General features: G+C 47.4%; 59 protein-coding genes and 4 tRNA genes (2 of these 63 running past the window's edge). 27 read left to right on the forward strand and 36 right to left on the reverse strand.

Translation table 11 applies throughout. The features are described from left to right. Positions 1-755, reverse strand: the 5' portion of a protein-coding gene (locus tag F5971_RS14590; RefSeq protein ID WP_036508346.1) for a DMT family transporter. 160 nt of this gene lie to the left of the window's left edge; the window shows 755 of its 915 coding nt (coding positions 1-755); it begins with the start codon at positions 753-755; its stop codon lies off the left edge, out of view. 162 nt (positions 756-917) lie between these two features. On the opposite strand from F5971_RS14590, the gene F5971_RS14595 reads away from it, so the two are divergent. Continuing rightward, positions 918-1,658, forward strand: a complete 741-nt coding sequence (locus F5971_RS14595) for a sulfite exporter TauE/SafE family protein (RefSeq protein ID WP_193495661.1) — start codon at positions 918-920, stop codon at positions 1,656-1,658. A gap of 56 nt (positions 1,659-1,714) precedes the next feature. Here the strand turns inward: F5971_RS14595 and F5971_RS14600 are convergent, their stop codons facing one another. After that, complete coding sequence (locus tag F5971_RS14600) at positions 1,715-2,353, reverse strand: response regulator (protein ID WP_036508352.1); 639 nt, start codon at positions 2,351-2,353, stop codon at positions 1,715-1,717. 109 nt (positions 2,354-2,462) lie between these two features. Continuing rightward, entirely contained in the window at positions 2,463-3,812 is a 1,350-nt protein-coding gene (locus F5971_RS14605) for a cache domain-containing protein (RefSeq protein ID WP_193495663.1), read from the reverse strand. A gap of 169 nt (positions 3,813-3,981) precedes the next feature. Between F5971_RS14605 and F5971_RS14610 the strand changes: the two genes are divergently transcribed. Both F5971_RS14610 and F5971_RS14615 read left to right on the forward strand, forming a co-directional pair. Continuing rightward, a complete protein-coding gene (locus F5971_RS14610) occupies positions 3,982-4,530 on the forward strand; it encodes a TRAP transporter small permease subunit (RefSeq protein ID WP_036508359.1) in 549 nt (182 codons plus the stop codon). 2 nt (positions 4,531-4,532) lie between these two features. Next, on the forward strand, positions 4,533-5,927 hold the full coding sequence (locus tag F5971_RS14615) for a TRAP transporter large permease (protein ID WP_036508363.1): 1,395 nt from the start codon (positions 4,533-4,535) through the stop codon (positions 5,925-5,927). A 54-nt stretch (positions 5,928-5,981) separates the two neighbouring features. Here F5971_RS14615 and F5971_RS14620 read toward each other — a convergent pair whose 3' ends face one another. Next, on the reverse strand, positions 5,982-6,908 hold the full coding sequence (locus tag F5971_RS14620) for a histone deacetylase family protein (RefSeq protein ID WP_036508366.1): 927 nt from the start codon (positions 6,906-6,908) through the stop codon (positions 5,982-5,984). Between the two features lie 182 nt (positions 6,909-7,090). Continuing rightward, positions 7,091-8,446 (reverse strand): DEAD/DEAH box helicase, encoded by a 1,356-nt coding sequence (locus F5971_RS14625; RefSeq protein ID WP_193495666.1) that lies wholly within the window; start codon positions 8,444-8,446, stop codon positions 7,091-7,093. Positions 8,447-8,658: 212 nt separating this feature from the next. Here F5971_RS14625 and F5971_RS14630 point away from each other — a divergent pair, with 212 nt between their 5' ends. After that, positions 8,659-9,198, forward strand: coding sequence for an NlpC/P60 family protein (locus F5971_RS14630; RefSeq protein ID WP_081763725.1), 540 nt, complete (start codon positions 8,659-8,661; stop codon positions 9,196-9,198). A gap of 60 nt (positions 9,199-9,258) precedes the next feature. Here the strand turns inward: F5971_RS14630 and F5971_RS14635 are convergent, their stop codons facing one another. Together F5971_RS14635 and F5971_RS14640 are read right to left on the reverse strand one after the other, a co-directional pair. Continuing rightward, positions 9,259-10,596: a DUF1329 domain-containing protein gene (locus F5971_RS14635; RefSeq protein ID WP_081763726.1), complete on the reverse strand. Its 1,338-nt coding sequence runs from the start codon at positions 10,594-10,596 to the stop codon at positions 9,259-9,261. A 20-nt stretch (positions 10,597-10,616) separates the two neighbouring features. After that, positions 10,617-12,560, reverse strand: a complete 1,944-nt coding sequence (locus F5971_RS14640; RefSeq protein WP_193495668.1) for a DUF1302 domain-containing protein — start codon at positions 12,558-12,560, stop codon at positions 10,617-10,619. Between the two features lie 232 nt (positions 12,561-12,792). Between F5971_RS14640 and F5971_RS14645 the strand changes: the two genes are divergently transcribed. From F5971_RS14645 to F5971_RS14670, 6 genes are all read left to right on the forward strand, one after another. Continuing rightward, positions 12,793-13,848, forward strand: a complete 1,056-nt coding sequence (locus F5971_RS14645; protein ID WP_036508372.1) for an AraC family transcriptional regulator — start codon at positions 12,793-12,795, stop codon at positions 13,846-13,848. 48 nt (positions 13,849-13,896) lie between these two features. Further along, positions 13,897-14,832: a sensor domain-containing diguanylate cyclase gene (locus tag F5971_RS14650; RefSeq protein WP_051514186.1), complete on the forward strand. Its 936-nt coding sequence runs from the start codon at positions 13,897-13,899 to the stop codon at positions 14,830-14,832. A 108-nt stretch (positions 14,833-14,940) separates the two neighbouring features. Next, a tRNA-Ser gene (locus tag F5971_RS14655) sits at positions 14,941-15,028 on the forward strand. Positions 15,029-15,064: 36 nt separating this feature from the next. Further along, positions 15,065-15,140: transfer RNA gene (locus F5971_RS14660), tRNA-Asn, on the forward strand. A 26-nt stretch (positions 15,141-15,166) separates the two neighbouring features. Then, positions 15,167-15,242, forward strand: a tRNA-Lys gene (locus tag F5971_RS14665). A 22-nt stretch (positions 15,243-15,264) separates the two neighbouring features. After that, a tRNA-Lys gene (locus tag F5971_RS14670) sits at positions 15,265-15,340 on the forward strand. 130 nt (positions 15,341-15,470) lie between these two features. On the opposite strand, the gene greB is transcribed toward F5971_RS14670, so the two are convergent. Beyond that, a complete protein-coding gene (greB, locus tag F5971_RS14675; protein WP_343042649.1) occupies positions 15,471-15,959 on the reverse strand; it encodes a transcription elongation factor GreB in 489 nt (162 codons plus the stop codon). A gap of 179 nt (positions 15,960-16,138) precedes the next feature. Here greB and F5971_RS14680 point away from each other — a divergent pair, with 179 nt between their 5' ends. Then, on the forward strand, positions 16,139-16,582 hold the full coding sequence (locus F5971_RS14680; protein ID WP_193495670.1) for a hypothetical protein: 444 nt from the start codon (positions 16,139-16,141) through the stop codon (positions 16,580-16,582). 3 nt (positions 16,583-16,585) lie between these two features. Here the strand turns inward: F5971_RS14680 and F5971_RS14685 are convergent, their stop codons facing one another. The 7 genes from F5971_RS14685 to dapC form a co-directional block, all read right to left on the reverse strand. Continuing rightward, entirely contained in the window at positions 16,586-16,975 is a 390-nt protein-coding gene (locus tag F5971_RS14685; RefSeq protein WP_036508381.1) for a hypothetical protein, read from the reverse strand. Further along, the gene (locus tag F5971_RS14690; RefSeq protein WP_246187816.1) at positions 16,950-17,177 is read right to left on the reverse strand and encodes a hypothetical protein; all 228 of its coding nucleotides are present in this window, start codon (positions 17,175-17,177) and stop codon (positions 16,950-16,952) included. Before F5971_RS14690 ends, F5971_RS14685 begins: the two co-directional genes overlap by 26 nt. 74 nt (positions 17,178-17,251) lie before the next feature. Continuing rightward, the gene (locus F5971_RS14695; protein WP_193495675.1) at positions 17,252-18,109 is read right to left on the reverse strand and encodes a putative RNA methyltransferase; all 858 of its coding nucleotides are present in this window, start codon (positions 18,107-18,109) and stop codon (positions 17,252-17,254) included. Further along, complete coding sequence (gene dapE / locus F5971_RS14700; protein ID WP_223116335.1) at positions 18,110-19,246, reverse strand: succinyl-diaminopimelate desuccinylase; 1,137 nt, start codon at positions 19,244-19,246, stop codon at positions 18,110-18,112. A gap of 16 nt (positions 19,247-19,262) precedes the next feature. After that, a complete protein-coding gene (gene dapD / locus F5971_RS14705; protein WP_036508387.1) occupies positions 19,263-20,294 on the reverse strand; it encodes a 2,3,4,5-tetrahydropyridine-2,6-dicarboxylate N-succinyltransferase in 1,032 nt (343 codons plus the stop codon). Then, on the reverse strand, positions 20,287-20,646 hold the full coding sequence (locus F5971_RS14710; protein WP_036508389.1) for an ArsC family reductase: 360 nt from the start codon (positions 20,644-20,646) through the stop codon (positions 20,287-20,289). The genes dapD and F5971_RS14710 overlap by 8 nt, the downstream gene beginning before the upstream one ends. A 16-nt stretch (positions 20,647-20,662) precedes the next feature. Next, positions 20,663-21,859 carry a succinyldiaminopimelate transaminase gene (gene dapC, locus F5971_RS14715; protein ID WP_193495678.1) on the reverse strand — a complete coding sequence of 399 codons (1,197 nt, stop codon included), beginning with the start codon at positions 21,857-21,859 and terminating at the stop codon, positions 20,663-20,665. A gap of 244 nt (positions 21,860-22,103) precedes the next feature. Here dapC and F5971_RS14720 point away from each other — a divergent pair, with 244 nt between their 5' ends. Beyond that, a complete protein-coding gene (locus F5971_RS14720) occupies positions 22,104-23,102 on the forward strand; it encodes a hypothetical protein (protein WP_036508391.1) in 999 nt (332 codons plus the stop codon). 36 nt (positions 23,103-23,138) lie between these two features. On the opposite strand, the gene F5971_RS14725 is transcribed toward F5971_RS14720, so the two are convergent. The 5 genes from F5971_RS14725 to F5971_RS14745 form a co-directional block, all read right to left on the reverse strand. After that, on the reverse strand, positions 23,139-23,846 hold the full coding sequence (locus F5971_RS14725) for a hypothetical protein (protein ID WP_246187817.1): 708 nt from the start codon (positions 23,844-23,846) through the stop codon (positions 23,139-23,141). Continuing rightward, a complete protein-coding gene (locus F5971_RS14730) occupies positions 23,843-25,777 on the reverse strand; it encodes a PqiB family protein (RefSeq protein WP_193495680.1) in 1,935 nt (644 codons plus the stop codon). Before F5971_RS14730 ends, F5971_RS14725 begins: the two co-directional genes overlap by 4 nt. Beyond that, complete coding sequence (locus F5971_RS14735; protein WP_036508397.1) at positions 25,774-26,403, reverse strand: paraquat-inducible protein A; 630 nt, start codon at positions 26,401-26,403, stop codon at positions 25,774-25,776. Before F5971_RS14735 ends, F5971_RS14730 begins: the two co-directional genes overlap by 4 nt. Further along, positions 26,396-27,022 (reverse strand): paraquat-inducible protein A, encoded by a 627-nt coding sequence (locus tag F5971_RS14740; protein ID WP_193495683.1) that lies wholly within the window; start codon positions 27,020-27,022, stop codon positions 26,396-26,398. Before F5971_RS14740 ends, F5971_RS14735 begins: the two co-directional genes overlap by 8 nt. Positions 27,023-27,107: 85 nt before the next feature. Beyond that, a complete protein-coding gene (locus F5971_RS14745) occupies positions 27,108-27,368 on the reverse strand; it encodes a hypothetical protein (RefSeq protein WP_036508402.1) in 261 nt (86 codons plus the stop codon). 332 nt (positions 27,369-27,700) lie between these two features. Between F5971_RS14745 and F5971_RS14750 the strand changes: the two genes are divergently transcribed. Next, on the forward strand, positions 27,701-28,819 hold the full coding sequence (locus F5971_RS14750; protein ID WP_193495685.1) for a DUF3541 domain-containing protein: 1,119 nt from the start codon (positions 27,701-27,703) through the stop codon (positions 28,817-28,819). 28 nt (positions 28,820-28,847) lie between these two features. Here F5971_RS14750 and F5971_RS14755 read toward each other — a convergent pair whose 3' ends face one another. Continuing rightward, positions 28,848-29,042, reverse strand: a complete 195-nt coding sequence (locus F5971_RS14755) for a hypothetical protein (RefSeq protein WP_036508405.1) — start codon at positions 29,040-29,042, stop codon at positions 28,848-28,850. Between the two features lie 185 nt (positions 29,043-29,227). On the opposite strand from F5971_RS14755, the gene F5971_RS18700 reads away from it, so the two are divergent. Continuing rightward, positions 29,228-29,359 (forward strand): hypothetical protein, encoded by a 132-nt coding sequence (locus tag F5971_RS18700; RefSeq protein WP_272944811.1) that lies wholly within the window; start codon positions 29,228-29,230, stop codon positions 29,357-29,359. Between the two features lie 214 nt (positions 29,360-29,573). Here the strand turns inward: F5971_RS18700 and F5971_RS14760 are convergent, their stop codons facing one another. Both F5971_RS14760 and F5971_RS14765 read right to left on the reverse strand, forming a co-directional pair. Continuing rightward, positions 29,574-32,411 (reverse strand): valine--tRNA ligase, encoded by a 2,838-nt coding sequence (locus tag F5971_RS14760; protein ID WP_193495694.1) that lies wholly within the window; start codon positions 32,409-32,411, stop codon positions 29,574-29,576. 112 nt (positions 32,412-32,523) lie between these two features. Further along, complete coding sequence (locus tag F5971_RS14765) at positions 32,524-32,892, reverse strand: hypothetical protein (RefSeq protein WP_036508407.1); 369 nt, start codon at positions 32,890-32,892, stop codon at positions 32,524-32,526. 96 nt (positions 32,893-32,988) lie between these two features. On the opposite strand from F5971_RS14765, the gene F5971_RS14770 reads away from it, so the two are divergent. After that, complete coding sequence (locus F5971_RS14770) at positions 32,989-33,450, forward strand: YccF domain-containing protein (RefSeq protein WP_036508409.1); 462 nt, start codon at positions 32,989-32,991, stop codon at positions 33,448-33,450. Positions 33,451-33,551: 101 nt separating this feature from the next. Here F5971_RS14770 and F5971_RS14775 read toward each other — a convergent pair whose 3' ends face one another. Beyond that, positions 33,552-33,986, reverse strand: coding sequence for a DNA polymerase III subunit chi (locus F5971_RS14775; RefSeq protein WP_193495696.1), 435 nt, complete (start codon positions 33,984-33,986; stop codon positions 33,552-33,554). Beyond that, the gene (locus F5971_RS14780; RefSeq protein ID WP_193495698.1) at positions 33,986-35,503 is read right to left on the reverse strand and encodes a leucyl aminopeptidase; all 1,518 of its coding nucleotides are present in this window, start codon (positions 35,501-35,503) and stop codon (positions 33,986-33,988) included. The genes F5971_RS14775 and F5971_RS14780 overlap by 1 nt, the downstream gene beginning before the upstream one ends. Before the next feature lie 97 nt (positions 35,504-35,600). On the opposite strand from F5971_RS14780, the gene lptF reads away from it, so the two are divergent. Together lptF and lptG are read left to right on the forward strand one after the other, a co-directional pair. Beyond that, entirely contained in the window at positions 35,601-36,710 is a 1,110-nt protein-coding gene (gene lptF / locus F5971_RS14785) for an LPS export ABC transporter permease LptF (protein WP_036508414.1), read from the forward strand. Next, positions 36,707-37,771, forward strand: coding sequence for an LPS export ABC transporter permease LptG (lptG, locus tag F5971_RS14790; RefSeq protein WP_036508418.1), 1,065 nt, complete (start codon positions 36,707-36,709; stop codon positions 37,769-37,771). Before lptF ends, lptG begins: the two co-directional genes overlap by 4 nt. Before the next feature lie 38 nt (positions 37,772-37,809). On the opposite strand, the gene F5971_RS14795 is transcribed toward lptG, so the two are convergent. From F5971_RS14795 to gloA, 3 genes are all read right to left on the reverse strand, one after another. Further along, complete coding sequence (locus F5971_RS14795) at positions 37,810-38,262, reverse strand: RDD family protein (RefSeq protein ID WP_051514195.1); 453 nt, start codon at positions 38,260-38,262, stop codon at positions 37,810-37,812. A 67-nt stretch (positions 38,263-38,329) separates the two neighbouring features. After that, on the reverse strand, positions 38,330-39,127 hold the full coding sequence (locus tag F5971_RS14800) for a tetratricopeptide repeat protein (protein WP_036508420.1): 798 nt from the start codon (positions 39,125-39,127) through the stop codon (positions 38,330-38,332). A 193-nt stretch (positions 39,128-39,320) separates the two neighbouring features. After that, positions 39,321-39,713: a lactoylglutathione lyase gene (gene gloA, locus F5971_RS14805; RefSeq protein ID WP_036508422.1), complete on the reverse strand. Its 393-nt coding sequence runs from the start codon at positions 39,711-39,713 to the stop codon at positions 39,321-39,323. A 123-nt stretch (positions 39,714-39,836) separates the two neighbouring features. Here gloA and F5971_RS14810 point away from each other — a divergent pair, with 123 nt between their 5' ends. The 6 genes from F5971_RS14810 to ung all read left to right on the forward strand — a co-directional run bounded on the left by F5971_RS14810 (position 39,837) and on the right by ung (position 44,654). Then, positions 39,837-40,166, forward strand: a complete 330-nt coding sequence (locus F5971_RS14810; protein ID WP_036508425.1) for a phasin family protein — start codon at positions 39,837-39,839, stop codon at positions 40,164-40,166. 17 nt (positions 40,167-40,183) lie between these two features. Beyond that, the gene (locus F5971_RS14815; protein WP_036508686.1) at positions 40,184-40,696 is read left to right on the forward strand and encodes a flavodoxin; all 513 of its coding nucleotides are present in this window, start codon (positions 40,184-40,186) and stop codon (positions 40,694-40,696) included. A gap of 62 nt (positions 40,697-40,758) precedes the next feature. Beyond that, complete coding sequence (locus F5971_RS14820; protein WP_036508428.1) at positions 40,759-41,199, forward strand: c-type cytochrome; 441 nt, start codon at positions 40,759-40,761, stop codon at positions 41,197-41,199. A gap of 140 nt (positions 41,200-41,339) precedes the next feature. Continuing rightward, entirely contained in the window at positions 41,340-42,434 is a 1,095-nt protein-coding gene (gene prfB, locus F5971_RS14825) for a peptide chain release factor 2 (protein ID WP_089503603.1), read from the forward strand. 32 nt (positions 42,435-42,466) lie between these two features. Further along, the gene (gene lysS, locus F5971_RS14830; RefSeq protein WP_036508431.1) at positions 42,467-43,966 is read left to right on the forward strand and encodes a lysine--tRNA ligase; all 1,500 of its coding nucleotides are present in this window, start codon (positions 42,467-42,469) and stop codon (positions 43,964-43,966) included. A gap of 4 nt (positions 43,967-43,970) precedes the next feature. Then, a complete protein-coding gene (ung, locus tag F5971_RS14835) occupies positions 43,971-44,654 on the forward strand; it encodes a uracil-DNA glycosylase (RefSeq protein WP_193495700.1) in 684 nt (227 codons plus the stop codon). Here ung and F5971_RS14840 read toward each other — a convergent pair. From F5971_RS14840 to rsgA, 7 genes are all read right to left on the reverse strand, one after another. Then, the gene (locus F5971_RS14840; RefSeq protein ID WP_157682228.1) at positions 44,590-44,907 is read right to left on the reverse strand and encodes a hypothetical protein; all 318 of its coding nucleotides are present in this window, start codon (positions 44,905-44,907) and stop codon (positions 44,590-44,592) included. The genes ung and F5971_RS14840 overlap by 65 nt on opposite strands. A gap of 174 nt (positions 44,908-45,081) precedes the next feature. Further along, positions 45,082-45,639, reverse strand: a complete 558-nt coding sequence (locus tag F5971_RS14845; protein ID WP_193495703.1) for a FlgO family outer membrane protein — start codon at positions 45,637-45,639, stop codon at positions 45,082-45,084. A gap of 10 nt (positions 45,640-45,649) precedes the next feature. Then, positions 45,650-46,321: a hypothetical protein gene (locus F5971_RS14850; protein ID WP_036508436.1), complete on the reverse strand. Its 672-nt coding sequence runs from the start codon at positions 46,319-46,321 to the stop codon at positions 45,650-45,652. A 136-nt stretch (positions 46,322-46,457) separates the two neighbouring features. Beyond that, positions 46,458-47,495: a CAF17-like 4Fe-4S cluster assembly/insertion protein YgfZ gene (gene ygfZ, locus F5971_RS14855; protein WP_193495705.1), complete on the reverse strand. Its 1,038-nt coding sequence runs from the start codon at positions 47,493-47,495 to the stop codon at positions 46,458-46,460. Between the two features lie 91 nt (positions 47,496-47,586). After that, positions 47,587-48,453 carry an archaetidylserine decarboxylase gene (gene asd, locus F5971_RS14860; protein ID WP_193495707.1) on the reverse strand — a complete coding sequence of 289 codons (867 nt, stop codon included), beginning with the start codon at positions 48,451-48,453 and terminating at the stop codon, positions 47,587-47,589. Positions 48,454-48,455: 2 nt separating this feature from the next. Beyond that, positions 48,456-50,078 carry an HDOD domain-containing protein gene (locus F5971_RS14865; protein WP_193495709.1) on the reverse strand — a complete coding sequence of 541 codons (1,623 nt, stop codon included), beginning with the start codon at positions 50,076-50,078 and terminating at the stop codon, positions 48,456-48,458. Between the two features lie 36 nt (positions 50,079-50,114). Beyond that, positions 50,115-51,140, reverse strand: a complete 1,026-nt coding sequence (gene rsgA / locus F5971_RS14870) for a small ribosomal subunit biogenesis GTPase RsgA (RefSeq protein ID WP_193495711.1) — start codon at positions 51,138-51,140, stop codon at positions 50,115-50,117. Positions 51,141-51,236: 96 nt separating this feature from the next. Here rsgA and orn point away from each other — a divergent pair, with 96 nt between their 5' ends. Continuing rightward, positions 51,237-51,779 carry an oligoribonuclease gene (orn, locus tag F5971_RS14875; protein WP_193495714.1) on the forward strand — a complete coding sequence of 181 codons (543 nt, stop codon included), beginning with the start codon at positions 51,237-51,239 and terminating at the stop codon, positions 51,777-51,779. On the opposite strand, the gene queG is transcribed toward orn, so the two are convergent. After that, positions 51,769-52,878: a tRNA epoxyqueuosine(34) reductase QueG gene (queG, locus tag F5971_RS14880; protein WP_246187818.1), complete on the reverse strand. Its 1,110-nt coding sequence runs from the start codon at positions 52,876-52,878 to the stop codon at positions 51,769-51,771. The two genes, orn and queG, sit on opposite strands and share 11 nt — an antisense overlap. Positions 52,879-52,937: 59 nt before the next feature. Between queG and F5971_RS14885 the strand changes: the two genes are divergently transcribed. The 3 genes in view from F5971_RS14885 to F5971_RS14895 are tightly spaced (at most 9 nt apart) and all read left to right on the forward strand, a layout consistent with a single transcriptional unit that may run on beyond the window. Then, entirely contained in the window at positions 52,938-54,467 is a 1,530-nt protein-coding gene (locus F5971_RS14885; protein WP_246187819.1) for an NAD(P)H-hydrate dehydratase, read from the forward strand. After that, positions 54,460-54,933, forward strand: coding sequence for a tRNA (adenosine(37)-N6)-threonylcarbamoyltransferase complex ATPase subunit type 1 TsaE (gene tsaE, locus F5971_RS14890; protein WP_246187820.1), 474 nt, complete (start codon positions 54,460-54,462; stop codon positions 54,931-54,933). Before F5971_RS14885 ends, tsaE begins: the two co-directional genes overlap by 8 nt. 9 nt (positions 54,934-54,942) lie before the next feature. Then, positions 54,943-55,920 carry the 5' portion of an N-acetylmuramoyl-L-alanine amidase gene (locus tag F5971_RS14895; RefSeq protein ID WP_081763730.1) on the forward strand. It continues 387 nt past the right edge of the window, so the window shows 978 of its 1,365 coding nt (coding positions 1-978); the start codon lies at positions 54,943-54,945; its stop codon lies beyond the right edge, outside the window.

Genomic DNA, 55,920 nt, shown 5'->3' on the forward strand with positions numbered 1-55,920 from the left:
TGATTAGCTCCTAAGACCTGTACACCTTGATTCCAGAATAAAAAAGCCAAGACTGATGCAAAGACACTCACATAAATCAGTGTTGAAATGCTGGTGGTGTTGAAGGCTATATGGCGGTGTTGAATGAAATGCTCGTACAGATAGAAGGGGGTAATGAGTGCAAGTCCGAGAATTGCGGTAATAGAAAAGAACTCTAGCCCCGTCAAGTCGGCACTGCGTTTACGCAACAAAACAGAATACAGTGCCCAGCTGAATACGGCAGCTAAAATCCAGAATCGACCTTGGTTGCCTGACAGGAGTGCGCCAAAGTGACTGATAGAGCCTTCGGTGATAATAGTCATCACCCCAATGAGTGACAACGTAACCCCCGTGATTTGCAGATACGAGATGCGTACACCATAAATGAATCTAGACAAGAGTAAAATCATCACGGGACATGCAGATAGCAGCAATAAGGCATCTGTTGCAGGTGACGTTTGCAATCCTAGATAGACAAAACTATTAAAATTGCACACGCCCAGAAACGACACGAAGAGTAAATACAGCCAATCCCTGCGCAGAATGTGTCGCTTCTTCCAGAGTAAATGCAGACTGAATGGAAGAATGATGATCAGTGCAAACGCCCAGCGCCACCAAGACAAGGCTAAGGGTGGAATTTCCGCCGAGACCGCGCGCCCCACGACAAAATTGCCACCCCAGAAGAGCGTCGTTGCGATTAACAGTATGTAAGCGATTAAAATGCTGCGAGTTTTCATGGATGTATTGTTCTGATTGGTGTATTGGCTTTTTGCGCTATTTTGGCCTGTATGTCAACTTTGTTTGAGTTTTGGTTACACAAACGAACAATTGACCGAGGTGCTTTAGATGGGTATAACGCTTGCGAATACAATAATTAAAATCTGAGCTGGAACAAAGCGATGCTGGAATGGAGCGTTTTAATACTTGCGGGTTATTTGGCGGGAGTACTAAATTCAATAGCGGGAGGCGGAAGTTTCTTAACCTTTCCTGCGTTAGTCTGGGCTGGAGTACCTCCCATTGCAGCGAATGCCACCAGCGCGGTGGCTGTGTTGCCGGGTTACCTCGGAGGAGCGCTGGGGTTTCGTCAGGAGCTTCGTGACATTTCGTTAAGACGTCATCTGCTCTTATCCTTAATTGGTCTTGTAGGGGGGTTAGCAGGGGCGTTGCTCCTATTGATTACACCAGCTCATGTTTTTGGTTTTGTCATTCCAGTACTTTTATTGGTAGCCACGCTCATGTTTGCACTGGGCGCACGTTTACTTGCCTATGTTCGAACGAGCGGTTTGCCATTACCACTGTTACCGGGTTTGTTTTTGGTCGCTATTTACGGTGGCTATTTTAATGGTGGCTTGGGAATCATGTTGTTAGCTTTGTTTGCGGCCGCAGGCATGACGCAAATGAACTTAATGAATGGTTTGAAAAATCTACTTTCCTTTACATTATCCTTTGTCTCAGTCGCTGCGTTTGCATTAGCCGGAAAGATTCTCTGGTCTGAGGGGCTGGTGATGATGCTGGCTGCAACGATTGGGGGCTATCAAGGAGCCGCTCTTGCAAGGCGTTTGCCTGTTCATTGGGTTCGATACGTTGTGATTGGTGTCGGGTTAGTGATGACCGTAGTCTTTACCTATCGCTTATTCTAATTGGCTTGGAGGGCTGAGTTTGGAATCAGCGAGCGAATGGATAGGGCGATTGGTTATTAAATAAGTTGGTGCTCAAGCGCAAATTTAGTCAAGCCAGCGGTGCTTTGAATACCGAGTTTTGTTTTAAGTTTTTGACGATGCGTTTCAACGGTGCGAACACTGATGTGAAGTGTTTGCGCGATTTCTTTATTGGAGTGGCCTTCGGCCAAGAGCTTCAGCACCGTGATTTCACGTTGGCTAAGTTCTTCATTTAAAAAACTTTGTGTGGGTGTGGGATGGCTTCGGAATAATGCGTCCGAGGCACCAGAGCTGAAATAGGTATTGCCAGAATGGACTGTTTCTATCGCTTTGATGAGCTCATTAGATGAGACATCCTTCAAAACATAGCCTGATGCGCCTGACTGTATCAAGGATAAAATGTACTCACGATCATCATGCATGCTCAGCATCAGTATCCGGATGTTAGGTAATTCAATGCGAAAACGTTTTGTGGCATCAAGTCCATTTAACACGGGCATGGACACATCCATGATGACGACGTCGGGTTGTAAACGACGTGCAGCCTCTAATGCTTGCTCACCGTTATTTGCAGTGCCAACAATGTCGATATGCGTTTCGAGCCCTAATCGTGCTTTAAGACCGTCTAAAACCAGTAAGTGATCGTCAACTAAGAGTATGCGAATGGGAGCATGCATGGCCGTTTAGCGCCTTTTGTTATTATAAATGCAGTTGTTTAGCCGTGTAGGGTAATAGTATAACAGCCTTTTGGATAGGTTGATTACCGACCTTCGCCGTGCATGCTTGTCATTTGCAAGGTAAAGAAGCCAGAATATGAGCACCATTGTTCATTTCAGAATGTAACACAAACCGTCCGCCAATGACTTCAACGCGCTCCTTCATGTTGACTAGTCCTATGCCGTTACGTTGAGCTGTTTTAAGATTAAAGCCTTTTCCATTATCGGAGGCTTCAAAGTGTATTTCTTTATCGGCGGAATACAGTCGAAGTTTGACGTGGCTGGCATCTGCATGCTTTTCAATATTCGTTAAACACTCCTGTGCCAATCGATACAGTGTTGTGCCTACATCATCGGGTAAGTCAACTTTGCATAGTTCGTATTCCAATTTTACCTGAATGCTTGTGCGCTCGGAAAATTGATCTAATAGTCCTCTGAGTGCGGACTCAAGTCCTAGATCATCTAGTAATACCGGACGTAAGCTGTGTGAGATTTGCCGGACTTCTTGTATGGTTTGATTGAGTATTTGCTCTGTTTTTTGCAGATCCTCAATCGCGGGATGTTCTGGTGTTTGGTTTTCAAGCTTTTTACACGCGAGTTCAATTCTAAACTTCATAGACACCAGTTGTTGGTTGATCCCATCGTGCAGCTCTCTCGAAAAGCGTCTGCGTTCGTTGACTTGTAGTCGCATAAACTTCTTCACCAACTGTCGAAGACGGTCGTCGGCTAAACGATGTTCGTGGAGGTTAATAGCAAGGCCTAAAATAACAATCAGAATAACTGTGAAGAGCAGGACCAGCATAACCGTCAGAAAACTATTGCGTATATTGTCATCAATTGCTTGTTTGACTTGATGGATGTCGGCGTAGATGGCATCTAAATACAAGCCCGTGCCAAACATCCACTCCCAGTCTGGAATGAGCATGGCATAGCCTAATTTATCTTCTTGCTGCATAAGGGGAGGACGCTCCCAAATATAACGATGATAACCACCTCCACTGTTAGCAGCGTTCAGCAAATGCTGTATTAATAGGTTGCCACTGCGATCCTCAAACTCGAACAGATTTTGTCCAACAAACGCTGGAATTGTGGGGTGAACCAAGTTAATGCCTTGTTGGTCGTATGCAAAGAAGTAGCCATCCTCGCCAAAGGTCATCTGACTTAAGAGTGCAATGACCTCTGATTTTGCTTCCTCTTCACTCAGTGTTTCATTGCGTCGAATCTGTTCAATGGCCGAGAACGCTAGCTCCACTTGTTCTTTAAGCGCTTGTTTTTTCGATTCAATGAGGTTTTGCTCGTATACACCTAAAATTTGTGTCGCTAAACTATGGGCGTGTGTTAACCCTAAGTAAGATAAAATACCAGCGGCCGATAACAAGGGTAAAATGGCGAGTAACAGTATCTTGGCTTTTAGATTCATTGAAGCATCTCAGGGTTGATAATGTGCATCCGTAAAACTACTGAGTTCTTTACGTAGTTCTACGCATATTTTTCGGTATTCATACGAATAGAAAAATACGTCTCTAGAGTAGATGATGTAAACTGTAAAAACAGTCTTAGGGCGCATAAAAATAATGTTGAGGAATGCTATGTTAGTTGTCTCACTCTTAGTTCGACTGATTTGTCGGATTAACCTCATCTTGGGCAATATCTTTTCGTGGTTCTCATTAGGAATCGTATTGACGTGTTTCACCGTTGTAGTACTTCGCTACTTTTTCTCAACGGGGTATGTCTGGATGCAAGATCTATACGTCTGGCTAAATGGCATGATGTTTATGGGCATTGCAGGCTTTACCCTGATGCAGAATGGCCATGTAAGGGTTGATATTTTTTATCGACCTGCGAATGCAAGGCGAAAAGCCATTATTGATATGATTGGCTGTATTGTATTCGTTACTCCTTTTTTATACATCGTCACCACCTACGGTTTGCCATATGTGCAACGCTCTTGGCGCTTTATGGAGGGCTCTTCAAACTTTGGCGGAATGCCAGGGTTGTATGTTGTTAAATCCTTCATCTTAGTCTTTGTAGGTGTGGTTGCTTTGCAGGCCATCGCGATGGTGCTGCGCAGTGTGTTAATTCTATCAGGACGCGAAGACCTCGTGCCTGAGCATTATCGTTATAAAGAAGGGGGTTAAGCATGGATCCAGTGTTTTTAGGTGAGATGCTCTCCCTATTGATGTTCTTCACCATTATTGGTGTGTTGATGATGGGGTTTCCGGTTGCTTTTTCCTTAGCCGGTACGTCGGTCATCTTTGCCACCCTTGGGCATATGTTAGGTGTATTTGATCTATCTAACTTTTCGAGTTTAGCTCCACGTTATATAGGCGTCATGCTGAATGAGGTGTTGGTAGCCGTTCCCTTATTTATCTTTATGGGGATGATGCTTGAACGCTCCGGGATAGCCGAGCAACTGTTGATTACCATGGGGCGTTTGTTCGGTAAGCTGCGGGGGGGGCTGGGGTTGTCGGTCATCATCGTGGGCGCCTTATTAGCTGCTTCTACAGGTATTGTTGGTGCGACAGTTGTTACAATGGGTCTGTTATCGCTGCCAGCAATGATGCGTGCGGGCTATGACCCTAAGCTGGCAACGGGTGTGATCTGTGCATCCGGAACACTTGGACAAATCATACCGCCATCAACGGTGTTGATCTTTATGGGAGACATGTTGGCGGGTGTGAATCAGCAAGTGCAAATGTCGAAAGGAAACTTTGCACCGACACCCGTCTCAGTAGGTGATTTGTTTGCAGGTGCGTTTATTCCTGGACTCATGCTGGTAGCTATTTACATGGCATTTATGATTTATAAAGCTGTGCGCCACCCTGAAACCTGTCCAGCACTTGAGGTGACAGATGAAGAGCGTGCACGTCTGTTTAAAGACGTCATCTTTACCCTCTTGCCACCTTTGTTGCTAATTATTGCGGTATTGGGCTCTATCCTAGGTGGAATTGCGACTCCTACTGAGTCGGCTTCCGTTGGCGCGATAGGGGCGATGATACTCGCTGCAGTTAAACGTAAACTGACCTTTGCCAACTTGCGTCACGTGATGTTTGCAACAGCCAATACAACCGCAATGATCTTTATCATTCTGATTGGCGCCTCTGTCTTCTCGTTGGTATTTAGAATGATGGGCGGAGAAGAGCTGGTCAGTGATTTCCTCAACAGCTTACCGGGAGGCAAGGTGGGGGCGATCATTTTTGTGATGCTGTTGATGTTTATTCTAGGCTTTATTCTGGATACCTTTGAAATCATCTTCTTGGTAATTCCAATTACGGCGCCGATATTGCTGATGATGGACATCGATCCGATTTGGTTAGGGGTAATGGTTGCAGTGAATCTGCAAACCAGTTTCTTAACACCGCCTTTCGGTTTTGCGCTCTTCTATTTGCGAGGCGTGGCTCCGGATAGCATTACAACACGCCATATCTATCAAGGTGCTATGCCGTTTGTCTTCTTGCAAGTCATGGTTATTGGCTTGTTGATTCTGTTCCCAGGCTTAGTGACTTGGTTGCCGGATATGATTTACGGTCGTTAACACGATATAGACATTGCCCCTAGCGTCTCGTACAGTAGGCGCTAGGGGTCTTTTCTAAAAACCAGCTAAGACTTCCAAGTGTGCCTGAACACTAAACGCAAGTGATACAGGGTTGTATCCACCTTCAAGTACCGACACGATTCGCCCTTCAGAAAACTCATCCGCAATTTGCATAATTTTCTGAGTAACCCAGCGATAGTCCTCTTCATCTAAATTTAAATCAGCCATTGGGTCTTCTTTGTGTGCATCAAACCCTGCTGAAATAAAAATCATATCGGGCTTGTGTGTCCTGAGTGCGGGCAGCCATTGCTGTTCAATGGCATCACGGAACAGGGATGCATCAGAGTGTGCTGCGAGTGGACAATTGACAATGTTCGGGCGGTCAATTGAGCAATATCGCTCGGGATAATAAGGATGTTGGAAAGTGGAACAGACCAACACCTCTGGTCGATCTTTAAAAATATCCACGGTGCCATTGCAATGATGCACATCGAAATCCAAGATCGCCACGCGGGAGATGGATGGGTGGGTTAGGGCATGACAGGCACCGATAGCGACATTGTTATAAAAGCAAAAGCCCATGGCCATGTTGTACTCGGCATGATGCCCCGGTGGGCGTACCGCGCAGAACGCATTTTTCGCTTTTCCCGCTAAAACACGATTGGTTGCCAGTATCGCACTTCCTGCCGCTAAGCTGGCGGCATGCAATGAGTCGGGGCAGAGTGCTGTATCATCGTCTGTGTATACAACTCCCTCTCTTGGCAGCTTCATCGTTAATTTTTTATGGTGAAGATTTGCATGGGCGAGTTTGATTTGCTCTTCAGTTACATGCACCGAAGTAAGTTGATCTAAATGATCGAGTAGTCCAGTTCGACTGAGCACTTTGTGTATGGCTTGCAGTCGCGTTGGGCTTTCTGGATGGTCTGGCCCCATATTATGGAGCATGCAGTCTTCATGAGTGATGTACGCCGTTGCCGTCATTATTTTTCTCCTTCTACTTCCCTATTTTAGAGTATAAAGGAATAAATTAAGGTTAGGCGAAAGTTGTATTTTTAGAAAAAACTTCAAACTGTGCTAAAGCTTGATTCAGATCAAGCTTTAGCTTTGAGTCCCACTGTAGGATGTATCTACAGCATAGAACTGTACTTTTAGGCGTCGGTGTGTCACCCAGCATCCGGCGCTTTTCTTTTTTTCAGAGGCGCAAAACCTTGGTCAATAGGGGTTGCTGACTCTGCATTCGATGTCGGTGCACGACGTTTGCCGATGGCTTTCTTGTCGCGATGACGCTCTTTCACCTTAGGCTTAGTATCTAGTTTATCCTTAAGTTCTTTTTTCTTCTTACTGCCAGCTGCTTTACCTGAGCTTTTGACTTTTTCAGGGCCTTTGTAATGGCCTAGGAAACCTGCAATGGTGCGCTGAGTAAATGACAGTTTGAGATAACGCTCGACGCTTCTCATTAGATTCCACTCAGACGGCGCGATCAGTGTAATTGCAGTGCCTGATTTCCCTGCACGCCCAGTACGACCGATACGGTGAACGTATTCATCTCCAGAGCGTGGCATTTCAAAGTTAATGACGAGATCCACTCCGTCAATATCCAAGCCGCGTGCGGCAACGTCAGTGGCAACGAGAACCTGCACATGGCCATCTCTAAAAAAACGCATGGTTTTGCGGCGTTCAACTTGGTCCATCTCACCATGCAGAGATGCTGTTCTATGCTTGTGATACTTCAAGACATTGCCCAGATGCACTGAAGCGGCGCGAGTGTTGGTAAATACCACGGCTCTTTCTGGCTTTTCTTCGTCTAAAATGGCACTGATCAAACGCTCTTTGTGCTTGATATCATCCGCTAGAATAATTTGTTGGACAATCGTGGAGATCTGATCTTGTGCGGTGCTGAGAATTAATCGCTCAGGTGATTTGAGCACTTGCTCAATGAGGTCTTCGATATCACGCGTTTTCAAGGTTGCAGAAAACAGCATTGTCTGACGATCGGTGCCACAACTCGAGGTGATGGTTGTAACGTCTTCTCGAAAACCCATGTCGAGCATTCTATCGGCTTCATCAAGTATCAAAAACTCGATATCAGAGAGCACCAGGCTGTTTAATTCCAAATGCTCCTTAATTCGACCGGGTGTCCCTACAACAATTTCGGGATTTTTGCGCAGTTTTGCTGCTTGTTCTTTGAAACCACTACCACCGCAGATTGTCAGTGCTTTGATATGGGTGAAGGCGGCCAGTTTTATGCAAGACTGAGTGACTTGCTCCGCGAGTTCGCGTGTGGGAACTAAAATCAGTGCTCGTGTACCACGGTTAGGTGCAGGCTGCTCAAGGAAACGTTGTAACATAGGCAATAAAAATGCAAAGGTTTTACCGCTACCTGTTTCAGCACTGACTAAAAGATCTTTGCCCTGAATGGCGAGTGGAATGGCTTGTGCCTGGACTTGAGTGGCTTCTTTAATGCCTTGGGCATCCAGAGCTTTTTGTATACGTTCGTGCAAAATGATATCGGTGAACACTTGGGCGCTTCTCTGACTGATAATCTATGTTGAAATTGTACCAGAAAAAGAATGAACTGTCGGTTTGATTCGTTTGATCCTCGTTAGCAACCTTTAGGTATGGGCTTATTCCTTTTCCAACATGAAAAATGTGCAAGTGCAATAATTAGTACTTGTCAAATGGCGCAAAGTCGGTTTATATATCCTCTTTTCTCTTTAGTAATCTGAATCTTATGCGCTCTATTTTAATTATCACTCTCAGTATTGCGTTAACAGGTTGTTTTTCCAACAGTCGCAGTGTTAATCAATTGCAAATTGTCACGCCAAAGCATACACAAATTTTAGTCCCCAGCACGGCTCGTCCCTTAGTGCCTCAAGCGACTGAAATACGTTTGGCATTAGAGCAGCAGTACATGAGTTGGGCAGGTACTCCGTATCGTTTAGGTGGAGCGGATCGCAGTGGTATCGATTGCTCGGCGTTTGTGAGAGAGGTATTTGGAGATATTTATAATGTCCAGTTGCCTCGTTCCACGGATGAACAGGTGACGTTAGGGAAAGAAATTGCGCGCCAAGAACTTAAACCGTCTGATTTGATTTTCTTTAAGACGGGGCGTACCCAGCGTCACGTTGGGATCTATTTAGGTGAAGGTAAGTTTTTACATGCGTCTACCAGTCGTGGTGTAATTATTTCAAAGCTTGATAATCCTTATTGGAAGCGTAATTACTGGACAGCAAGACGCGCAGAAGAGGTTGTTCAATTAGCTAGTTTATAGCGAGCAATCAAACAAAAAACCCAGCTGATGCTGGGTTTTTTGTTTTAACGTCCTCTGCTTTTAGCGACCGGCTCTGCGGATGGCTTGCGGGGTGAAGTCGTTGTAATCGAAGCGTTGGCTGAAATCATATCCAGCACCCTCTTCATTCGTTAAAGCACCGACGAGATAGCGACCGGATTGTAAGTCGTAGAAAGCTTCTGCGGCTGTCCAAGGCACTTGCACATCTCGGTATGGGAAGTGATGTGCCTCTCCAACTCTCCACAGCTCACCACGTCCATCATAATGATCGACAGTGGCAACCTGCCAAGTGTCTTCATCGATGAAAAACACACGCTTGGCGTAAACATGGCGTTGACCGTCTTTAAGCGTTGCTTCCACTTTCCACACTCGGTGAAGTTCGTAACGTGTCACATCAGGGTTGATATGACCTGCTTGTAAAATATCGCTGTATTTTAGTGAGCGGTCGGCTAGCTTAAAGCTGTTATACGGAATATAAAGCTCTTGCTTACCCACAAGGTTCCATTCGTAGCGATCAGGAGCTCCATTGAACATATCCAGGTTGTCCGTGGTACGTTGTCCATCAGTCGCCGTACCCGGGGCATCGTAGGCGATGTTAGGGGCTAAGCGAACGCGCCGTTGACCTGAGTTGTAGGTCCAGGCTTGTCGAGGTTGGGTAATCTGGTTCATTGTTTCGTGAACCAGCAGAATATTACCGGTTAAGCGAGCAGGTGCTGTGACCTCTTGAACGAAGTAAAACAAAATGTTGTCGTAGCGAGCATCCTCGCTGCCTGATTTTAGATACGAAGGCCAAGAGAGCTTCTCGTTAATCTTTACAGGCGTGAAGCTTCCGTTTGCTTGCACGGGAATTTGTGCAAAGTTACGCTCAAGAGCGCCCCCACGGTAACGTGTCATGTGATTCCAGATCACTTCAAGTCCGTTTGTGGGAATCGGGAAGGCAAAGGCCTCATCAAAGTTTGCGATGCCATTACCACCATCCACTAACCGCGCATTTGCCGCGTTATTCTTAGCTTTAGCGTAGATTGAATCCGGATAGGAAGCGGTTCGATGTGTCGGGTAGACCGGCATTCTAAACGTGTCTGGATAGCGTTTGAACATGGCGATCTGACCATCGGATAAGCGGTCTCGATATTGATCAACATTTGCCGCAGTAATCACAAACAAGGGTTGCTCGTTTGCAAATGGATTCGTGTGGCGATCATTACTTTGAGCGAGACCGCCCGTCCATTCAGGGATAGTGCCCTCAGCATTGCCCGCGCGTTCGGCGCCGACAGGGGTTAGATCTTGTCCAAGGCGATTGGGATCTGCGGATACATGTGCCGAAAGCAATAAGGCTAGGGCAGTGCTCAATATGAGCTTGGGTGTTCTCAAGCTTGTCATTATTATTCTCCAGCTGAAAGTTAGAACGCAACCGATGCGCTAAGTGAAATAAAATCTCGATCCTTGTCTGCATTGAAGGATCCACCAAAGAACGTGGTATAGGAGGCTCCAAAGCGATATTTGTTCATATAGTCAGCGGTAAGGCCCAAGTTAATGGCTTTTTCATTTTCGCGGAATGCAGCACCCGGTTCAGGCCCGTTCCCTTTAACGCCATGTCTAAAGTTCAGTTCGGGCGTTAAAGTGACACCCGCAAAGGCATTTGGATACTCTAGAGCGCCTCTGAGTACATAGCCGTAGGAGTTTTTGGTCACAAAACCGGAGGTATCTCCAGCCGCATAGCCATAAATGCCAGAGCGTCCGTATTTGAGCGCGTTGGCACTCTCATCTAGACCATGGACATGCGTCCATCCGAGTTCTGCGATGGTACTAAGACGGCTCGCGCCCAATACGTTATCATGGAACTTAATGAAGGTTGTTTGTGCCTGGGTTACATCAAACAGTCCGTAACCACGAATCGTACCGCCTGCACCCGCATTGCGGACTAAGGCATCGGCTGATGAGTTGCCAATACCTCCGGGTGCAAATTGGCGAAGGATGGCGCCGACAAGAAGAGGTCCATTGACTTGAATGGGCATGTCTTGCTTGTGACTGATTTCACCTGACCAAGCAATATCTCCTAGGTTTGTACTGAAGCTCAAACCGACCAAGCGTATTTTCTCGGGGTAATCGATAAAATAAGTGCTCCCAAAGGGGGCCGCTTGTGCGGCGGATGCTTGAGGCGTCAGTCCCGGTGGGAACGGAGGGCTCGGCAGAGCAGCCGGTAAGCCAGCGATGTCCTGAGCGGATATAGGGGTGTTTACACCACTAATCATTGGTAGTCGGCTGTGGTATTGCGTGTAGTAGAGGCCAAACTCGGTGTTGTTGAGGTTTTCAGCAAAATAACGAAGATTTAAACCAAACTGATCTTCATTCTTCGCTTCTCGGCGTCCATTCGGTGCGCGATACACAACAGGCGTATAGCTACTGATTTCAGAGAAAATCGGATTGACTGCGGCTAAGCCTGCCAATGGGGCAAACGGATTCAAATTATTGTAATAGATTTGGTCATTGATTCCAGCAAAGCCTGTCCCGGCACCTACACGTATTCCATCACAGCCTTGCGGTGCAAAGTCATTACTTGAAAAATACGTTCCACACCCATCAATAACTGTAGGCTCCCATTTTAGCTGATAAAAGCCCTCTATACTCAGGTTGTCCGTTAAACCCAGTGAGGCAAAGGCGCTGGCAAAAGGAAGTAGTCCTTCTTTAATTTCAGCGCCAGGTCTTCTGAACGCAGCAACATCCACTGGGTTGAACGAGTTAATTCCCCCTTGTATAAACGTACTTTCCCCCCAGTTAATCGCTTGTCGACCCAAGCGGATATCAAGCGGCATGCTGCCTAGATTAAAACCACCGTAGACATAGGCATCCAGCAGCTCCGCTCCAGCTGATTTGGCAAAGTTATTAAAATCACTGTCATTGAGTCGAGCATTTGGCGTATAGCCATTGGGTGCATGTCCGTGCGCTCGGCTGCCTTTTTTCAGTTCATAATCGTACCAATATTTGCCGCGAGCAAAAAAACCTAGGTTGTTATAACGAAGATCTAAGTCATGTACCCCTTTCACAACGGTTGAGAAGGGTTTTCCTTTCTTGAAGTTTTGGGTGCCGTCATCGTAGCTGCCTGAGCCACGGCTTGTACCGCCATTGGGTGGCGAGATTAAGCTTTGATCTGCATCTTTTAAGCGCACGCTTGTGCCAATCGAGAGATTAGAGTCAAATCGCCCTTGAATCTCTCCCAGTTGAAAATCAAGGCCATGGCTCTGTGCGCTGATGGATGCAGCGACAATGCCAGCCAAGATTGAGGGAGCAAAAAAGGGAGATGATTTAGAGAGAGTGCGGGCTTTTCGCTGATAGATAGTTGCCATTTCGTTCATTCCGCCTTGTTATTATTGTGTAACGCATGCTCAGTTGTTTGAAAAAAACACTAGAATCGGTCTAATCTATGGGTTATGTAAGTAATAACCTATTCTGATCTAGTCTCAGTAAAATACTAGTATATGACAATGACAAATTGCATCATAGAAAGTAACAAATACGTGCGAACAGGTTTGTGATGATGAGAGTCATCCGTTTATCAATAGAATAAGAGAGGCCAGTGTGGAAAAAACGATCACCGTTCCTGCAGGGTATGCAAATCATTTATTAAGTATGGCTGCAACGCAAGGGTTTGATATTGATGAACTACTTCGCCATGTTCAAATCAGTCGAACCGAATTGGAAACGGGAGCGGAGCTGCCCGCCCTAAAGTTTGGGTTGCTCTACCAACACATAATGTGGATTGCTCAAGATGAGTCATTCGGGATGCTGAGTGGAGGGCGTGTACCCAATGGCACTTTCCGCATGATGTGCCATTGCATTATTCATTGTAAAACTTTAGAACGAGCATTATGGCGTTGCAGCGACTTTTATGAAATTTGCAGAGGATCGCTGATTAAACCTGTATTGGTAAGAAAAGGTCGTTACGCTAAGATTTCATTTGCACCCACGGAAAATGTAACTGAAGACGACTTCCGTAGATTAATGGAGGATGAGGCTCCATTGCGAATTCGAACATCTTTATCCATGTGGCATCATTTCATCAGTTGGTTAATTGGCCGACGTTTAGAGCTTAAAGCCGCTTACTTTGGATTCTCGGATCCTAAAGAACAAGAGCAGTACAAAAAGCTGTTTCAATCAGAGGTTCGTTTTAATCAACATGAAAATGCCATTGTCTTTCCGGCAAAGTTTTTAGATTTACCAGTGGCACAAAATGAAGAAACCTTGCGAAGCTTTTTGAAAACGGCCCCCTATCAGCTAATTGTGATGGTTGATGATGATAAAAGTTTAAAAGCTCAAGTTGTGTCTATACTAGGTAAAGACTTTAGTCGGGAGTTGCCCACGGCGGAGGAGGTGGCTCATGCCTTACACATGTCCGTATCAACCCTACGCCGACGTTTGCTTGAAGAGGGAACATCTTATCAAAAAATCAAAGATGATGAGCGTAAAGTGGCAGCGATTAACTATATGAACTCACCTCAGCTTTCCATAAATGATATCGCTGGGCTTATGGGGTTCGATGAGCCTTCAGCGTTCTTTAGATCCTTTAAAAAATGGACTGGGATGACGCCGGGAGAGTATCGCAGAAGCGAAAACTATACGCAGCTCTACCAGTAGGGTAAGCAGCTCTGCTGGTCAGCGATTTTAAGTGCAGGGAGGTTAAAAATGCTGGTTAACTTTTTCGATCGTATCGTAATACCTGCATTTTTCTTAGATGTTGATCATAAAGTGATTGGATGGAATCCGGCAATGGAAGCGCTTTCCGGATTGAGTCGTGAGCAAATGTTAGGGACAAAGACTCAGTGGAAGGCATTTTATTCTGAGGAACGTCCGGTTTTGGCTGACTTGGTGTTAGAGGTTGATCTGAACGAGCAGCTTGAGCTGTATTATTCTGGGCGTTATGAGCACTGTGACGTTGTCTCTGGTGCGATTAGTGCGACCGATTATTTCCCGAATATGCCTCAAGGGCCAAAATGGATGTCGTTTTCCGCGTCAGTGGTTTATGACCAGTATGGAAATCGGTGTGGAGCCGTTGAAACGGTTATCGATATCACGGAGCAAAAGCACTTTGCAGCCTTGTTAATTAAGCGTGAGCGGCATTTTCGTGAACTCAGTATTACCGATCAGTTAACAGGCGTGTATAACTCTAGATACCTCCATCGGCAACTCCAAGAAGAGTTGTCCCGCTCATCGCGCTCAGGTCAAGTGTTCAGTATCTGCATGTTGGATTTGGATAACTTTAAAAATGTGAATGACCAATACGGTCATTTAGCCGGTGATGATGTGCTGCAGTTTTTTGCCAACATCATTAAAGAAAATTTACGTAAGCAAGATCGTGCCTTTCGGTTTGGCGGTGAGGAGTTCTTGATTCTCTTGCCCGATACCACGACTCAGAGTGCGTTTGTGGTGGCTGAGCGTATCCGTGAATCACTTGTCTTGCGACAACATTTTCTTGATACAGGGGTGAAGCCTGTTACCGTGAGCATAGGCATCACAGAGTACAAAGAAGGCGATCAAGAGACGACATTAGTGGGTCGAGCCGATAACGCACTTTATTCTGCAAAAGCGGCAGGAAAAAACTGTACTATTATCAGTGCTTAAGATATTATACGCAGGTCTTGAGCGAAACCGCCCTCAACTGATTTTTAAAAAGTTTAAAAAACATGTTGACAAGTTCGTAAAAGACTGTAAAATCTGCGCCCATCCTTAGGAGGGATGGCTGAGTGGTCGAAAGCACCGGTCTTGAAAACCGACGAGTCGAGAGGCTCCCAGGGTTCGAATCCCTGTCCCTCCGCCAAAGGATGAAACGCAGAAAAGTTGTTGTAAGAGTTGTTCCCTGATAGCTCAGTCGGTAGAGCAGTAGACTGTTAATCTATTGGTCGCAGGTTCGAGTCCTGCTCGGGGAGCCAACAACACACCAGTTTGTACATGATATGGGTCGTTAGCTCAGTCGGTAGAGCAGTTGGCTTTTAACCAATTGGTCGCAGGTTCGAATCCTGCACGACCCACCATTCATCACAACTTTCCCGTAAGGGGTCGTTAGCTCAGTCGGTAGAGCAGTTGGCTTTTAACCAATTGGTCGCAGGTTCGAATCCTGCACGACCCACCATTACTATTTTCTAGATTCAATACCAGTATTAAAACATTAATATATTATATTAATGTTAAATTGTTTGTTTTATTGAAATCATTTCTATGATTCTTATTTTAAATGCCTGCTTTGAGTAGAGCCGATGTGTTTATATCGACTCGGATTTCTCATATTCGATTGAATTGATGTACCAGTATCCTTCACCTTTTGGTGTGACCACAATAGCTTCGTCCCCAATACCCTTTTTAAGGAGTGCTCGAGCCATAGGAGAGTCGATCGAGATATAGCGCGGATCCATAAAAATTTCATCATAGCCGACGATTCTAAAGCGTCGAACCTCTTCATCATCGTTTTCAACTTCGACCCAGGCACCAAAAAACACTTGGCCTTCTTGTTCCGGGCTGTAGTCTACGACTTTCAAATTCTCGATGCAGCGGGTTAGGTAACGAATGCGCCTATCGATTTCTCTCAAGCGTTTTTTATTGTATTGATAATCAGCGTTTTCACTTCTATCCCCTAAGCTGGCCGCCCAGGTGACCTTTCGAGTGACCTCAGGGCGCTCTTCATACCAGAGCTGGTTCAGTTCATCTTTTAGTTTTTGAAAGCCTGTGCGTGTAATTAAAGGGGTTTTCATCATGTGCATCGATTAAAGAGTGGTTGGGGCGATCTGATGAGACCGTAAGGCGACATTCTACTGGATTTTTGTTTGGGCGAATAATTTTTTATGGGGGATGGTATGGACGGAGAGGGTGATATTTTACTTAAGCTTTGACGTAATTGGCCGATACATTCTGTATGTCTTTGGAGATGCAATGAATGTCGATAGAAAAAATTCAGGCCAATATTGAAACCTATACGTCGATACTGCCGCAAGCGGTTAGAAGTCCGAATAGTGCATCGTTTGGTTTTCTGTTGAGTTTGATTGCGTCCAATCAAGAAAGAGTCTTCCAGCCTGTGCCAGCTGCTTCGCAAGGTGAGTTCGCGCTGGCATCTGAATCAAAAAAGTATCCCCACCCTGACACCCTGTTTACGCACGAAATTGTGGGACGACTCAATCATTCGATTAATCATCATGAACGAGGCGAGTATGCCTATTTGGTGAGTCATTTAGATGTGCGTTCGCGCATGCCTGAATCTGGCAGTGCTGTTAATAATGATCGTTTTGCACAGTTAGGATTGGCTTCGCTCGGTGGTCAGATGTTAGCGCAGATAGAATACAGCCGAAAAAGCGACTTTCCCTCATTCAGCGCGGTGGCGTAAGCGTTAGTCGGTTTTCCATTCTATTTTTTCTTCGGTTCCATTTTCCAGTTTCCACCACTCGTCTGGGTTGTCGCCTTCTTGCCAACCTGATGCTATGCAGCGGACCTGAAGGTTTAAAGTCTTGGCGGCTTCACGAGCGCAGTCTAAGTCAACGGGCCAAGGTGTTTTGTCGGATTGGAACCAAACGCTAGACCAAGACTTCCCCAATGCCCGTTCATGAATCGCGACCTTAAAGGTGTGACCTTGATAGCTGGCACGCCAGGTGTGTAAAACCCCTTTGTTGCCTAGGCTGGTGAAGGTGTCAAAGCGTTGGCTAAGCCATTTAACAATATCAGCATGCTCGGCATTTTTGATGTAAATTTCAATGTCAGGATGGTGTGTTTGTGTTGTCATCGTCAGAATCCAGAAAGCGCAAAATTCTCAGTACACTCAGGCTAATGTAACCTATAGCGGCCAGTATCATACCGCCAATGAGTAGTATTAAGCCAGCTAAGGCAACAAGTTCTGCGGCTAAGTCATGCCAGATAAAGTACTGCGCATAGCCTATGATTAAAAGCCCTAGCATGAAAACACCAAAGCCAATTAAAAGCAGCATGAAGTTTTCTTTAGGGTTATCCGCACGCCGTTTTAACAGGTTTTTTAACGTTTGCCACGTAGGCTTAAGGTGTTTCATCGTTTTTGATACAGGCTAATCCGAATATCCACCGTGACCTCGAGCGATGCAAGTTGCATGAGGGCATATCGTCGTTCTGCTGTAAGTCTTTGCCCATGTGGGGTCATCATCAGCAAGTTTTCTAGGTTTGCGCTGCCCTGAATGTTGATAGGATAGGTGAGATTGATCGTTTCGATAGGTGTGAAATGATCAACGAGTTGGGCATCTGGGTTCAAGTCTGAGTCACGAACGTCTTTATAGATTAAGGCGCGTAACTCCCTTAAGTGATCGATTCCTGCCCAAACAACCATGAACAAGGCGCCTGGTTTTAATACTCTGGCGGTTGGTTCTGGCAAAAGGCGCGCAAAGATAAGTGTTGCTACATCAACTGACTCGGGCAGTAGAGGAATATCAGCGCCTGTTGCGACAAGCCATTGAATCGACGCGCTTCGGCGACAAGCACTGCGAATCGCTTCTTTGGAAATGTCGAGTCCAATGACGTTGGTGGGCAGACAAGCTGCTTTCAATTTAGACTCAATTAATTGTGTGTAATAGCCTTCACCGCAGCCTAAATCGAGTAGATTGAAGTGCATTGTTGGGCTGCTGGCCAGTTTTTCGCTAATCGTATCTGCAATCTTGACGGCAAGGGGTTCATAGAACCCTTGATCCAAAAATGCGCGTCTGGCCAATACCATCTCGGCGTTGTCGCCCGGTGCTTTTGAGCGCTTTCGTTGTGGCAGGAGCAGGTTCCAATAGCCCTGTCGTGCTTGATCAAAACGATGACCCTTAGAACAGCCTAAACCGGCTGGACGCTCCTCAGAAAAGAGCGCTAAGGGTTCTTGGCAAACGGGGCAGCGAAAAGGGATAGATTCCATTTACTTCAACAGCTTATTCAAGATGCGCTCATAAATGGATGACAGCGTGTCTAAATCGTCCGCTTTGACGCGCTCATCAATTTTATGAATGGTTGCGTTGACGGGGCCGAGTTCAACCACCTGTGCACCGGTTGGCGCGATAAAGCGCCCATCCGAAGTTCCACCTGCCGTTGAAAGTTCTGTGGCAAGTCCTGTTTCTTCTTGAATGGCGGCGTAAGCCGCATCGACTAAATCACCTGCGGCTGTCAAAAATGGGTGTCCAGATAGGCTCCAATCAATATGCCAATCGAGTTCGTGCCGCGTTAAAATTTCACTGACTCGGTCTTGTAGCGATTGTGCGGTGGACTCCGTCGAAAATCGAAAATTAAAGGCCACCGTTAGTGTGCCGGGTACAACGTTTGTGGCACCGGTACCTGCATGGATATTTGAAATCTGAAAACTGGTGGGTGGGAAAAAATCATTCCCTTCATCCCAAAGCGTTTGCGATAACTCAGCCAAGGCAGGCGCAGCGAGGTGTATGGGGTTTTTGACTAAGTGAGGGTAAGCCACGTGTCCTTGGATACCTTTGATGGTTAAGTCGCCACTGATCGATCCGCGTCGACCGTTCTTAATAACATCACCAACGTGGTTACTGCTAGAGGGCTCACCCACTATGCACCAAGTGATTTTTTCGTTTCTGGCTTCCAGGGTGTCGATGACACGCGTCGTACCGTTAATAAACGGGCCTTCTTCGTCGCTGGTAATTAGCAGCGCGATTGAGCCTTTTGGATCGGGATTTTCTGCGATAAAGCGCTCTAGGGCCGTTATAAATGCCGCAATGCTACCTTTCATGTCGGCGGCGCCACGCCCCCATAAATATCCATCTTTAAGGGTGGGTTCAAAAGGAGGGTAAGTCCACTGATCCTCCGGGCCGCTGGGGACAACGTCTGTGTGTCCTGCAAAACAAAAGACTGGGCCTTCACTGCCACGTCGTGCCCAAAGGTTGGTGACGTCTTCAAAGGGCATTGACTCAATGGTGAAACCTAAAGCCGTCAGACGTTCAATCAGCAGGGCTTGACAGCCTGCATCTTCAGGCGTGACGGATGGGCGACGAATTAAGTCTTGAGCCAATTCAAGTGTGGCAGAGATAGCGGGCATTTAAACGTCCTACAAATTAGTTGTGCTTGTGTAATTCAGCGTTAAGTTCGATTGCAGAGCGATTGGTTTTCACTTCAATCTGGCCATTTTGCGAGTTACGACGGAATAAAAGATCCGGCTTTCCTGCCAGTTCAGCGGCTTTGACAATCGCAACGGCTTGGTTTTGATCATCAAGAACAGTGACTTTTGATCCGCCCGTTACATACAGGCCTGCTTCGACTGTGCAACGATCCCCAAGTGGAAGGCCTAGGCCTGCGTTGGCGCCAATCAAGCAGTTTTCGCCGACAGAAATCACAACATTGTTTCCACCTGATAAGGTGCCCATGGTTGAGCAGCCGCCGCCTAAATCAGAACCATTACCGACGACAACACCTGCTGAGATCCGACCTTCAACCATGCTGACGCCCAGGGTTCCTGCATTGAAGTTGATAAATCCTTCGTGCATAACTGTTGTGCCTTCGCCAACATAAGCGCCTAAGCGGATGCGTGAAGCATCGCCAATACGGACACCTGCAGGGACGGCATAGTTAGTCATTTTAGGGAACTTGTCGACGGAGATAACATCCAGAACCCGTCCTTGTGCACGGGCAGAAAGCTGGCGTTTTGCTAACTCGTCCAGAGCGATGGCGCCTTCAGACGTCCAAGCAACGTTTGGTAAGAGTCCGAACATACCTGTCAAGTTGACGCCATGCGGTTTCACTAGACGGTTAGAAAGCAGGCTAAGCTTTAAGTACACTTCGGGCGTGCTTTGTGGCTCAGCGTCTGTTTCCAGAATGCAAAGCACAAGCGGCTGCTGGGTTCCTTCAAGGATCTCAGTGAGTTCAGCTTGTTGCTCGTTTTCAACTGACAAAAAAGCCGCTTCTAAGTGTTTGAGCTGAGATTCAGCCAGCTCAAGTGTTTGATTACCACCTGTATAATTGACAGCCTTAGCAACCGCCTGAATCAGCGCATCGTCTGCGTTCAGCAGAGGGGCGTAGTAATAGACTTCAAGCCATTGACCCGTCGCAGACTTGGTTCCAATTCCTAATCCAAAAGCAAAATTACTCATCGCAGACTCCATTAGTTAATTCGGTATAGGTTGTTTCTGAAAACCCTACATGGCAAATACCATGACCCTCTAATAGAGGGCGTTTGATCAATGTCGGGGATTCAAGCAGCAAGGCTTCTATGTCTTGAGGGCTTGCTGCATCACGTTTGTCGCTCGGCAATTGCCGCCAGGTTGTTCCGCGTTTATTGACCAATGTGTCAACGCCAATCTGCTCAATCCAGCGCTGAATGTGCTCGCTTGACAGGCCATCTTTTCTAAAGTCGTGGAATTGATACGCAATGTTCTGAGCATCAAGCCATTTACGTGCTTTGCGTACCGTATCGCAATTGCTAATACCATAGAGAGTTAACATGTACGTGTCCTTTTGATCACAGAGACTCAATGTAGCGACGAATACGTGTTGCCGCCTCTACGCATTCATCTACTTCAGCCACCAATGCCATGCGCACATAGCCGCTTCCGGGATTAATACCATCCACTTCGCGGGATAAGTAGCTTCCGGGCAATAGGGTTAAGTTCTGATCTGCCAAGATACCTTTGCTGAACAGGGTGTCATCCGTCGGTGTTTTCGCCCAAAGATAAAAGCTGGCCTCGGGGCGTGTGAGCGTCATCACGGGCGCTAGAATGTCGATCACTGCATCAAATTTTTGACGGTATTGATTACGATTGTCCAAAACGTGTTGTTCATCTTTCCACGCAGCAATAGAAGCGATTTGGTGTTGCACGGGCATTGAACAGCCATGGTAGGTTCTGTATTGCAAGAACGGCATAATCAGTTTTGAATCGCCGGCAATAAACCCTGAGCGCATTCCGGGTAGATTAGAGCGCTTGGATAAACTGTGAAAAACAACACACTTGTTATAATCATGGCGTCCAAGTTGAGCGCAGGCTTCCAACAACCCGGCTGGAGGTTGGCTTTCATCTAAATAAATCTCAGAATAGCACTCATCCGATGCCAAAATGAAATCATACTGGTCTGCCAGTGCCACCAGTTTTTTGAGTGTTTCAATCGAATGCACCGCACCTGTTGGGTTGCCAGGTGAGCAAATGAATAGAATTTGGCAACGTTCCCATACGTCAGCCGGGACGGCATCATAATCAGGTATAAAGTCTGTTTCTGCGGTGCAATTTAAATACCAAGGCTCAGCACCTGCAAGATAGGCCGCGCCTTCGTATATTTGGTAAAAAGGGTTGGGCGAAACCACCAAGGCATTGGGTTTGCGATCAATGGCGGCTTGAGCAAAGGCAAAAATGGCTTCACGTGTTCCATTAACGGGAAGTACGTGCTGCTCTGGATCAAGACTGCCAGCCAACAGGCTAAAGCGTCGTTCAGCCCAGGATGCGATCGCTTGGCGCAGTGCCAGCACCCCCTTGGTCGTCGGATAAGTGGATAATCCAGACAGGTTTTGAATGATGGCCTCAGCAACGAAGCCAGGTGCTGGATGTTTAGGTTCACCAATTCCGAGCGAAATATGGGCAAGCTCGGAGTTTGGGAGGACATCCGCCGTCAGGCTAGCCAACTTCTCAAAAGGGTAGGGGTGAAGTTTGTTCAGATCGTGATTCATAGTAAATCCTGTATTTTCTGTACAAAAGCAAGGGGATTATCTGCCTGACAAGGGGCATTAGTATACCCCAAGGCTACGCATGAACCAATTCTGACGTGTTTTTCTACGGATGAATTTCGAGTAAGGTTAAGCCTATCTGGTCTCGGCTTGGCCCGTTTTGCGTTGCACGGAATTTTTTTGCATTACAGGCGGTTGTGCTACGACGGTTTTTAACTTTGGCTACAGAATGTAGAGGTAAACAGGTATGAGTGTTCTGGTGAAGTGGCCTGAAAAGCAAATGTGCGTGTCTGATACGGATTTGAGTGAAGCGGTTAAGGCGGTTGAAGCGGCTTTTGCCAAAACACTTGAAAGCTTGAGAGTGGATATTGGCCTGAGCGAAATGGTTGAAAAACTCTATGTGCCCATGTGTGCATGGATTGTGCATTGGAAGGAGCAAAAAAAAGGGCCTCTCGTATTGGGTATCAATGGTGCCCAAGGGGCGGGTAAGTCGACACTGTTTAACTTATTGGAAGTCACCTTGACCGAAGCCTTTGGTTTGCGGGTGGTGGGCTTTTCATTAGATGACTTATACAAAGTGCGATCCGAGCGTGAGTATTTGTCGCAAAGTGTGCATCCCTTGCTCAAGACGCGCGGTGTTCCCGGAACCCATGATGTCGCCTTGGGAATTGAAATCATTGAGTCACTTGTTCAGGCCGAGCCGACCACCGTCACGAAGATTCCGGTATTTGACAAGTCCATAGATGATCGCTGTTCTTCAGCTGTTTGGCAGGAATGGACAGGCTCTGCCGATATTATTGTGTTTGAGGGATGGTGCGTGGGTGCTATTGCCCAAGACGATGACGCACTAAAAACGCCTGTGAACCGTTTAGAGGAGGAAGAGGATGCCGAGGGCATTTGGCGTGCATATGTTAATCATCATCTTAAAACCGACTATGCACAGCTCTTTGCGAAAATTGATCTGATGTTAATGCTGCAGGTCCCAAGTATGCAGTCCGTATTTGAGTGGCGTTCATTGCAAGAAAAAAAGCTGGCGGAGCGTATGCGCTATATTCACGACACGCAGCAGCCGACGGATCATCTCAGAATTATGGATGAGGAAGAAATTGTGCGTTTTATTCAACACTATGAGCGTTTGACGCGCTTTATGCTGTCGGAGATGCCAGCCAGGGCTGATTTAACATTAAGGCTCAATTCGAATCATAAAATTGATGATATTCGAATTAATAAATGGATACGCCAATGACGGCGCATCCCATTCGAGCATAACCAAAAGGCGCTGTTAGATCGGAAAGAGTGCCGTTGTGGCTAAACTGAAAAAGGCTTTGTTGATGGTTCGGTTGGTTTTGTCCGAAATAATGCGAGCCATCATGTCTTGATGGGCAATCATCTTTCCGAACAGTCGCTCGAAACTCAGATTAAAAATGCCGTCGTCGCTGATACCATTGGTCAACAAGAAGGGCTCACCAGACGGGAGTTTTAAATGGCTTAAGCGCCAAATGATAATTTCAAGATTGCGTGCGCTGTTGTAAAGTTTTTGCTGATCCAGAGAGTCGAATAAATAAAACTCGTCCTGATAATTGTAAGACGCGTGAAACATACCGCTGATCCCAATCATTAAAGCAAACACGCGGTCGCCTGTGAAATCCGGATCAAAAACTAACGGAAAACTATCGACGCCGTATCGATAGAAAAGCTCTGGATGGTTGATAACCCTAGGAGAGTTAAAGAGTAAGGCGAGGCGGTCATCAATGGATGTTCCCGCTGGCGCCTTGGCTAATTCGCGTGGATTGCGCTGGTAAAGCTTAATGGTGAGCTCACGCGACAAACGATTAATTTCATCAATGTGTGCGTCGGCCACTAAATCTATGTCAGATTTCGCAAGATTTTTAATGTAAAAGGGGCGATCCCCTGCCGGGGTGCTGCAGCCTGTTAAGGTTATGATGCACATAAGGGTTAGGCTTTGGAAAAGACATTTTATCTGAATCATTGGCGGCTCGCGGGTTGTAGCGGAAAGTGAAGCCCTTCAGTTGCAGGGGCATCTTCATAGGGAATCTCAATCTCAATGCCACCTGATAGTAGCGCTTCAATGCTGGGCGCATCGATATCAACTCCCTTGAAGAGACTGGCACTGGCGCGAATACCACCAATATTCCTGAACTGCGTTGATTGGGTAATCAAATGTTGATAGCGGGGTGAAATATTGACATAGATCTCGACTCTATGCCCCTCTCGGCTGAGTTGAAAGCCGATGACTTTACCGACGCTGATGCCGCGATAAAAAAGCTTACTGTTTTGATTGAGTGACCCAAGAGAAGGGGCTGTTAAAACCAAGTTTAGGCCCGGTTGCGGCTGGAATACCGGCGCTTCCGTCAGGGCGACAAAGTGCGTTTGTGAGTTTTCCCCTAAACCCGGTGCAACGCTAACGTGATTGCCAAACACCAGCCCCGTGGGGTTTTGAATACCCGAAAGACCAATTTGAGGTGTTTCAATCCAGAAGCGTGTCCCTTGTCGCGCTAAAAAGAAACCCTGTTCGAATAGAAGCGCGCGCGCAAAAAGACTGCCATCGGATCCAGACAGTTCGACAGAGACTATTTCGCCAACGGGTTGATTTCGGAATCGAATCTGGCTTCCAGCCAGTAAGCTGGGACCCGGAGGGAACTCCAAGGTGATCGCCAATGTATTACTAAGACTCTCTGCCTCTGAATTAAACAGGGTGAATATTTGGCCTGCCTGAGCCGATGAACCGTCCGTCGTATCAAATGCAATTCCGCCAGATATCAGTGGTTTAAGCCCATCGGTTTCGAACGAAAATCCAGACTGTAAGTTAAAGCTGGAACGAATACCGCTGACATTCCAAAAACGTGAGTCGCGTTTGACGAGTGAGCTGTAGCGCTGACGTAAACTTGCATAAATCGTGACAGAGTGATCAGAGGTGTTCAGTTGATAGCCTGTTACTTGTCCAACTTTAATCCCTTTGAATAAAATCGGTGAGCCGCTTTGGATAGAGCCAAGGCTGTCTGCACGTAATCTGAATGAAATACCCTCAAAGCCAGCCGGTTGATAGGCCAGATCATCCCGCGAGCTTTCGAGGTCGGGGTAGAGCGGAAATCTATCTCCATTCACGGCCGCTTTAGGTGTACCAAAGGCGGGTGAGTCAAAATGAATCCCACCGGTTAAGATCGACATTAAAGAGCCCACTCGCACCGAAAAATCAGGGAGGTTGCTGTCAATTTCGATGCCACTGGCATTCCAAAAACGAGAGCGCTCTGTGACCCAAGCGGTGAATTCGGGTTGGATGTAGACATCGATCAACACCTCTTCACCTGAGGGGGAGAGACTGTATTCGATCACACGACCTGCTTCTATGTTTCTGAAATACACAGGGGACCCTGTTTGAATCGAACGGGCACTGTCGGTATAGAGTGTGATATAGAGTCCTTGCTCATCGCGCTCCGGAGGCGGTGGCGAAGTGAGGGCTGTAAAACTCCGTTTTGACTCACCTTCAGCGGGCTGTATGCCAATGTAATAACCCGATATGAGTGTTTCGAGACCGCTGACGCCGGATAGGGACACTTGAGGCTTTACAAGCCAGAATAAAGTGTTGTCGGTGAGCATATCCTCGGTGTTGATATTCATTTCTATAAGGGCTGTGATGCTTTGCAAGTCTTCGTTGAGTGTCAGTTGACGAATTTCACCTGCTGGCAGTCCTTTGTACATGACGCGGGTTTTCCCCGCTTCCAAACCTTCGGCTGAGTCAAATACAACAGAAATCATGATGCCCGACTCAGTATAGCTTTTATACACCAGCCAGCCAGCAATTATGGCGGCCAATAGAGGAAGGAGCCATACCACAGAAGGGCCCCGATGTTGTCGAATAACAGCCCGATTTGGGGGCGTGGTTGTATCTGAATCTGTCATTCTGAGTCAGTTCCCGAATGTTTATCCCATATTAAGCGGGTATCGAACGCATTGGCGGCAAGCATTGTGAAGATGACAACACCTGCGAATGCGGTTGCACCCAGTTGGCCACTGATTTGGGCTAAATTGCCCATTTGAACCAACGCCACCAAAACCGCAACCACAAAAATATCGAGCATCGACCAGCGGCCTATCCAGTGTACCATTCTAAACATCATCATTTTCTGCTGCATGTTGGTCGTCAAGCCAAATTGAAGGGTGACGAGCATAATCAACAAGCCAATAATCTTGCCGACAGGGATTAAAATGCTGGCAGCAAGCACGACAAAGGCAATGCCATACATCCCTAAATTGATGAGTTCGATCACACCTCCCAGTATAGTGGCAGGTTCGCCACGGCCAAGGCTGGTAATCATCATAATGGGCAGCATGTTGGCAGGGACAAGTAAAAAGGTGCTGGTTAATAACAGTGCCCAGGTTAAGGGCATGGCGTTGGGTTTGCGTAGATGCAATGCCGAGCCGCAGCGTTGGCAGTGCGTGTGTTGTTCAGATTGTTTCCAGAGTGCGTGGCAGTCATGGCAGCTGAGCAAGCCTTGAGATGCTGCAGATTGTCCGGTGTTAATCATGATCAGCCTCTGCAATTTTATGCCAGAACAGGTCGGTGTCGAGCATTGATGAACTCATTGTGGTCACTAAGATTAACGCGCCCAAGCAAAAAATTCCGATGCCTGGAACAAGGGTCGCCATCGATACTAGCTTGATGACTGACACCAGTACACCGACTAAATAGACCTCGAGCATCCCCCATTCATCAAGGTGTTGATAGCTGCGAAGCGCAAAGCGCCTTGCGGGCAATCGAATTGAAAATTGCAATGAAAAGCTGACCCAGAACAGCAGCAGCAGTTTGCAAGCAGGCACAAGAATCGTAAACATGAAGACAAGAACAGCCAAGGGCCACAAGCCATCATAGTAAAAGCCCATGGCGCTTGAAAAAATTGTTTGGGATTGAGTGCGCCCCATGAGTTCTAATGTGAGGAGCGGGAAAAGATTGGCTGGAAAGATTAAGATCATGCCAGCAATGGATAAGGCCAGTGTGCGTTCAATGCTATTGTGACGAGCGGAAATAAGCGTCGACCCACAGCGAGGGCACTTGGCTTTTTGGCTGTCCAGTATAACAGGCCGCTCCAAGAGTAGATCGCATTCATTGCAGGCGATCAAATGCTCAGTGTCCGTGATTTTGTCCATTTACATTCAACATGTCAGCCTTAACTCATCAAAATCAAGCGCGGTATGGTTAGTGTTGGCGTTGCCAAAGAGGGAGCGCTTACATTTAAGAAACCTTTTCTCGCCATTGCAACTCGCCAATTTGCACGTTTAGCCAATCAAAGCCAATGCGTTTGGCGACAGCGGATGCACCGTCTAAGCTTTTGAACTCTCGCTCCGAGTTAGCCCTTTGAAGATTGAGCGTAATCACTTCTTTGTCTTTGGTAATAAATTTGAGAGTCCATCCTCGTGACATAGAGACAGGAATAGCCTGACACGACTCAAAGACGCCTGCCTTAAAAAGCAATCGTATTTCCTTTTCTTGCATGATTAAAAGCCTATCTCGAATGCTCTAAATTAATTTATGACTATTTTAAAGAACTTATTGATAGCTTGCAAATTAAAATAGATTTTTGTGTCTATTTAAGTATTTGATTTTAAATGCTATTTATGGTCTTTGTAAAATGTATTTAGAGATTTTTATGTGGGTAAGGTAATGAATAACAAGATGTTTTTGCGCTACGTGTTTGATTAAAAATAGATTTTGAGTGATCTTAATTGTTTTTTGACTATTCAATTTCTATTTAAAAAATATTGTTTTAAATATTTGATGGTCTGATTTAATATGACAAACAACAGTTTGTTGTATTAGGAGAATGTATGCGCCGTTTAAGTCCGTGGTCGTGTGTGTCGTTTCGATTGTTCGGCGTGGTTATGCTTATCCTGTTGCTTGCGACAGGGTGCACGGGAGCATCCACCTCGCAGTCGCTCACCCGGTTGGAGGTGGCCGAGCTCATTCGAGATCGATATGAGTCTGAAATGCACAGTTTGCCTCTCTCCAAACAACGTCACTATGCGCAACGCTTGTATCGCATCACTGGGGATCCTGAGTATTTGTTTTACAATCGTTTATACGCTGGAAATCTAGTGAAAAGTGTGCGTCAAGATATCGATGAGTTGCTGGCTGATGAGTACTATGTTCAAAGCCGCAACCAAACGATGCTTGAATCCATGCCGCGAAGAACTGAACGGCAAATTCAGCGGGCACAGCTATTGTCAGAGTTTGAAGGCATGGCGTTTGCGCGCAGTTTGCTGTTTAGAATGATTCAGCTTGAGTACTACGGACTTCTCGACTGGGCGCTGGGTGACGAATCTGAGCGTGTGTATCAAGTGCTGACAGAGGCCGATTTTTTAGGGCTTGTGACCCATCCAAATGCGATTCAACATTATGCGGCGCAAGCGGCCAATATTGCTTGGTTTTTGCACCAATTAGGTATTGCTGACTATCGCGATGAATTTTTGTCAGCTTTCGGGCATATATACCCATCCGAGCGTGATGCTGTGCTGAGCCTGAATCAGTATCGAAATAAAATTTATGGGTTAACCCATGTCGTTATTGCTGACAGCCGTTACTATCAACAGCCAGCCGATGAGGCGGCGTTGGGCTGGATTGCAGACTATTTTATCGCCAATAGGGAACAACTCTTACGCGATACGACAGAGGATATACTGGCGGAGGTTGGCATCAGTTTGATGCTGCTAGGCAATCCCGAGCCAGAGGCTGTTACACAGATTCAACAGGCCCTGATACAGAGTTTTGATGTCGAACACCGGATGATCCCCTCGCCAGAAGGTGTATTCCATCTGGAACGAGGGGAACATCGTAATGTGTTGGCCATTATGCTGCTAGCCTGGCCCGATGTGTTGGTATCAGGGCCTAGGTTCTTGCCTGAGCAGATTTCCTTACCCGAGCAGTGGATATTAATCGAAGAAGAATAGCGCGCCTCCTCGTGGGTTGTGAGTTGAGTTATTTTTTCGTGGCTAACCTTGTTTGAATCATCTCCTCAATCAGGGTTAGTTTCTGTTTCATCGTATTCACCTGAGCGTCGGTATCATCTATTTCAGGTGAGAATTTAATCATGTCGAGCACTTCCACCATAAAGCTCTCTTCATTCATTTTCAAAAGTTGTTCAGGTGTCCAGCGTTGATTAAGTTTGCTCATATGTCCTCCCAAAAACGTATTCATTCATGTTCAGTATAGACCAGCTTGAATCGTAATGAGGTAAAGGAAAGCGTCTTTGAACGGATTAAGCAGAATAGTCTCGTTCGTTGAGTTAGATCAATATATGACCAGTTCAATCCAAGTAACCTATTCTCATACGCTAAAGAGTCTGAGAGAGGTGGGTTATGTTTGGTATCGATGTTCACAGTTTAGAAGTTCTGGTTCCAAGTTTGATCGGTGTGGTGGGCATTACTGCTGCTATGATTTGGGCGGGTGTAAAAATGCGTCAACTAATGAATGAAGATCAAAAGAAGTAAACGCGTTTACTGTGCCAGAATTCGTTTTTTGTATGGGTCGTTTGATCGTCAATTAAAAAGACTGTTGAGAGTTGGGCGAGAGACGCTACATATCCCTGCTGGTGTTAGACGAGCAGGGAATTTTTTTGCTTCGGCGTTCGTTCACCAGTCAAGGCACTGTTCCTTTTAAAGAAATCAGCGCCTTGAGGCTCCTAACCTTTATATTGCTTCCAGTTTACATCGCTTCAATTGATGCTTTTTGCTCTGATAAGCGAGAGCAAGCCGCTTGCATATCTGCTAATTTCTCTTTTTCTTTAGCAACGACCTCAGCAGGGGCCTTGCTGACAAAGCCTTCATTGGACAATTTGCCAGCCAAACGCTCAATTTCTTTATTGAGTTTGTCAACTTCCTTATTCAAGCGGGCAAGTTCAGCATCTTTATCAATCAGGCCTGCCATGGGTACCAGGATTTCCATTGCGCCCACCAGTCCTGTTGCGGACATAGGTGCATCAGCATCGGTAGCCAGGCGCTCTATGCTATCAAGCTTCGCCAGCTTAACTAACAAAGATTCTGTTGCAATGAGGCGTCGTTCATCTTCAGCGTCGGTGTTGCGCAGAAGCACTGAAATGGCCTTTCCTGGACCAATATTCATTTCGCCACGGATATTACGGATGGCCAGCATCACGCCTTTTAGCCATTCAATATCGCTATTGGCTTGGCTGTCTATTTTATGAGGCTCAGCGATAGGATAAGGCTGAAGCATCAGAGTATCGCCTGTTTTGCCTGCCAAAGGACCGACTTTTTGCCAGATCTCTTCAGTGATATAGGGCATCATGGGGTGCGCTAAACGCAGTATTGCTTCAAGAACGCGAACAAGCGTGCGACGTGTGCCACGAAGGCGTTCAGCCGAGGCGTGCTCATCCCAAAGTACAGGTTTTGACAGTTCAAGATACCAATCGCAGTATTCATTCCAGACGAACTCATACAGGGCGTTTGAGAGTAAATCAAAACGATACTCTTCAAAATGCTTGGCGATTTGCGCTTCGGTTTCTTGCAGTCTTGAGATGATCCAACGGTCAGCCAGCGAGAGTTCAACGGGCTCATCCTGAGTTCCGCAGTCTTGGTTTTCCGTGTTCATGAGCACATAGCGTGTCGCATTCCAGAGCTTATTGCAAAAGTTCCGGTAGCCTTCCATGCGATTCATGTCGAACTTGATATCACGACCCGTGGACGCCAAGGATAAGAAGGTAAAGCGCAACGCATCTGTGCCATAGGGCGCAATGCCTTCTGGGAAATGCTTGCGTGTTTGCGCTTCAATTTTCTTAGCCAATTGAGGTTGCATCATGTTGCCAGTGCGTTTTTCAACGAGTGTTTCCAGTTCAATGCCATCAATGAGGTCTAAGGGGTCAAGGACGTTGCCTTTGGATTTTGACATCTTTTGACCTTCTTGATCACGTACCAAGCCGTGCACGTAGACCTTTTTGAAGGGAACTTGATCAGTGAACTTGAGGGTGAACATGATCATTCTGGCAACCCAGAAGAAAATGATATCAAAGCCTGTCACCAGCACGCTGCTGGGGTGGAAGGTTTCCAGTTCAGGTGTTTTTTCCGGCCACCCCAGGGTTCCAAAGGTCCAAAGAGCAGAGGAGAACCAGGTGTCCAGAACATCATTGTCTTGTGTTAAGGGGAGGTCGTGACCTAGCTGATACTTTTCACGCGCTTCGGCTTCTGTGCGGGCAACGTATACATTGCCGGAGTCATCATACCAAGCGGGGATACGATGTCCCCACCAGAGTTGGCGGGAAATACACCAGTCTTGCAAATCACGCATCCATGAAAAATACATATTTTCGTATTGCTTCGGCACAAACTGGATATCGCCTTGTTCTACCGCCTCAATAGCCGGTTTGGCCAGGTCGGCAACAGCAACGAACCACTGGTCTGTGAGCAGAGGTTCGATCACAACGCCTGAGCGATCACCGTAGGGCACTTTTAAGGCGTGATCATCAATTTTTTCAAGGAGACCGAGTTGGTCAAACTCTTCAACGATCCGTTTACGGGCCTCAAAACGATCAAGCAGGTGGTAGCTTTCGGGCAGTCTGTCGTCCAGATCGCCGTTTACACTGCCGTCACTGTTGTAAACCTCGGCGCGGGTTAATATTGCACCGTTAGGGTCCAAAATGTTGATCATCGGCAGTTGATGACGCTTGCCGACTTCGTAGTCGTTGAAGTCATGGGCTGGGGTGATTTTGACACAGCCCGAACCAAATTCGGCATCGACATAGTCATCGGCAATAATGGGAATGCGGCGTCCGACAAGCGGAAGTTCCACAAACTGACCTTGAAGAGATGAATAGCGTGTGTCCGTGGGGTTTACCGCAACGGCTGTGTCGCCCAGCATGGTCTCGGGTCGAGTGGTGGCAACGACAATATAGTCTTTACCCTCAGCTGTCTTCATGCCATCGGCCAGTGGGTAACGGAAATGCCATAAATGCCCTGATTGATCCTTATTTTCAACTTCCAGATCAGAGATGGCGGTATGTAGTTTGCAGTCCCAGTTAACAAGACGTTTACCACGGTAAATCAGTTTGTCATCGTACAAGCGAATAAAGACTTCTTGTACGGCTTTGTAAAAGCCCTCATCCATGGTGAAACGCTCACGGGTCCAGTCGATGGAGGCTCCCATGCGTCGCAATTGGCGGGTAATCGTGCCGCCGGACTCTTCTTTCCATTCCCAGATCTTGTCGATAAAGGCTTCTCGACCTAAGTCGTGGCGGGTTTTGCCTTCTTCTGCAGCCAGTTTACGCTCAACCAGCATTTGTGTTGCGATACCTGCATGGTCGGTACCGGCTTGCCACAGCGTGTTTTTCCCCAGCATACGCTGATGACGAATCAAGCAGTCCATGATGGTATCTTGGAAGGCATGACCCATATGCAAACTGCCGGTGACATTGGGAGGCGGAATCATGATGCTGTAAGCTTCGCCCTGACCAGATGGGGCGAAGTAACTGCTTTTTTCCCATTTTTCGTACCAGGTGCGTTCAATATCTTGTGGCTGATAGGTCTTATCCATGCTGCTCTCGGTCATTTAATAATCGGGCCGGGGGGCGATCGTTATAATACGATGTTCCGGAAAACTCGATATTATAACGACTCATCAAGATAGGGTGTAGCGTTGTAATGGATTAGTACTGTATTCGATGCGTTTGGGACTGACCCTGACGAACAGAGAAAGGATGACGGCGTTGTGTTTTTGTGTCGCGCTGCGTACCTGTAAAGGTGTATAGCCCATCCGGTAGCTCTAAAATAAGCCAAGGTCCTGTGGCAAGACCCTCGATAAGGGTATCCCCTGTGGAATTGGTAATCGTAAAGTCAATATCGGCAATATAAGCTCGACTTTGATCAAAAAACTCAAAACGCGTATTTTTTTGTGGTGCTTCTTGGCGTGACTCCAAACCTATACCACCTGTCCAGTATTCGCTAGCGTTTACGTTGAGTGTAAAGGTGAGCAGTAGTCCAATACATCCAAGATTTTTTAAGGTAAGAGGTGCCATCGAAGTGCTCCGGTTCAGTTTGATAAATTAAATAGATTCGACTGTCTAAAAGGCATAGCATACGCCCAACATGTTAAGGAATCGATAGAGTTAAATATGAGAGTTATCGGTAATTTTCTTTGGTTTGTTTTGGGCGGTGTGTTCATGGGGTTGCTATGGTGGATTGTGGGTGTACTTGCCTTTATCACCCTGGTGGGTATTCCATGGGGACGGTCATGTTTTGTGATGGGGCAGTTCTCATTTTTTCCGTTTGGTAAAGAGGCAATCAGTCGAGAAGAGTTGTATCAGCAGTCTGATATAGGTACTGGGGCGCTGGGTGGGCTTGGCAATATTATTTGGTTCATTTTTGCGGGTATTTGGTTAGCGATTGGGCATGTGTTTGCGGCTGTGTTGTGCTTTATGACGATTATCGGTATTCCGTTTTCGATTCAGCACTTAAAACTTGCGGGCATCGCTTTAGCGCCAATTGGTAAAACCGTTGTGACGCGCGAAGTGGCAGAGGCTGTGCGAATGCAAAATGCGAACGCAAGCCTCGTGCATTTACGTAACAAGCGCTAACAACAGTGACTAACCTTACCCAGTAATCTGGGGTGGTTAGCTATTTTTGATGTGCGAAAGGATATGCGAATTTTATGTTGATTATCGAGCGCTTAGGTGGATTAGCCTTGGCGCGCTCTCATATCCACACGATTCAGTTCATAGCCAAGATCACGGCAACGCACATAGTTTTGGCGCGACGCATCCAGCAATGCTTGATCTTGAACAACGATTTCGGCTATGCGATCGAACTCAAAGGCCAACTCAATCAATTGATCGGCGGCATTAATAAACAGTGATCGATGATCGGGCGCTTGCTCCCCCCAGCCAATACTAATCGGCGCACTGGGCGTTTGCCCAATGCGGTGATGCGGTAAAAAGCTGTCTTCGCGGTAGCCCCACATAAAACGATCTAAATACTCAGCTTGAGCTGGGTCGCGGGTATAAATAAAGACCCTCAACCCCTGCTCAAGTGCCTTCTCGCACACCCGGCAGATGAACGTAAAGCGACTCTGTTCATCTGCTTGGGGCAGAATATAAAAATCTGCTCTCGCCATTAGTGGTGGTCATGCTCAGGCATGTCGATGCTTTCAGCCAGATCGATCAAGTACTGGCACAATAATGGAACGCAGCGGCCCGTTGCGCCTTTCTCTTTACCATTACTGTTCCAAGCAACGCCCGCTATGTCCAAGTGTGCCCAAGGGTAAGCCTTTGTGAAACGTGATAAGAAACACGCAGCCGTGATAGTGCCCGCTGAGCGTCCGCCAATATTGGCCATATCGGCAAAGTTTGAGTCCAACAACTCTTGGTACTCATCCCATAAAGGAAGAGGCCATGCGCGGTCTGATGCGTAGTCACCTGCTTTGAGGAGGTTTTCAGCGAGGGAGTCATTGTTTGATAACAACCCAGACGCTTGGTGCCCCAGTGCAATAATGCAAGCACCTGTGAGGGTTGCAACATCGATCACACTTGCAGGCTTGAAGCGCTCTGCATAAGTGAGGGCATCACACAGCACCAAGCGACCTTCAGCATCGGTATTTAATATCTCAACGGTTTGGCCTGATAGCGTGGTAACAACATCACCGGGTTTGGTGGCTTTGCTACCTGGCATGTTCTCAGCGGCGGCAACAATCGCAATAATGTTCAGCGGGAGTTGCATTTCGGCGGCGGCTTCAATAGTGCCCAGTACGCTTGCAGCACCGCACATATCAAATTTCATTTCATCCATGCCAGCGCCAGGCTTTAAGCTGATGCCACCTGTATCAAAGGTGATGCCTTTGCCAACCAATACGTGAGGTGCGTCGTTTTTATCGCCACCGAGGTATTTTATGACGATCAATTTAGACGGCTCGGCACTGCCACGGCCTACGGATAGCAGGCTGTGCATGCCGAGTTTGTCCATGTCGTCTTCTTCAAGAATCTTGACTTTGAGGGTGTCGAACTCGCTTTCAAGGGCTTTGGCTTTATTGGCAAGATAAGTCGGTGTACAAATGTTGCCCGGAAGGTTGCCCAGTTCTCTGGCAGCATTGATACCATTTGAAATAGCGACGCCATCCAAAAGGGCGCTTTCGCCAAGCTCAGTTAAGCTGTCTTCAAGGTAAATCGATAGCTGTTCTATGCGAGTCGGCTCAGCTTTTTTACTCTTTGTGGTGTCGTACTGATAAAAATCAGTGGAAATCCACTCAACAAGTAAGCGTGTTTGGCGGTAAACATCTTGGTGTTCACTGGCTAAACCGTCCAGAGCCAGCACAACGTGCTTGCAGGCAAGTTTAGTGAGTAGGGTATCTAGGCCTTTGATGAGCTTGCGAAAGTGTCGATCTTTACGCTCATCCGATTTGCCTAAGCCAACAACCAGCACGCGAGGGCTGGCAATACCTGGCAGGTTAAACAGCATTTGCTGTTCGCCTGATTTTCCAGTCAGATCGCCCATCTTGATCAGTTGGCTTAAGTGCCCGTTTGAGGCTTGGTCAACAGCAGTGGCTGTGGGTGTTAGTTTGCCATCGGCTTCGAGGCCGATGACTAAACAGTCAGCGTTTAAACTAACAGGGCTGTCATTCACGATTTCAAAAAACATGTGGGCTCCAAGCAAGACATTCAAATGCGATTAAGAGATAATACCACTATAAACCATTTGTATCCTTTATCTCTATGCTCTCGACTAGGATTATGTCTTGATCTTATTTCGTTATTTATTCCGTGAAGTTGGAATCAGTACCTTTGCTGTGACATCGGTGTTGATGCTAATCATTATCAGCGCACGACTGGCGAAATACCTCGCAGATGCAGCGGCAGGTAAGCTCGAGGCTGTGGCGGTGTTTTTAATTTTACTCTACCGGATGCCAGGTTTTCTTGAACTTTTACTACCATTGGGGCTGTTTTTGGGTGTGCTATTGGGGTACGGTCGTCTTTACCTCGACAGTGAAATGGTGGTCATGAAGGCGGCTGGATTCAGTACGCGTCGGTTGGTCACCTATACTCTTGGGCCTGCGCTGTTCATCAGTGCCTTGGTGGCCAGTTTGTCCCTATGGTTAACCCCTTACGGCTTATCTCAAGCCAATCAGGTGTTTCTTCAGCAAGAGTCGCGCAGTGAATTGGACATGCTCACCCCCGGGCGCTTTTTGTCGCAAGGACAAGGGCAAGTGACCTATGCCGAGCGCTTTGAAGATGACCGACTCAAGCAAGTGTTTGTGGCACAGCAAACGAAAGACGGGGCTCCCGTGCTGTTATTTGCCGAGTCTGCTGAACGTCGACTGCTGACAGAGCAGAATCAGCGCTTTTTAGTCTTGCATAATGGCTATCGTTACGATGGACGCCCAGGCGATTTGGCGTTTACTGAAATTGCCTATCGTGAATATGGGATTTTGTTGCCTGAACCTGATTTTAGCCATGAAATGAGTGATACGGATGCAACCCCGACCTTGCAGTTGATGCAAGAGTCAGACCCGAAATCAATTGCTGCGTTGCATTGGCGCTTGTCATTGCCTGTGCTGGCCTTGGTGGTTGCGTTAATTGCGGTTCCCTTAAGTCATGCACATCCAAGGCAGGGGCGCTTTGCGCGGCTTATTCCAGCCATTTTGGGCTATTTACTGTATGTGGGATTGCTTACAACTGCACGCTCCGCAATCGAAAAAGGCGGTCATCCAGCGAGTATTTGGGCTGTTCATTTTGGCTTTATGTGTTTGGCCTTTAATTTGATTGCACTCTCTGAGTTTTGGGGTCGAGTGGGGCGCTATTGTGTCAGCCTTGTCTTGAGTGTTGTGCGTAAGAAGGAGGTCGCATGAATCTGATGGATCGATACATCATGGGGCATGTCCTGCGCTCAATAGTCTTGGTGCTCTTGGTGATTATTGGACTTGACTGTCTCATGGCCTTTTTGGATCAGCTGAGCAATCTTAATGACTTCTACACCTTGTCTGGGGCTATGTCCTATGTAGCTTGGACCTTTCCACGGCGCGTTTATGAATTTATACCGATGAGCAGTCTGGTGGGGGCTATGCTCGGTTTGGGTATGCTGGCATCACACAGCGAACTGACTGTCATGAGGGCGGCTGGTTTTTCAACGGCTCGAATTCTCTTGGCCGTGTTTAAGCCCGTCGCACTTTTGGCGTTGGGCGGTATTTTGCTGGGACAGTATATCGCTCCAATCACAGAACAACGTGCTCAAAGTGTGAGAGCTGTTGCAATGGCGGGCGGCGGCATGGTGTTTTCACGTGCGGGTCTTTGGCATAAAGAAGGCAGTTTGTTTATTCATATCAACGCTGTTGAGTCGGGCGCCAAGCTGCATGGCGTTACGCGCTATTTATTTGATGATAATAAGCAACTGCGAGAAAGCAGTTTCGCGCAAAGTGCTGAATATCAACCAGAGGGGTATTGGCTTCTTCGTTCAGTTGAACATTCGTTTTTATCCGATCAGGACGTCCGATCTGAATCTCGATTGCAAGAGCGATGGGACAGTGGTTTGACGCCGGAGCTCTTGTCTGTGGTGGTTGTGGAACCTCAGGATTTGTCGATTACGGGATTGTATGAGTATTCACAGTATTTAGAAGCCCAAGGTGTGAATGCAGACACCTATCAATTGGCCTTTTGGGCAAAGTTGTTACAGCCTTTATCAATCGGGGCCTTAGTTTTAATTGGTGTCTCGTTTATTTTTGGGCCTTTACGAAGTGTGTCGGTGGGACAACGAATTATTACAGGTGTTGTGCTGGGGCTGGTGTTTAAGTTTGGACAGGATTTGCTGGGGCCTGCCAGCAGTGTTTTCGGCTTTCCTCCCTTGCTTGCAACGCTTTTGCCGATTCTGATCAGCGTTGCTGTGGGGTCACTGTTGCTAAAAAGAGCAGGTTAAAGCCTGCTTTTTTTAGCATGAAAAAGACGTCTCGGGTATCAATTCTTAGGCAGTTGTACGACACAGCTTTCAGACAGTTTGTCGTGCCAAGTCAATTTTTCGTCGTTGAAAAGCATCCAAAGATAGCCTAAACCAAAGCAGAGCATGGATAGAGCGGCTAAGAAGAAACGCAATAAAGACTGAGTCCAAGTGAGCTTATAGCCACCCAGTGACTGGACTCGAATTCTCCAGGCTTGCATACCGAGTGTTTGTCCGTTGCGCGTCCAAAAAAAACCAAAGAACAAAAATGTAATGATGAATAGTGCACTTTTGAGGGCGGGGCCTTCAACGGCTTCGCCATCGTTAAGGCCAACAGCCACAAAGCCTGTGATCATCCAGATGGCGACAATAATCATGAAATCGTAGAGCATCGCCAAAAGACGTTTGGCGAGGCTTGCAGGGCGCATGTCTGATTGCGGTCCGCGAAATGGGCGTTGGGAGTTGAGTAGCATAGAGTCTATTCCAAACTTCAACCGACATGCCTAACTCATTTTAAGAGAAGGCATGTCGGTTGATAGGTTAGTTGATGTATCGAGCTTTGTAGGTTTCTGCCAACTGCTTTGCCGTTTCAACTTCGGTATCGTTTAGTTTCATGAGCAAGCGTTGCGCAATCGGTTGAGCGGTTTTATCACCCAAGTCAGCTGCGTTTTTTAACCAAGCAAACGCGATAATGTCACTGCTGTAAGCGTCATCTGTGCCATGATCGGTGGCATAGAGTGTACCTAAAAAGAAAAGAGATTGAGTGTAACCACGCTCAGCGGCTTGTCTGTACCAGTGCTCAGCGGTTTCATAGTTTTGCTCAGTTCCTGTACCAAAATTGTAGCAGCGGCCTAGATTGTGCCAAGCAGCAACTAAGCCTTGATCGGCCGCTAAACTGTAATGGCGATAGGCTTCTTCTGTATTGCGTTCAACACCCTTGCCAAACTCGTACATTTCACCCAAGGTGTTTTGTGCCTCGGCATTGCCGGCCTCAGCCAGAGGGCTTAAGCGTTTAAACTCCACCGCATAGGCTTTGTTTTTCAGTGCACGTAAACGGGTTACGCTGTCTAGGTGGCCTTGGTTGGCACCGATGCTGTAGAGTCGTTCCGCTTCAATCGCGTCTTCGGTGACTCCCCAGCCATTCTCGAAGATTTGCCCTAACAAATTTGCGGCCTCTAGGTTGCCGTCCCTTGTCATGGGTTGCAGGATATTTAGCGCAGCAGAGTAGTTTTGCGACGCAATGGCTTCTTGGGCGGATTTAATGTCGTTTGCAGAAACGGGACTGAACTGAAGTGTAAACAGGAGGCCTGCTGCTGCCATGAGAGTAGATCTTTTCATTAAACGCATACCTCTCGATAGGATCGAGTCAAATTTAGTTTACCTGCATTTGTTTTGTGTACAGGTCGAATTGAGCAGCCAATATATAAGTAAGCCAAGCCTAATAAGCTTGGCAAAATTTTAAATTATTTTAATGAACGAATAGTACCAAAAAAAACGCCTATCAACATCCGCCATAAGGCGGTTGTTCGGTTTAATCTTGGCGTTTAGGGCTCAAAAGCTCGATCATATAGCCGTCTGGATCACGGACGAATGCAAGAATGCTGTTGCCATGTTTCATTGGCCCGGCTTCTCTAACCACCTCTCCACCCTTTTCTTTGATGCGCTCACACGCGGCATAGACATCGTCGACCTCAATCGCGACATGCCCAAAGCCTGTGCCCAGCTCATAGGCGTCTGTGTCCCAGTTGTGCGTGAGTTCAATGGCTGAGTGTTTAGATTCGTCACCATACCCGACAAATGCCAGAGTGAATCGACCTTCGGGATAGTCTTTTTGTCGATGCAAGGACATGCCCAATACATTGGTGTAGAAGTCCAGTGACTTTTCTAAGTTGCCGACGCGAAGCATAGTGTGTAACAGTCTCATAAAGTGGCCTCTAACAAAATTAGGCAAGAGAATTCCAATGAAGCTTGCCAGAAAGAATAATTCACCGATAATTAAAGAATGTATAAGATACACCTAATTATATTTGATTGCAGGAGAGATGACATGTTTCAGGATATGACAAAATTTATGAATGAGTCGATGGAGCCGTTCAAAGATCTCGTGTCCATTCAAACTCAGATGTTTGAAGAGTTAAGTCGCCATCAAATGGAATGTACCAAGGCGTTTTTAGAAGCAACAATGCAGCAAACGCAAGCGATTCAAAAATGCAAAACACCAGCTGAGTTATTGGAGTTGCAACAGGCTTACGCGAAAGAGCTTGAGCAAACACTGAGATCTGCAAATGCGCAAAACCTTAAAGCCATGCAAGATGCTCGTGCGGCAGTCGAAAAACTGGCGTCGGGTTCGCTGACTCGTTTCACACAATATAAGTAATGGATACACATTGCAGCGTGGATATTGGTATTTTTTATGCGTCAACGACGGGCAATACGGAAGATGTTGCACATTTAATCGCTGAGCAATTGGGTGACGTTGCCCATCTGCACGATATTGCTCATGAAGGTGTATCGGCTCTTGGTAACTATCCTTGCCTCATTTTAGGGATACCCACGTGGGATTTTGGTGAGCTTCAGGAGGATTGGGCTGAGCATTGGCAGGCGTTGCAAAACATGTCCTTTGTGGGTAAACGTATTGCCCTATTTGGCTTGGGCGATCAAATAGGCTACGGAGAATGGTTTGTCGATGCAATGGGGATGTTAGCCGATGTGTTGTTGGAGAGGGGCGGTGAACTCGTTGCGCCTTGGTCTGTCGAAGGTTATAGCTTTGAAGCTTCAAAAGCACTAAATGCGGATGGAACGCATTTTGTTGGATTGGCGCTGGATGAAGACGGTCAGCATGCTGAGACAGCAGAGCGTGTTGCTCTGTGGCTTGATGAGGTATGCAAGGCTTTCGAAAAGATCTAAACTAAGGCGATATCAGTATAAACTGATATGGGTTTAACCTGAAAATGAAAAAGGATATTAATATGAGAAAGCTTGCAATGTCGATGTTGGCTTCGGTGGCTTTTGTGTCGGCGGGCCATGTAATGGCAGATGCTGATGCATCAATCGAATATCGCCAGTCCATTTATAAAGCGGTGAAGTGGCACATGGATCCACTGGGTGCCATGGCTCGTGGAGATAAAGCCTTTGACGCGGATGCCGCTCTGCATCATGCACGTCAGGTAGCCGCTTTGAGTTACATGCCACTAGAAGGGTTTGGTGAGGGTACTCAAGGGGGCGGTGCTAAACCTGAGATATGGAATAACTTCGAGCAGTTTTCGGCGGGTATGGAACGTTTTCAGGAGCATGCAGCCGAGCTAGTGGCGGCAGCTGAAAAAGGCGAATTGCAAGCACTGCGTCCTGCGGTGGGGCAACTTGGTCAAACCTGCCGTGCTTGTCACGACAACTTCCGCGAAAGACAGTAACGTTTCGTCTCGAATCTGGCTGGAATCTGTGGATTTTTCCTGCCAGATTTTCCCCTGTGTCCCTCTTCTATAATTCAAAGATTGATCCATTTCAGGTAAACTATGGGCTTTATTTGAACCCTGAGTCCGTAAGTTCTATCATGGAAATTAACCCTATTCTGAATAACCTCAAAGATTACGCTGAGCGCACGGCTACCTTGCGGCGTTATCTTGACTATGATGCAAAAAAAGAGCGTCTGGAAGAGGTTGAGCGAGAGCTCGAAAACCCCGATGTATGGAGCCAGCCCGAAAATGCGCAGCAATTGGGTCGTGAGCGCACGGCTTTAAGTCATACAGTACAAACGCTTGATCAATTGTCTTCAGGCATTGCCGATACGCGTGATTTGCTGGATTTAGCCTTTGAAGAGAAGGATGAAGAGATCCTTGCCGAAGTGTTGGCTGATGTCGAGGCGCTCGGTGTGCAGTTGGCGGATCTGGAGTTCCGCCGAATGTTCTCTGGTGAGGCGGATGCCAACAATGCATTCTTGGATATCCAATCAGGTTCGGGGGGCACAGAAGCTCAGGATTGGGCCAATATGATGCTGCGCATGTATTTGCGTTGGGGTGAAGATAAGGGGTTTAAAACCGAACTGATCGAAGTATCAGATGGGGATGTTGCCGGTATCAAAAGTGCGACGATTCGCTTTGAAGGCGAGTACGCATTTGGCTGGTTAAGAACAGAAACAGGGGTGCATCGTCTCGTCCGTAAATCGCCTTTTGACTCAGGTGGTCGACGCCATACGTCATTTGCGTCCGTGTTTGTGTCACCAGAAATAGACGACAATATTGAGATTGAAATCAATCCTGCCGATCTCCGCGTCGATGTGTACCGAGCCTCAGGTGCGGGTGGTCAGCACGTTAACCGAACAGAATCTGCGGTGCGAATTACACACGAACCTTCAGGAATTGTGGTTCAAAGTCAGTCAGCTCGTTCACAGCACCAAAACCGTGACGTCTGTATGAAGCAGTTGCGCTCTAAGCTATATGAAATGGAAATGTTAAAGCGTAACGCTGCGGCACAAGAGCTCGAAGACTCAAAAGCCGATATTGGCTGGGGAAGTCAGATACGTTCCTATGTGTTAGATGATCAGCGCATTAAAGATCTTCGAACCAATGTGCAAACCTCGAATTGTGACCGCGTTCTGGATGGTGAACTGGATTTGTTCATTGTTGCCAGCTTGAAAGCCGGTCTTTGATTGAATTTTTAGATAGCTAGGGTAATTACTTCATGTCTGAAGTTACACAAGATGATAACCGCCTTATTGCTGAGCGCCGTGAAAAACTCACCGCGCTTCGTCAGCAGGGCAATGCTTTTCCAAATACCTTTCGTCGTGACAGCTATGCTGACGACTTGCAAGTGGCCTATGGTGCTAAAACCAAGGAAGAGCTTGAAGAAGAGGCCATAACCGTAGCTGTCGCCGGACGGATCATGTTAAATCGAGGCGCTTTTATCGTGCTCAAAGACATGACCGGTCGCATCCAGTTGTATGTCAATAAAGAGGCGAGAGCCTTCGCTAAGTCATTGGATTTAGGCGATATTGTCGGCGTTAAGGGGATTTTGCATAAGTCCGGTAAAGGCGACCTTTACGTTGATATGGCAGAGTTTCAGTTGCTGACCAAAAGCTTGCGTCCATTGCCCGAAAAGCACAAGGGTTTACAAGACACCGAAATGCGTTACCGTCAGCGTTATGTCGATTTAATTACCAACGACTCGTCGCGTAAGGTTTTTGAAACTCGCTCTAAAATCGTTGCAGGTATTCGTCAGTACCTGATTAATCGTCGCTTTATCGAAGCCGAAACCCCTATGCTGCATGGCATACCGGGTGGCGCGACAGCCAAGCCATTTGTGACGCATCACAATGCCTTGGACTTAGAAATGTATTTGCGTATAGCCCCAGAGCTGTATTTGAAGCGTTTGGTCGTGGGCGGTTTCGAGCGTGTGTTCGAGATTAATCGAAACTTTAGAAATGAAGGGCTATCAACTCGTCATAATCCTGAGTTCACCATGATTGAGTTTTATCAGGCTTATGCGGATTATCATGATCTCATGGATTTGACTGAGGATATGTTGCGCACCTTGGCTCAGGATATTCTGGGTACGACGACGATTGTGAATACTGTTCGCAATGAAGACGGTGATGTGTTGGAGCGTTTTGAATACGATCTTTCTAAACCTTTCCGTCGCATCAGTGTGTTTGATTCTATCCTTCATTACAACCCTGATATAGCGCCAGAAGCCCTGTCTGATTTGCATGCTTCACGTCAAATAGCGGAGCGTTTAGGGATTAGCCTTATGGATAACTGGGGGCTGGGCCGTGTGCAAATGGAGATTTTTGATAAAACGGTTGAGCATCATTTAGATCAGCCGACCTTTATTACAGAATACCCAACCGAGGTCAGTCCTTTAGCGCGTCTAAACGATGAAAACCCTCATGTAACCGATCGATTTGAGTTTTTTGTCGGTGGACGTGAGCTTGCTAATGGTTTCTCTGAGTTAAATGACTCAGAAGATCAGGCAGAGCGTTTCCGTCGTCAAGTCGAAGAAAAAGATGCAGGTGATGATGAAGCCATGCATTACGATGCGGATTACATCAATGCTCTAGAATACGGTCTTCCGCCAACAGCGGGTGAAGGTATAGGGATTGACCGTTTGGTGATGCTGTTCACAGATTCACCTTCGATTAGAGACGTTGTTCTCTTTCCTGCGATGCGTCCTCGGAGTCAATAGTCGAATGGCATTGGAAAAAGCACCTGAGTGGAAAGTTTATTTGGACGATGAGCTGCAAAAGCCCTATATGCAGGCGCTAAAGCAGTTTTTGCGTGCTGAAAAAGATGCCTATAAGGTGATTTTTCCACCTTCCAATGAATGGTTTCATGCATTGGAAGCAACCCCTTTGTCTCAGGTGAAAGTTGTGATTCTGGGGCAGGACCCTTACCACCAGCCCGGTCAAGCGCATGGATTGTGTTTTTCGGTTCGGCCCGGGGTGAGGGTGCCTCCGTCTTTGCAGAATATCTACAAAGAACTGCAAGCAGATCTTGGCGTTAGGCCTGTTTCACATGGCTATCTAGACACTTGGGCAGAGCAGGGAGTGCTTCTGCTCAACAGTGTGTTAACCGTCGAACACAGCAAAGCGAATGCGCATCAGGGGCAAGGCTGGGAGGCTTTTACCGACCGTATTATTGGGTTGGTGAATGAGCAGCGTGAAAACGTTGTCTTTATGCTCTGGGGGAGTTATGCGCAAAAAAAGGGAAGTGTGATCAATTTAAATAAGCACTTAGTGCTTAAATCACCTCATCCATCGCCTTTATCCGCGCATCGTGGTTTTTTGGGATGTCGTCATTTTAGTCAGGCTAACCTTTATTTAGAGCAACACCATCAAGCGCCGATAAACTGGCAGCTACCTGATAGTGTTTAATCTGTAAATCGTCTCTAATCAGCTTTTGGCGCTGCTTCCGATAGTTTCCTAATCGGCCTGCGAGCATGAGAATATTCTGCATGGCTTGCTGAGGGAGGGCCGTCATAGGCGTATTCCATAAATAAAAAAGCAGATCGCTAATGATTTCTTCAGCGAAGCCTTCTGAGCCAAAGCGGCCGCTTAAATAGGCGTGTATTTCATCATAGTGATACGACAGGTATTCCGATAAGTCACAAGCTGTTTGTTCGGTCATGATGAGAGCCTCCAGTTGAGTGATTACCCTCATACTATTACTATTGATAATTATTATCAATAGCATTAATAGTAATTTGTAGGGTTAAAAAGAGGGCATTTTTGAGATCAGGGTGTCAGTGAGAAGCAAAAAAAACCAGAGACATTGCTCTGGTTTTTTTGATGAAGGCCTATCTTAGCGTCTAGGTAGCATGCTTCGAATGTCGCGATTGATCGGTAGGCTGAAGTTATGTGAGCCTAAGATGACATTATCGGCTGTGCGAACGACACGTACGTTAACATACAAGTGCGTTCCGCCAACGGCATAAGTACCGACCAGAACCGCCTGAGCATTGTGTGAGCTCGATAGGTGGCGAAGTTCTCTGGAAAGCATCAATTCGCCCGTTCTTTCTTGAATGAACAGGCTATCACGCATTTTCACCTCAACAACAGGCACTCCAGTGCGTGCAAGTTCAGATGTGAAGACTTCAGCCGCTTGACGACCGAACGTTGAAGATTGTTGCAAGTCGTCAATGCTCGCAAAGCTGGCCGTTAGCACAGGTTGGCTAATATCAAGCGGAGCTGTGACTGCAAAAAGATGCTTGGACGCTTTACGCAACTCACCGACAACATCCACTTGAACGTCTTGGCTTGCCGTATTTACAGGGCGATTACTGCTACACCCAACAGCAAATAGCATAACCAAAAACAGGATGGCTGCTTGCGGCAACGAAGGAATTCCAATTCTTTTCATTAGGTACTCCTTACCAATTATTCGTTAAGTTAACAGTGCGAGTGGGTGTCACACGGCGAGATTGATAGTGATCATGGTCACCGCCGTTGATGTAATAGATGTTAGAGGTTGAATATAAAATTCGGTCTCTATCCGTTACTTGCGTGGTGATAATCACTTCCTGATCGCTTTTGCTAGTCCAGTTACCGCTAAATAGGTCGGCAGTGGCGGCAAGAGGGATTAGGGTTAACGCTGGCTCGCTGAGTTTGTTGTACGGAATCGTTGCGACGGCAATCCCTGCGGTTAGCGCTGTTAATGCGCCTTGAGGTGCACGTACATAACCACGATCTTTGTGTTTGACGGCTTGCACCGTGAAACTCACACTTAAACTGTTTGCCTCGGTTGTTTTAACGCTGGCTCCACGGCTAACCAGATGGCTGGTCAGAAGCGATCCAAACGCTTGAGTGAACTGGCTCGTAGCTTGATCTTCACTAATGTAAAGGGGTCTAGCCAGCAGAAGTTCATTGCTCATTATCTGCTCAGCTTGGTGCATCGCCAACACATCCCAATGGTGGGCGGCTTGCATTTTTTGCTGCGTAGTTAATGGATAAGTAGTGGCAATCGGTGCTTGGGAGGTCTGTACATTAAAACATCCGCTTAACAGAACAGAACCTAACGCGATTAGAGAAACCTTCCGGATCATGGTTAACGCTTCCTTAAAATAAGTTCGCTTGCTGACGCAATCAGAGTGAGACTTGATTAAGTGTAATTGAATTATTTCCAACTTGCACTGTCAAATTCACGTTAAAAAGCGCTAAAAATGCGTTTTTTTTATTTTTTTAGCGCTTGCTCTCAAAGAGTCTAGGGTCTAGCTGATACGGCAATTCTAAAAGTGATATGGGCTCACCTGTTGGAAGGAAAAGGTGCTCATTTTCGGCACTTGCTTTGTTAATGACCGCCAATACCTCATATTGATTTTCATTAGCGTTTGAAGCAGCGGCTAGCACAACCTGACCCACCCCCTCTTTAGAGTCGCTATTTATGAGACTACCAGGAAGCGGTGCCTGTTTTGCGCTGACCTGTGCGCGGTACATGGGTTTTTTAAGTTGCCCACGGTGTTGCAAGCGCGTCACAATTTCTTGTCCTGTATAGCAACCTTTGTTGAAGCTAATGCCTTTAAAAACCTGCAGATTGACCATTTGTGGGATGAAGCTTTCTTGTGTTTCCGGCCGAATATCCGGCAGACCTTGTTCTATGTCCTGCAATATCCATTGCTCAGTTGGCGCCGGTGAGGCCAATGTTAGGACCTCGGGTAGTAGGCTGACCAGTGTCTCGGTTGTTGCCCAGAGCTCATAACGATTTCCAGGAGTCCGTGTCAGGGTCCAATCGGCATGGCGTATGAACGAGCCTTCTTCCATGGCAAGGGACTGTCCGAGGCAGTGCTCTAAACAGGCAAGTGCCGATGCGCCCGAAAACCCCAAGCCTGAGTGAGATTCAAAGAGCGGTTGCAGGCTAACCTTGGAAAAAATACTGTACTTTTTAAGTAGCTTGAAACCCGTATCCGCCATATCGTGATGCACGCGTAACCAATAGCCTTGAGCCGGGGAGCGCATAACACGATACAGGCTGACAATATGCCCCTTGATGTTGCAATGGGTCCCTAGGCGGCTACCGTCTTGATCCACTTCACGGAGATCGCAGCTGAGCTGACCCTGAAGAAAAGTGTGCGCATCAGGGCCTTCAACAGACAGTAATGTTTGATGAATAAGTGGCGTAACACAACAGTTTGATGATGAAGCGGGCTGCTCACACTCAAACAATCCGTTTACAACGCTACCATTGAGATGGCTCAACAAGACATGCTGTGATAAATCCATATTGTCCAAACACTCTGCTCGTTTATTGGAAGTAACTCATACTATTTTAGACAGATTCTGATGGACTATCATCAGATAAAATGCATGGATATTAGGTGTTCACGGCTGTTTTGAACTGTGCAATAGGCTTACCAAGTTGAACAGGGCTGTTGGCCTTGAGAGCATCCGCCCATTCAATTGCATTTTCTCCAAACAATAAAATGACGGTAGAACCCAGCATAAAACGCCCCATTTCTTCGCCTTTTGCTAAATTAATCGGCGGTGAGAATTGTCGATCTAGGATTCTAGGTTGTTTCAGAGGTGGAGCCACTTGTCCTTGCCAGACAACCTCAATGCCTGCAACGATCATGGCACCGACTAATACCATGGCCATGGGGCCGATTTCAGTGTCAAAAAGAGCCACTAAACGCTCATTGCGCGCGAACAGCTGATCAACCTCTTCGGCGGTGGTTTGATTCACTGAGTATAAATCACCGGGGATGTAAACCGTCTCTTTTAATACGCCGCTAATCGGCATATGGACTCGGTGGTAATCTCTCGGCGACAGGTAAATGGTTGCAAAATCACCGTTGATGAAAGGCTGAGCGCGTGATTCATCGCCGCCTAACAGCGTGGTTACCCCATAGCTACGTCCTTTGGCTTGGAAAACGCGGCCATGCTCAATCTTACCTATTTGACTGATGGCACCATCCGCAGGCGATGCGATGCTCAGCGGGTTGGTATCAATGGGGCGAGCATCAGGCTTGAGTGCGCGAGTAAAAAAGTCATTAAAGCAGGCATAAGCATCGATGTCTTCTACCAGTGCATCTTTCATGTCTATCGCATACTGCTTATGAAACCAGTGGATAAAACGTTTCTTAACCCAAGGTGTTTTACAATTTGCCAGAGATCCGACGAGACGCGATAAGCAATGTTGAGGCACTAGTTTTTGGAAACCGATAAAAAGAGCTTTGTTCACATTCAGTCCTGTTTCATATATTTCATGGCTAGGGTCGCTGAGGAGCACAGATAGCGAAAGCGTTCGCAATAAAAGTCTTCCAGTTCAAGCGAATTCGGTATTCTGTCAGCATAGACTATGCCGATAGGGGTTTTGTTGCAAAAAATCGACATCACGATGAAATCACTCGGCGAAATATGCCTTAAAAAGTCATGGGGAAGCGCTTGGTGTGTTTGTTGGCGGTTTGACTTTTGACACACGTGATTGGCTGGCTTTTCACAGAGACGTTTCAGTAGCGAAGGGATGTCATAGGCCATCTCGAACGCCGCCACTTCATGGTCTTTGCCAAACCCGACCTGATAGCTGGTTTGGATGCGATTGTTGGGGATGTCCACCGAAAGCAACAAGACCCTTTCGAGTCCCAGCCCTAGCTTTAGTCCCTTCAATAAATCCTTTAAGACCTGTGCAGGGCGGCTGTAACCGCTATCGGCTGAGTGAAACTGGGTAGCAATCTGTTTATAAAGTTCGGAATCAGCGAATTCGGGAGTAGGTCGCTCCTGCGTGGTGTCTACCTCAGAGGTTGGAGGTATGGGGGTGGATACGGGTATCGTAAAGGGTGGGTACAGTGATTCGGTTTGTGCCTTTTCTGTGATTGAAAACAAGCCTGGAATATAGGGGGTTGAGCTGATCCATAACAACTCTGTGGCTGGCGATAGGACGCCGGGTAGATGATACTGTCGAGCGGATTCAGCACATTGGGCGTGCAAGCGTGCTTGTGCTTCGTATCCTCGAAGTTGCAAGTAATCAGTGATAATCTCAAAAATCCGTTTCGCTTTATCACTATCCCACCCCCTTGTCGTTGTGAGTGATAGCCAATTGCTCAGTTTCACTGGGAAGAAGGGTTGTTGAATCAAATGGTTAACTTCTCTAAGGTCCTTTATCTCCAAACGCGCATCTCCCATGGCCTTAAGATGCAAAAGGCCGAGCAATGAGGACGTGGGGGATGAATCGTGGTTTAACGCCTCAAGTGTCAGTTCGGGTACATGTAAAAGAGCGCCTAGCTTTTGCCCCAGTTCTTGCAGGGTGCAGCCGAACACATCGTGCTCTGCGAGTACGACATCCTGATTGTGTTTGTACACTTTTTCTTGATAGGCCTCTTTGTGAAAAGGGGCGTATAGCCACATGAGCCAATGAATAAAACCATAGAATAAAGAGGCCATTTTGGCTTCTTCGCGATAGCTTGCATTGCGTAATTGCAACCAGTCCGCCACTTGCGTCGCGGCATGATGGCTGTCTGCAATCGCTCTAAAGTACATCTTTTGCGGAGTACTGTTTGGGTTCAGTTTTAAAATGGTTAAACTTGCGACCAATTGCTCGATTCGGTCAAATCCCAGTGCCTGCACAGCATGGCTCAAACTGGTGACTTTGGCATGACGGCTTGCCAGCAGTCGCTGTGCTTCACAGCATAAATGGAAGCACAGTACGGGATCATGGCTAATAATGGGCGGCAAGGTAACTAATGTGCTGGAAGGGCTGTGTAAGGCCTTTTTTAGTCGGGTAAGTGTGCTAGCACGGACGGGGAGTGGCTTGTCTGCTAAGAAGGAGAGCCACTCGTCTACGCCTTTTGGCGACACTGTATTACTCATAGTTGACGATCCCGTTCGTGCACATAATCGCTCAGTTTATAGTTTTTCATCAACAGAGTTAAGAATCATCTTGTAACTCTGGAAGCGTTGCTCGGTGATGTTGCCTTCCTCAATGGCTTGCTTCAGTGCACACCCGGGTTCGCGCTCGTGTTGACAGTCCCTAAAGCGGCAATGCCCGACGTAAGGGGCAAATTCCCGAAAGCCCTCAAGAACCTCATCTGGGCTCATGTGCCATAGCGCGAATTCGCGGATGCCCGGCGAGTCAATTAAGTCACCGCCGTCGGGTAAATGAAATAATCGCGCGGTTGTCGTCGTATGCTTGCCTTTACCACTTTGCTCAGACAGTGCACCTGTTCTCAGGTCAACACCTGGAAGTAGCGTATTGACTAAGGAGGACTTCCCTACGCCGGATTGCCCAACAAATACGCTAATGCGTTCATCAAGTCTGGCCTTGAGTTCGACAAGCCCTTGGCGTTCAGTGGTCGAGGCATGCAATATGGTATAGCCAATGTCTTGATAAAGCGCTAGCAGGGGCTCCAGCCAAGCACGATTAAGATCGTTGAGGAGGTCGGTCTTGTTGAGCAGCAGAATCGGTTCAATGCCCGAGATTTCGGCTGCAATCAGGTAACGATCTATCAGGTTGGCGTGTGCTCTGGGTTCAGGTGCCAAGGTGATAATGATTTGGTCGATGTTGGCCGCAACCGGTTTGAGTTCGCCGTGATTGTTCGGTCTTTGTAATTGGCTGTGTCGAGGTCTTACGGCAACCACCACGCCGCCATCAGGGGAGGCACGCCATACCACTCGGTCCCCCGTTACAAGCTGTCCTAAATGAGTGCGCATGTGGCAGCGAATAATGCGCCCTGCGTCATCCCCGTCCAGAGCTTCAACATCCAGTTGTTTGCCAAAATGGGAAATGACGAGTCCGTTTTGTTCAACGCCTAACTCACCGCCTTCCAAGCGTTCATCGATGAGCGTGTCGAGTCGATTGGCGCGTTCTGTACGCTCTTTTTGGATTTTTTCAATTCGCCATGATTGACGGCGCGATACTTTACGTTTGGACATGCTGGTTTAAGTTGGTTCCTGACGATATTTTTCAAAGTCTGAATAAGGTATTCTAATCTTAGATAAATATACAGCTTTATATCAGGAGTCGAACACATGTCGCAGCAGCAACCACTACTCTGGATCGATTTAGAAATGACGGGGTTGGATCCAGAGCGGGATCGTATTATTGAGATGGCGGCAATGGTGACCGATAACGATTTAAATCTCATTGCTGAAAGCCCAGTGATTACCGTCTATCAACCGGATTCCTTGTTAGCCCAGATGGATGAATGGTGTACGCGCCAGCATGGGCAGTCAGGTTTGACGCAGCGTGTGAGAGAGAGTCAAACCACCGAGAGCATGGCGCAAGAGCAAATGCTCAGTTTCTTGAGTGCGCATTCCACAAAAGGGGCTTCGCCTATGTGTGGTAATAGCATTGGGCAGGACCGCCGCTTTTTGTGTAAGTACATGCCAGACCTCGAAGCGCACTTCCATTACCGTAATTTAGATGTGAGCTCAATCAAGGAGCTGGCAAAACGTTGGAAGCCTTCCATCATGGATGGGTTTAAGAAAAAGGGAACGCATTTGGCCCTGGACGACATTCGCGAATCCATTGAAGAGCTGCGCTACTATCGCCGTCATTTTTTTAGGTTATAAGGTCGGGTTTGGGGGCTTTAGACGCCAGTTCGTTGAGCGCCCATTCAATATGCTCTTGTACCAAGGGAGAGGCAAGGGGATAGCGCTCGTTTAAGGCTTTTATAATGCGAGGGTTGCCGGAGCTGTTGCCCAGTGCGACGGCAATGTTTCGCTGCCAGCCTTCAAAGCCAGTTCGGCGGATGGCTGAGCCCTCAGTGCGTTTTAAAAATGTGGCTTCATCCCATTCAAACAGCTCGATGAGTTCGATGTCGTCGAGTCCGTGTCTGGGTTTAAAGTCATCCTCTTGGCTGTGTTTGGCAAACCGATTCCACGGGCACACGAGTTGGCAGTCATCGCATCCAAAAATACGGTTGCCCATTAAGGGGCGAAGCTCTGTAGGGATGCTGCCGCGGTACTCGATGGTTAAGTAAGAAATACAGCGTCTGGCATCCAAAACGTAAGGCTTAGGGAAGGCGCGAGTAGGGCAAATGTCCAAACAGGCCGTGCAGCGTCCACAGTGTTGCTCTGTTTCGGGAGGGTCAATTGGTAAGGGGATGTTGATAAATAACTCACCCAAAAAAAACCAAGACCCGGCTTTTCGGTTGAGCAGTAAGGTGTGTTTTCCTATCCAACCAAGGCCAGCATTTCGTGCAATCGGACGTTCCAGAACAGGTGCGCTGTCTGTAAACGGGCGAAACGACACTTCATGGCCTGTGGATGTTTGAATTTTGTTGCCGAGTTGCTTGAGGCGTTGGCGAATCAGTTTATGATAGTCTCTACCCAGAGTGTAGCGCGCAATGTATGCTTTGTCGGGTTGAGAGAGCAGTTCAAGCGTTTTGATATCAGCAGGTAAATAATCCATTCTAACGCTAATAATGCGTTGAGTGCCCGGCACTAATAAGGATGCATCTAAGCGCTTTTCAATATTCTCAGACAGGTAGTGCATCTCGCCATGCATGCCTTGGTCCAACCACTCAGTTAGCGACGTCTGTTCTTGAGATAAGTCTGTGCCCGTAATTGCGCAGCCTTGAAAGCCGATTTCAGACGCCCAGATTTTTATTTGATCTGCTAATTGAGCTAAATCGTTGGTCAAGTCTTGATGTAAAGAAGCTGAAATCACTGGTTCCGTCTGCTATGCATGTCAATATATCGATAGATTACTCAGGAGGCTTGAGCGATATGAGCGCCCAGCGAACCCGATTGCCCAACACATTATACACGGCTGAGCAGTGTCGTGCGTTGGATCATACTGCAATTACGGAATATGGCATCCCGGGTTTTCGGTTGATGCAGAGAGCGGGGCATGCTGTTTTTGCTGAAATCCGAAGACGGTGGCCGGATGTCAATCGTTTAACCCTTGTGTGTGGTACAGGCAATAATGGCGGTGACGGCCTGATTGTTGCGGGGTTGGCGTTTCAGCAAGGTTGGCAGGTTCAGGTGTTGACGCTAGGTATTACGCCTTATCATGAGCAACTGCAAGGGGAAGCCTTGCAAGCTTGGGAATGGGCGAATGCGTTAGGCGTGGTGACGCGCCCCTGGAGTCCAATGGTGGAATTTACGGGCGAACTGATCGTGGATGCGATTTTAGGTACCGGAATCCAGGGCGAGGTTCGCGGCGCTGTGCGAGAAGCGATTGCAAAAATCAATGCCTGTCACCGTCCGGTGGTGTCTGTCGATATCCCGTCTGGTTTGTGCAGTGATACGGGGAAATGCATGGGGGAGACGATAGCCGCATCGCTCACCCTGACCTTTATTGGATTAAAACAGGGCTTGTTGACGCATCAGGGGCCGGATGTGCGGGGCGAGCTGTTATTCGACAGCTTAATGGTGCCGGAGGAACTCTATGAACAAATCCCTGTGAGTGGGTTTAGAACCGATGCAGAGGATTTATCAGACTTGTTGCCCGCACGCCCCTTGTCAGCCCACAAAGGGCATTACGGGCATGTGTTGGTTGTGGGTGGGGATCATGGCATGGGCGGTGCTGCAATGATGGCTGCCGAAGCGGCGCTGCGGTCAGGCAGTGGCTTAGTGTCATTGGCGACGCGCTCGGCTCATGTGAGTGCCGCCTTGGCGCGTACGCCTGAAGTGATGGTGTTGGGGGTGGATGCCTCGGCACGTCTTCAGCCTATGCTAGATCGCGCCAGTGTGGTTGTGTTGGGGCCAGGGCTTGGCAGCAGTGCTTGGGCTGATCAATTGGCACAGGCGGTCATGAGCCGTCCGCATCCCTCTGTGATCGATGCGGACGCGTTAAAATACCTGCAGCCGTATCGTCATTCTCCAGCGCAAGCACGTGCGAGAGTCTTAACGCCTCATCCAGGTGAGGCCGCTCAATTGCTGGACTGCTCAGTCGCTGATGTTCAAGACAACCGCTTTGATGCAGTGCGCTTGCTGTATGAACGTTTTGGTGGTGTGATTGTCTTGAAAGGTGCAGGAACTGTGATCTTCGACGGAGATGTCGTGCATGTCTGTGCCGAAGGCAATCCAGGCATGGCATCCGGTGGAATGGGTGATGTGTTGTCAGGCATTATCGCGGCATTTCTTGCGCAGGGATTGTCGCCAGTCGATGCGGCTCGTTTAGGGGTTTATACCCATGCGAGATCGGCCGATCTATGTGCCTTGCAGAGTGGGCAGCGAGGTCTGAGAGCGACGGATTTATTTAACCAAATTAAGTGTGTTGTCAATGGGTTGGAGTTGGGTGAACGTGTCTGAGAATACATTTATCGCGGCAGATGATCAACAGACGGTGGCTTTCGGGCAGGTGTTGGCAAATGCAGCAGTTGACGGTGGAATCGTGTTTTTACACGGAGATTTGGGGATGGGTAAAACAACCTTGTGTCGAGGTGTCATCCAGGCATTTGGGCATACAGGTGCGGTTAAGAGTCCAACCTATACGCTGGTTGAGCCTTATGAATTTCAAAATAAATGCGTGTACCATTTTGATTTGTATCGGTTAGGTGACCCTGAAGAGCTTGAGTTTCTGGGAATCCGGGATTATCTGGTAGACGATGCCTTGTGTCTGATTGAGTGGCCCGAGCGGGGGCAGGGAATTCTACCCCCAGCAGATCTTGAAATTTTTATAGAGATATTTGAGCAAGGACGTCGTATTAAATGGTCAAAAAACACTCAGAAAGGGTGTATGATAGCCGATAGAATAGTAAATGAATTGAAAGGGTAAGCGCTCATTGTGAAAGTAAATACTCTCTACAAGCTTTGTAGTCTTGTCTGTGTGGCGTTATTGCTGCCTCTGCATGCATTTGCCAACGTGCAAGTGCAGGGCGTACGGACGTGGTTAGCACCGGACAATACTCGCTTAGTCTTTGATTTATCAGGGCCAATCCAACACAAGCTTTTTGCGTTGGATAACCCGGATCGCATAGTGTTGGATATTGAAAATGCCACATTAAATGCCTCGTTGAGTGAGTTGGCCTCGGATAAAAGCCCAGTTGAGCGGATTCGCCATAGCCAATCGGGTACCACCTTACGCATAGTGCTGGATATTCGTGAACAAGTGAGGCCCAAGAGCTTTGAGCTACGTCCGAATGAGCAATATGGACATCGTTTAGTGGTCGACTTAGAACCGATTGTTAAGTCTCAGGTCGCGGTTCGCGCCGCTCCAGCGCCCTCTGTGCCAACGGCGGCTTCAGCAGGACTGCGTGATATCGTCATTGCGATTGATCCTGGACACGGTGGCGAAGATCCGGGTGCAATTGGACCTAATCGTACCCGAGAGAAAGACATAGTGTTGGCGATAGGTCGAGAACTCAAAAAACTCATCGATGCCGAGCCGGGCTACCGGGCGGTGATGATTCGCGATGGGGATTACTTTGTGAGTCTTCGTGATCGAACCATCCGTGCGCGCCGTGCGAATGCGGATTTGTTTGTCTCAATTCATGCCGATGGATGGCACAGTCCTACAGCGCGCGGTGCGTCCGTGTGGGTGTTGTCTGAGAGAGGGGCAAGTAGCGAGATGGGACGCTGGTTGGCCAGTCGTGAAAACAGCTCGGATTTAATTGGCGGCGTCGGCAGCGTGAGTCTTGATGATAAAGATGATGTACTGGCCAGCGTTTTGTTGGATATGTCCATGACGGCCAGTCGTACTGGCAGCCGTGACGTGGCTGGCATTATCCACCGGAATATGGCCAATTTTGCCCGCATGCACAAG

Origin of the sequence: Nitrincola alkalisediminis (assembly GCF_009821115.1) — a bacterium.
In the GTDB taxonomy this organism is placed as follows: domain Bacteria; phylum Pseudomonadota; class Gammaproteobacteria; order Pseudomonadales; family Balneatricaceae; genus Nitrincola; species Nitrincola alkalisediminis.

Bases quoted from the DNA above. Each gene is read 5' to 3' on its own strand.
- F5971_RS14595 (WP_193495661.1), top strand. From the start codon at position 918: ATGCTGGAATGGAGCGTTTTAATACTTGCGGGTTATTTGGCGGGAGTA.
- F5971_RS14600 (WP_036508352.1), bottom strand. From the start codon at position 2,353: ATGCATGCTCCCATTCGCATACTCTTAGTTGACGATCACTTACTGGTT.
- F5971_RS14605 (WP_193495663.1), bottom strand. From the start codon at position 3,812: ATGAATCTAAAAGCCAAGATACTGTTACTCGCCATTTTACCCTTGTTA.
- F5971_RS14610 (WP_036508359.1), top strand. From the start codon at position 3,982: ATGTTAGTTGTCTCACTCTTAGTTCGACTGATTTGTCGGATTAACCTC.
- F5971_RS14615 (WP_036508363.1), top strand. From the start codon at position 4,533: ATGGATCCAGTGTTTTTAGGTGAGATGCTCTCCCTATTGATGTTCTTC.
- F5971_RS14620 (WP_036508366.1), bottom strand. From the start codon at position 6,908: ATGACGGCAACGGCGTACATCACTCATGAAGACTGCATGCTCCATAAT.
- F5971_RS14630 (WP_081763725.1), top strand. From the start codon at position 8,659: ATGCGCTCTATTTTAATTATCACTCTCAGTATTGCGTTAACAGGTTGT.
- F5971_RS14635 (WP_081763726.1), bottom strand. From the start codon at position 10,596: ATGACAAGCTTGAGAACACCCAAGCTCATATTGAGCACTGCCCTAGCC.
- F5971_RS14640 (WP_193495668.1), bottom strand. From the start codon at position 12,560: ATGGCAACTATCTATCAGCGAAAAGCCCGCACTCTCTCTAAATCATCT.
- F5971_RS14650 (WP_051514186.1), top strand. From the start codon at position 13,897: ATGCTGGTTAACTTTTTCGATCGTATCGTAATACCTGCATTTTTCTTA.
- greB (WP_343042649.1), bottom strand. From the start codon at position 15,959: ATGATGAAAACCCCTTTAATTACACGCACAGGCTTTCAAAAACTAAAA.
- F5971_RS14680 (WP_193495670.1), top strand. From the start codon at position 16,139: ATGTCGATAGAAAAAATTCAGGCCAATATTGAAACCTATACGTCGATA.
- F5971_RS14685 (WP_036508381.1), bottom strand. From the start codon at position 16,975: ATGACAACACAAACACACCATCCTGACATTGAAATTTACATCAAAAAT.
- F5971_RS14690 (WP_246187816.1), bottom strand. From the start codon at position 17,177: ATGCTGCTTTTAATTGGCTTTGGTGTTTTCATGCTAGGGCTTTTAATC.
- F5971_RS14695 (WP_193495675.1), bottom strand. From the start codon at position 18,109: ATGGAATCTATCCCTTTTCGCTGCCCCGTTTGCCAAGAACCCTTAGCG.
- dapE (WP_223116335.1), bottom strand. From the start codon at position 19,246: ATGCCCGCTATCTCTGCCACACTTGAATTGGCTCAAGACTTAATTCGT.
- dapD (WP_036508387.1), bottom strand. From the start codon at position 20,294: ATGAGTAATTTTGCTTTTGGATTAGGAATTGGAACCAAGTCTGCGACG.
- F5971_RS14710 (WP_036508389.1), bottom strand. From the start codon at position 20,646: ATGTTAACTCTCTATGGTATTAGCAATTGCGATACGGTACGCAAAGCA.
- dapC (WP_193495678.1), bottom strand. From the start codon at position 21,859: ATGAATCACGATCTGAACAAACTTCACCCCTACCCTTTTGAGAAGTTG.
- F5971_RS14720 (WP_036508391.1), top strand. From the start codon at position 22,104: ATGAGTGTTCTGGTGAAGTGGCCTGAAAAGCAAATGTGCGTGTCTGAT.
- F5971_RS14725 (WP_246187817.1), bottom strand. From the start codon at position 23,846: ATGATTCAGATAAAATGTCTTTTCCAAAGCCTAACCCTTATGTGCATC.
- F5971_RS14730 (WP_193495680.1), bottom strand. From the start codon at position 25,777: ATGACAGATTCAGATACAACCACGCCCCCAAATCGGGCTGTTATTCGA.
- F5971_RS14735 (WP_036508397.1), bottom strand. From the start codon at position 26,403: ATGATTAACACCGGACAATCTGCAGCATCTCAAGGCTTGCTCAGCTGC.
- F5971_RS14740 (WP_193495683.1), bottom strand. From the start codon at position 27,022: ATGGACAAAATCACGGACACTGAGCATTTGATCGCCTGCAATGAATGC.
- F5971_RS14745 (WP_036508402.1), bottom strand. From the start codon at position 27,368: ATGCAAGAAAAGGAAATACGATTGCTTTTTAAGGCAGGCGTCTTTGAG.
- F5971_RS14750 (WP_193495685.1), top strand. From the start codon at position 27,701: ATGCGCCGTTTAAGTCCGTGGTCGTGTGTGTCGTTTCGATTGTTCGGC.
- F5971_RS14755 (WP_036508405.1), bottom strand. From the start codon at position 29,042: ATGAGCAAACTTAATCAACGCTGGACACCTGAACAACTTTTGAAAATG.
- F5971_RS18700 (WP_272944811.1), top strand. From the start codon at position 29,228: ATGTTTGGTATCGATGTTCACAGTTTAGAAGTTCTGGTTCCAAGTTTG.
- F5971_RS14760 (WP_193495694.1), bottom strand. From the start codon at position 32,411: ATGGATAAGACCTATCAGCCACAAGATATTGAACGCACCTGGTACGAA.
- F5971_RS14765 (WP_036508407.1), bottom strand. From the start codon at position 32,892: ATGGCACCTCTTACCTTAAAAAATCTTGGATGTATTGGACTACTGCTC.
- F5971_RS14770 (WP_036508409.1), top strand. From the start codon at position 32,989: ATGAGAGTTATCGGTAATTTTCTTTGGTTTGTTTTGGGCGGTGTGTTC.
- F5971_RS14775 (WP_193495696.1), bottom strand. From the start codon at position 33,986: ATGGCGAGAGCAGATTTTTATATTCTGCCCCAAGCAGATGAACAGAGT.
- F5971_RS14780 (WP_193495698.1), bottom strand. From the start codon at position 35,503: ATGTTTTTTGAAATCGTGAATGACAGCCCTGTTAGTTTAAACGCTGAC.
- lptG (WP_036508418.1), top strand. From the start codon at position 36,707: ATGAATCTGATGGATCGATACATCATGGGGCATGTCCTGCGCTCAATA.
- F5971_RS14795 (WP_051514195.1), bottom strand. From the start codon at position 38,262: ATGCTACTCAACTCCCAACGCCCATTTCGCGGACCGCAATCAGACATG.
- F5971_RS14800 (WP_036508420.1), bottom strand. From the start codon at position 39,127: ATGAAAAGATCTACTCTCATGGCAGCAGCAGGCCTCCTGTTTACACTT.
- gloA (WP_036508422.1), bottom strand. From the start codon at position 39,713: ATGAGACTGTTACACACTATGCTTCGCGTCGGCAACTTAGAAAAGTCA.
- F5971_RS14810 (WP_036508425.1), top strand. From the start codon at position 39,837: ATGTTTCAGGATATGACAAAATTTATGAATGAGTCGATGGAGCCGTTC.
- F5971_RS14820 (WP_036508428.1), top strand. From the start codon at position 40,759: ATGAGAAAGCTTGCAATGTCGATGTTGGCTTCGGTGGCTTTTGTGTCG.
- prfB (WP_089503603.1), top strand. From the start codon at position 41,340: ATGGAAATTAACCCTATTCTGAATAACCTCAAAGATTACGCTGAGCGC.
- lysS (WP_036508431.1), top strand. From the start codon at position 42,467: ATGTCTGAAGTTACACAAGATGATAACCGCCTTATTGCTGAGCGCCGT.
- ung (WP_193495700.1), top strand. From the start codon at position 43,971: ATGGCATTGGAAAAAGCACCTGAGTGGAAAGTTTATTTGGACGATGAG.
- F5971_RS14840 (WP_157682228.1), bottom strand. From the start codon at position 44,907: ATGACCGAACAAACAGCTTGTGACTTATCGGAATACCTGTCGTATCAC.
- F5971_RS14845 (WP_193495703.1), bottom strand. From the start codon at position 45,639: ATGAAAAGAATTGGAATTCCTTCGTTGCCGCAAGCAGCCATCCTGTTT.
- F5971_RS14850 (WP_036508436.1), bottom strand. From the start codon at position 46,321: ATGATCCGGAAGGTTTCTCTAATCGCGTTAGGTTCTGTTCTGTTAAGC.
- ygfZ (WP_193495705.1), bottom strand. From the start codon at position 47,495: ATGGATTTATCACAGCATGTCTTGTTGAGCCATCTCAATGGTAGCGTT.
- F5971_RS14865 (WP_193495709.1), bottom strand. From the start codon at position 50,078: ATGAGTAATACAGTGTCGCCAAAAGGCGTAGACGAGTGGCTCTCCTTC.
- rsgA (WP_193495711.1), bottom strand. From the start codon at position 51,140: ATGTCCAAACGTAAAGTATCGCGCCGTCAATCATGGCGAATTGAAAAA.
- orn (WP_193495714.1), top strand. From the start codon at position 51,237: ATGTCGCAGCAGCAACCACTACTCTGGATCGATTTAGAAATGACGGGG.
- F5971_RS14885 (WP_246187819.1), top strand. From the start codon at position 52,938: ATGAGCGCCCAGCGAACCCGATTGCCCAACACATTATACACGGCTGAG.